Source organism: Mesobacillus boroniphilus JCM 21738, assembly GCF_000517385.1.
Classification (GTDB): domain Bacteria; phylum Bacillota; class Bacilli; order Bacillales; family Cytobacillaceae; genus Mesobacillus; species Mesobacillus boroniphilus.
In genome coordinates, this window is the sequence record NZ_BAUW01000023.1 from 1 (window position 1) to 44,754 (window position 44,754).

General features: G+C 41.1%; 45 protein-coding genes, 6 pseudogenes and 1 riboswitch. Of the genes and pseudogenes, 34 read left to right on the top strand and 17 right to left on the bottom strand.

Going from position 1 to position 44,754, the window contains the following annotated elements:
• The first annotated feature begins 210 nt into the window (after positions 1 to 210).
• Together JCM21738_RS08800 and JCM21738_RS08815 are read left to right on the top strand one after the other, a co-directional pair.
• On the top strand, positions 211 to 450 hold the full coding sequence (locus tag JCM21738_RS08800) for a hypothetical protein (RefSeq protein ID WP_023613949.1): 240 nt from the start codon (positions 211 to 213) through the stop codon (positions 448 to 450).
• Positions 451 to 879: 429 nt separating this feature from the next.
• The gene (locus JCM21738_RS08815; protein WP_148296083.1) at positions 880 to 1,635 is read left to right on the top strand and encodes a formate/nitrite transporter family protein; all 756 of its coding nucleotides are present in this window, start codon (positions 880 to 882) and stop codon (positions 1,633 to 1,635) included.
• A gap of 259 nt (positions 1,636 to 1,894) precedes the next feature.
• On the opposite strand, the gene JCM21738_RS08820 is transcribed toward JCM21738_RS08815, so the two are convergent.
• Positions 1,895 to 2,065, bottom strand: a complete 171-nt coding sequence (locus JCM21738_RS08820; RefSeq protein WP_023613953.1) for a XapX domain-containing protein — start codon at positions 2,063 to 2,065, stop codon at positions 1,895 to 1,897.
• A 207-nt stretch (positions 2,066 to 2,272) separates the two neighbouring features.
• On the opposite strand from JCM21738_RS08820, the gene JCM21738_RS08825 reads away from it, so the two are divergent.
• Entirely contained in the window at positions 2,273 to 3,445 is a 1,173-nt protein-coding gene (locus JCM21738_RS08825; protein ID WP_023613954.1) for an MFS transporter, read from the top strand.
• Between the two features lie 223 nt (positions 3,446 to 3,668).
• Positions 3,669 to 3,791 (top strand): annotated as a pseudogene (locus JCM21738_RS25645) (DUF4025 domain-containing protein); the annotation flags it as partial.
• Between the two features lie 547 nt (positions 3,792 to 4,338).
• Here JCM21738_RS25645 and JCM21738_RS08830 read toward each other — a convergent pair.
• From JCM21738_RS08830 to yhfH, 3 genes are all read right to left on the bottom strand, one after another.
• The gene (locus JCM21738_RS08830; RefSeq protein ID WP_023613957.1) at positions 4,339 to 4,587 is read right to left on the bottom strand and encodes a transcriptional regulator SplA domain-containing protein; all 249 of its coding nucleotides are present in this window, start codon (positions 4,585 to 4,587) and stop codon (positions 4,339 to 4,341) included.
• A gap of 66 nt (positions 4,588 to 4,653) precedes the next feature.
• Positions 4,654 to 4,824, bottom strand: coding sequence for a hypothetical protein (locus JCM21738_RS24320; RefSeq protein WP_023613958.1), 171 nt, complete (start codon positions 4,822 to 4,824; stop codon positions 4,654 to 4,656).
• Between the two features lie 864 nt (positions 4,825 to 5,688).
• Positions 5,689 to 5,823 carry a protein YhfH gene (gene yhfH / locus JCM21738_RS23240; protein WP_079509337.1) on the bottom strand — a complete coding sequence of 45 codons (135 nt, stop codon included), beginning with the start codon at positions 5,821 to 5,823 and terminating at the stop codon, positions 5,689 to 5,691.
• Positions 5,824 to 6,178: 355 nt separating this feature from the next.
• Here yhfH and JCM21738_RS08835 point away from each other — a divergent pair, with 355 nt between their 5' ends.
• The 5 genes and pseudogenes from JCM21738_RS08835 to JCM21738_RS08850 all read left to right on the top strand — a co-directional run bounded on the left by JCM21738_RS08835 (position 6,179) and on the right by JCM21738_RS08850 (position 11,875).
• The gene (locus JCM21738_RS08835; RefSeq protein ID WP_023613960.1) at positions 6,179 to 8,338 is read left to right on the top strand and encodes a PAS domain S-box protein; all 2,160 of its coding nucleotides are present in this window, start codon (positions 6,179 to 6,181) and stop codon (positions 8,336 to 8,338) included.
• 188 nt (positions 8,339 to 8,526) lie between these two features.
• A pseudogene (locus tag JCM21738_RS27260) lies at positions 8,527 to 8,685 on the top strand (hypothetical protein); the annotation flags it as partial.
• Between the two features lie 24 nt (positions 8,686 to 8,709).
• On the top strand, positions 8,710 to 10,587 hold the full coding sequence (fdhF, locus tag JCM21738_RS27265; RefSeq protein ID WP_369385692.1) for a formate dehydrogenase subunit alpha: 1,878 nt from the start codon (positions 8,710 to 8,712) through the stop codon (positions 10,585 to 10,587).
• A gap of 202 nt (positions 10,588 to 10,789) precedes the next feature.
• The gene (locus tag JCM21738_RS26695; RefSeq protein ID WP_023613963.1) at positions 10,790 to 10,912 is read left to right on the top strand and encodes a hypothetical protein; all 123 of its coding nucleotides are present in this window, start codon (positions 10,790 to 10,792) and stop codon (positions 10,910 to 10,912) included.
• A gap of 193 nt (positions 10,913 to 11,105) precedes the next feature.
• A pseudogene (locus tag JCM21738_RS08850) lies at positions 11,106 to 11,875 on the top strand (3D domain-containing protein).
• 337 nt (positions 11,876 to 12,212) lie between these two features.
• Here the strand turns inward: JCM21738_RS08850 and JCM21738_RS08855 are convergent.
• Complete coding sequence (locus JCM21738_RS08855; protein WP_023613965.1) at positions 12,213 to 12,992, bottom strand: hypothetical protein; 780 nt, start codon at positions 12,990 to 12,992, stop codon at positions 12,213 to 12,215.
• A gap of 152 nt (positions 12,993 to 13,144) precedes the next feature.
• On the opposite strand from JCM21738_RS08855, the gene JCM21738_RS08860 reads away from it, so the two are divergent.
• Together JCM21738_RS08860 and JCM21738_RS08865 are read left to right on the top strand one after the other, a co-directional pair.
• Positions 13,145 to 13,900: a TraR/DksA C4-type zinc finger protein gene (locus JCM21738_RS08860; protein WP_023613966.1), complete on the top strand. Its 756-nt coding sequence runs from the start codon at positions 13,145 to 13,147 to the stop codon at positions 13,898 to 13,900.
• A 125-nt stretch (positions 13,901 to 14,025) separates the two neighbouring features.
• Complete coding sequence (locus JCM21738_RS08865) at positions 14,026 to 14,886, top strand: YihY/virulence factor BrkB family protein (protein ID WP_023613967.1); 861 nt, start codon at positions 14,026 to 14,028, stop codon at positions 14,884 to 14,886.
• Between the two features lie 229 nt (positions 14,887 to 15,115).
• Here JCM21738_RS08865 and JCM21738_RS08870 read toward each other — a convergent pair whose 3' ends face one another.
• Both JCM21738_RS08870 and JCM21738_RS08875 read right to left on the bottom strand, forming a co-directional pair.
• Positions 15,116 to 15,367 (bottom strand): sigma-G-dependent sporulation-specific acid-soluble spore protein CsgA, encoded by a 252-nt coding sequence (locus JCM21738_RS08870; protein WP_023613968.1) that lies wholly within the window; start codon positions 15,365 to 15,367, stop codon positions 15,116 to 15,118.
• A gap of 3 nt (positions 15,368 to 15,370) precedes the next feature.
• Positions 15,371 to 15,571 (bottom strand): hypothetical protein, encoded by a 201-nt coding sequence (locus JCM21738_RS08875; RefSeq protein WP_023613969.1) that lies wholly within the window; start codon positions 15,569 to 15,571, stop codon positions 15,371 to 15,373.
• Between the two features lie 145 nt (positions 15,572 to 15,716).
• Here JCM21738_RS08875 and JCM21738_RS08880 point away from each other — a divergent pair, with 145 nt between their 5' ends.
• The 4 genes from JCM21738_RS08880 to JCM21738_RS08895 all read left to right on the top strand — a co-directional run bounded on the left by JCM21738_RS08880 (position 15,717) and on the right by JCM21738_RS08895 (position 19,251).
• Positions 15,717 to 16,850, top strand: coding sequence for a zinc-dependent alcohol dehydrogenase (locus JCM21738_RS08880; protein ID WP_031307741.1), 1,134 nt, complete (start codon positions 15,717 to 15,719; stop codon positions 16,848 to 16,850).
• A gap of 146 nt (positions 16,851 to 16,996) precedes the next feature.
• The gene (locus JCM21738_RS08885) at positions 16,997 to 17,596 is read left to right on the top strand and encodes a class I SAM-dependent methyltransferase (RefSeq protein WP_023613971.1); all 600 of its coding nucleotides are present in this window, start codon (positions 16,997 to 16,999) and stop codon (positions 17,594 to 17,596) included.
• 66 nt (positions 17,597 to 17,662) lie between these two features.
• Positions 17,663 to 18,091, top strand: coding sequence for a ferritin-like domain-containing protein (locus JCM21738_RS08890; protein WP_023613972.1), 429 nt, complete (start codon positions 17,663 to 17,665; stop codon positions 18,089 to 18,091).
• A 152-nt stretch (positions 18,092 to 18,243) separates the two neighbouring features.
• A complete protein-coding gene (locus JCM21738_RS08895; RefSeq protein ID WP_243462963.1) occupies positions 18,244 to 19,251 on the top strand; it encodes a c-type cytochrome in 1,008 nt (335 codons plus the stop codon).
• On the opposite strand, the gene JCM21738_RS26700 is transcribed toward JCM21738_RS08895, so the two are convergent.
• The 7 genes from JCM21738_RS26700 to JCM21738_RS08925 all read right to left on the bottom strand — a co-directional run bounded on the left by JCM21738_RS26700 (position 19,221) and on the right by JCM21738_RS08925 (position 23,373).
• Positions 19,221 to 19,544, bottom strand: coding sequence for an energy-coupling factor transporter transmembrane component T (locus JCM21738_RS26700; RefSeq protein ID WP_256360191.1), 324 nt, complete (start codon positions 19,542 to 19,544; stop codon positions 19,221 to 19,223). The genes JCM21738_RS08895 and JCM21738_RS26700 overlap by 31 nt on opposite strands.
• The gene (locus JCM21738_RS26705) at positions 19,541 to 19,999 is read right to left on the bottom strand and encodes an energy-coupling factor transporter transmembrane component T family protein (RefSeq protein ID WP_256360192.1); all 459 of its coding nucleotides are present in this window, start codon (positions 19,997 to 19,999) and stop codon (positions 19,541 to 19,543) included. Before JCM21738_RS26705 ends, JCM21738_RS26700 begins: the two co-directional genes overlap by 4 nt.
• On the bottom strand, positions 19,986 to 20,861 hold the full coding sequence (locus tag JCM21738_RS25660; protein ID WP_243462964.1) for an energy-coupling factor ABC transporter ATP-binding protein: 876 nt from the start codon (positions 20,859 to 20,861) through the stop codon (positions 19,986 to 19,988). The genes JCM21738_RS26705 and JCM21738_RS25660 overlap by 14 nt, the downstream gene beginning before the upstream one ends.
• 17 nt (positions 20,862 to 20,878) lie before the next feature.
• Positions 20,879 to 21,661, bottom strand: a complete 783-nt coding sequence (locus JCM21738_RS25665; protein ID WP_052019621.1) for an ABC transporter ATP-binding protein — start codon at positions 21,659 to 21,661, stop codon at positions 20,879 to 20,881.
• Complete coding sequence (locus JCM21738_RS08915) at positions 21,645 to 22,241, bottom strand: ECF transporter S component (RefSeq protein ID WP_023613976.1); 597 nt, start codon at positions 22,239 to 22,241, stop codon at positions 21,645 to 21,647. Before JCM21738_RS08915 ends, JCM21738_RS25665 begins: the two co-directional genes overlap by 17 nt.
• Positions 22,241 to 22,843 carry a YkoF family thiamine/hydroxymethylpyrimidine-binding protein gene (locus JCM21738_RS08920; protein WP_023613977.1) on the bottom strand — a complete coding sequence of 201 codons (603 nt, stop codon included), beginning with the start codon at positions 22,841 to 22,843 and terminating at the stop codon, positions 22,241 to 22,243. The genes JCM21738_RS08915 and JCM21738_RS08920 overlap by 1 nt, the downstream gene beginning before the upstream one ends.
• Positions 22,844 to 22,947: 104 nt before the next feature.
• Positions 22,948 to 23,047, bottom strand: a riboswitch (TPP riboswitch).
• A 128-nt stretch (positions 23,048 to 23,175) separates the two neighbouring features.
• Positions 23,176 to 23,373: a protein YuzH gene (locus tag JCM21738_RS08925; protein ID WP_023613978.1), complete on the bottom strand. Its 198-nt coding sequence runs from the start codon at positions 23,371 to 23,373 to the stop codon at positions 23,176 to 23,178.
• Positions 23,374 to 23,685: 312 nt separating this feature from the next.
• On the opposite strand from JCM21738_RS08925, the gene JCM21738_RS08930 reads away from it, so the two are divergent.
• The 8 genes and pseudogenes from JCM21738_RS08930 to mug all read left to right on the top strand — a co-directional run bounded on the left by JCM21738_RS08930 (position 23,686) and on the right by mug (position 30,830).
• The gene (locus tag JCM21738_RS08930; protein WP_023613979.1) at positions 23,686 to 23,874 is read left to right on the top strand and encodes a hypothetical protein; all 189 of its coding nucleotides are present in this window, start codon (positions 23,686 to 23,688) and stop codon (positions 23,872 to 23,874) included.
• Positions 23,875 to 24,144: 270 nt separating this feature from the next.
• Complete coding sequence (locus tag JCM21738_RS08935; protein ID WP_023613980.1) at positions 24,145 to 24,387, top strand: hypothetical protein; 243 nt, start codon at positions 24,145 to 24,147, stop codon at positions 24,385 to 24,387.
• Between the two features lie 430 nt (positions 24,388 to 24,817).
• Positions 24,818 to 25,249: a hypothetical protein gene (locus JCM21738_RS08940; RefSeq protein ID WP_023613982.1), complete on the top strand. Its 432-nt coding sequence runs from the start codon at positions 24,818 to 24,820 to the stop codon at positions 25,247 to 25,249.
• A 191-nt stretch (positions 25,250 to 25,440) separates the two neighbouring features.
• Positions 25,441 to 28,396 (top strand): annotated as a pseudogene (gene fdhF, locus JCM21738_RS08945) (formate dehydrogenase subunit alpha).
• A complete protein-coding gene (locus JCM21738_RS08950; RefSeq protein WP_023613984.1) occupies positions 28,389 to 28,946 on the top strand; it encodes a helical membrane plugin domain-containing protein in 558 nt (185 codons plus the stop codon). The pseudogene fdhF (JCM21738_RS08945) and the gene JCM21738_RS08950 overlap by 8 nt, the downstream one beginning before the upstream one ends.
• A 118-nt stretch (positions 28,947 to 29,064) precedes the next feature.
• The gene (gene fdhD, locus JCM21738_RS08955; RefSeq protein WP_023613985.1) at positions 29,065 to 29,889 is read left to right on the top strand and encodes a formate dehydrogenase accessory sulfurtransferase FdhD; all 825 of its coding nucleotides are present in this window, start codon (positions 29,065 to 29,067) and stop codon (positions 29,887 to 29,889) included.
• 139 nt (positions 29,890 to 30,028) lie between these two features.
• On the top strand, positions 30,029 to 30,274 hold the full coding sequence (locus JCM21738_RS08960) for a hypothetical protein (protein WP_023613986.1): 246 nt from the start codon (positions 30,029 to 30,031) through the stop codon (positions 30,272 to 30,274).
• Positions 30,275 to 30,311: 37 nt separating this feature from the next.
• Positions 30,312 to 30,830, top strand: a complete 519-nt coding sequence (gene mug / locus JCM21738_RS08965; protein WP_023613987.1) for a G/U mismatch-specific DNA glycosylase — start codon at positions 30,312 to 30,314, stop codon at positions 30,828 to 30,830.
• Positions 30,831 to 30,864: 34 nt separating this feature from the next.
• Here mug and JCM21738_RS08970 read toward each other — a convergent pair whose 3' ends face one another.
• The gene (locus tag JCM21738_RS08970) at positions 30,865 to 31,341 is read right to left on the bottom strand and encodes a GNAT family N-acetyltransferase (RefSeq protein ID WP_023613988.1); all 477 of its coding nucleotides are present in this window, start codon (positions 31,339 to 31,341) and stop codon (positions 30,865 to 30,867) included.
• A complete protein-coding gene (locus tag JCM21738_RS08975) occupies positions 31,331 to 31,822 on the bottom strand; it encodes a VanZ family protein (RefSeq protein WP_023613989.1) in 492 nt (163 codons plus the stop codon). Before JCM21738_RS08975 ends, JCM21738_RS08970 begins: the two co-directional genes overlap by 11 nt.
• Before the next feature lie 368 nt (positions 31,823 to 32,190).
• Between JCM21738_RS08975 and JCM21738_RS08980 the strand changes: the two genes are divergently transcribed.
• From JCM21738_RS08980 to JCM21738_RS09005, 5 genes are all read left to right on the top strand, one after another.
• Positions 32,191 to 32,628, top strand: a complete 438-nt coding sequence (locus tag JCM21738_RS08980; protein ID WP_023613990.1) for a peptidylprolyl isomerase — start codon at positions 32,191 to 32,193, stop codon at positions 32,626 to 32,628.
• A gap of 417 nt (positions 32,629 to 33,045) precedes the next feature.
• Positions 33,046 to 33,789 (top strand): hypothetical protein, encoded by a 744-nt coding sequence (locus JCM21738_RS08985; protein WP_023613991.1) that lies wholly within the window; start codon positions 33,046 to 33,048, stop codon positions 33,787 to 33,789.
• A 30-nt stretch (positions 33,790 to 33,819) separates the two neighbouring features.
• Positions 33,820 to 34,113 carry a DUF3307 domain-containing protein gene (locus tag JCM21738_RS08990; protein WP_159101423.1) on the top strand — a complete coding sequence of 98 codons (294 nt, stop codon included), beginning with the start codon at positions 33,820 to 33,822 and terminating at the stop codon, positions 34,111 to 34,113.
• Between the two features lie 217 nt (positions 34,114 to 34,330).
• A complete protein-coding gene (locus JCM21738_RS22385) occupies positions 34,331 to 34,681 on the top strand; it encodes a hypothetical protein (RefSeq protein ID WP_052019623.1) in 351 nt (116 codons plus the stop codon).
• 156 nt (positions 34,682 to 34,837) lie between these two features.
• Positions 34,838 to 36,223: an FAD-binding domain-containing protein gene (locus JCM21738_RS09005; RefSeq protein WP_023613993.1), complete on the top strand. Its 1,386-nt coding sequence runs from the start codon at positions 34,838 to 34,840 to the stop codon at positions 36,221 to 36,223.
• On the opposite strand, the gene JCM21738_RS09010 is transcribed toward JCM21738_RS09005, so the two are convergent.
• Entirely contained in the window at positions 36,206 to 37,099 is an 894-nt protein-coding gene (locus JCM21738_RS09010) for a DMT family transporter (RefSeq protein ID WP_023613994.1), read from the bottom strand. The two genes, JCM21738_RS09005 and JCM21738_RS09010, sit on opposite strands and share 18 nt — an antisense overlap.
• Positions 37,100 to 37,220: 121 nt before the next feature.
• Between JCM21738_RS09010 and pdxR the strand changes: the two are divergent.
• From pdxR to JCM21738_RS09040, 6 genes and pseudogenes are all read left to right on the top strand, one after another.
• Positions 37,221 to 38,641: pseudogene (gene pdxR, locus JCM21738_RS09015) on the top strand (MocR-like pyridoxine biosynthesis transcription factor PdxR).
• A gap of 58 nt (positions 38,642 to 38,699) precedes the next feature.
• Positions 38,700 to 39,455 carry an exodeoxyribonuclease III gene (locus tag JCM21738_RS09020; protein WP_023613996.1) on the top strand — a complete coding sequence of 252 codons (756 nt, stop codon included), beginning with the start codon at positions 38,700 to 38,702 and terminating at the stop codon, positions 39,453 to 39,455.
• Between the two features lie 490 nt (positions 39,456 to 39,945).
• Positions 39,946 to 40,593, top strand: a complete 648-nt coding sequence (ccpN, locus tag JCM21738_RS09025; protein ID WP_031307747.1) for a transcriptional regulator CcpN — start codon at positions 39,946 to 39,948, stop codon at positions 40,591 to 40,593.
• Between the two features lie 14 nt (positions 40,594 to 40,607).
• A complete protein-coding gene (locus tag JCM21738_RS09030; RefSeq protein ID WP_023613998.1) occupies positions 40,608 to 41,420 on the top strand; it encodes a pyruvate, water dikinase regulatory protein in 813 nt (270 codons plus the stop codon).
• Positions 41,421 to 41,425: 5 nt separating this feature from the next.
• Positions 41,426 to 44,097, top strand: a pseudogene (ppdK, locus tag JCM21738_RS09035) (pyruvate, phosphate dikinase).
• Positions 44,098 to 44,275: 178 nt separating this feature from the next.
• Entirely contained in the window at positions 44,276 to 44,656 is a 381-nt protein-coding gene (locus JCM21738_RS09040; RefSeq protein ID WP_023614000.1) for a hypothetical protein, read from the top strand.
• Positions 44,657 to 44,754 lie beyond the last annotated feature (98 nt).

The following is a 44,754-nucleotide window of genomic DNA, read 5'->3' on the forward strand; positions in this document are numbered from 1 at the left end:
CTTGCGCTTTTTGTTCTTATGCGCTGGATTGAATGTTAAGAACAATGAACATAGTAAAACATGCTTGATATCCGTGAGCAGAAGCTGTGTACTTGTACACAGCTTTTTCTTTTGGAGGGGAATGCCTGCAGCCATGTCTGCGAGGTATTTTTAGAAGCCGCTGTGGACTTGTTCCATTGCGGTTTTTTCTATTTAAAGGATGAGTAAAAATTGAACGAACAAACGTTTATGGTTCAAGGTTACGATAAAATTAAGGAAGACATCGCCGGCTTTGCTTTGACTGAATCAGGGCGAATAAAAGCAAGGGAAATGCAGCCATCCATCAATATGCAACAAATTACATCATGGCAGGAGGAAGTCTCTGAAGCGATTGAAATTCTTAAACTGCGGAGATACAAAGATGTATCCGCAATGGCCAAATTGATGATTATGCAACAAGGGAACTATTGAAGGTTCGGAAACAGATTGGAATACAGGAAGATCGTTTAAAAGAGAAACTCAACCAGTTGCTGAAATCTGCAAAAATAAAACCATTCCTCCAAGAAGCTGTAATCAGCCAAAGAAACGGCAGGTATTTGATACTATCCTGTTTTTGTTATTGTATTTATTGCAAGGAGAGCCTTTTTGAAAAGGGCTCTTTTTCGCAATAATGATTGTTTGGATTGAAACATTTTTCTTGGCATTTAAAGGATTTCCCCTATATGTCCTTATGATTAGCAGTCCGATTTTAATTGAAACGCTTTACGTAAGGGATGAAAACGCTTCGAAAATAGACATAAACAGTTCATCGTGTTTACTATTAACAAACCTGGATTTCAGGTTTAAGATTAATCTAACAGCAATAATGTGATTTAATTCGCAAATAGAGGAGTCTTAAAAATGAGTGAACAGCCAATGGAAGTAGCGATCGCCACAGCTTTAAAAAAGAAAAAGTATCTCAGGGAGTCAAAAGCAAAGTACCTGCTGCGGGCAGCGCTTGCTGGTGTTTATATCGGATTTGGCATCATGGTGTCATACCGGCTGGGAGAATATTTCTATGATTCCCATTCAGCTGCGACACCTATCGCTAGCTCGATCTTTTTCGGCTTGGCTCTTGTCCTGATTTTGTACGGGGGAGGAGAATTATTTACAAGCAACACTATGATGATGACAATCAGTTCATTAAAAAAAGCAACGACGTGGAAGGATACCATTGAAAATTGGATAGCGTGTTATTCAGGGAATTTGTTGGGAGCCGTATTCTTTGGAATCTTAATTATGATGTCTGGCATTTTTATATCGCCAGAAAAATCACAATATATGATGGAAACTGTCAGTATGAAAATGAACACACCTGCTTATCAATTGTTTTTTCGTGCAATCCTTTGTAATTGGCTTGTATGCCTTGCTGTGTGGGTTCCGTTCAATATAAAAGGTGATGGAGCAAAAATTGGAGTATTGATGCTTCTGGTTTTTGCTTTTGTAGTTTCAGGATTCGAGCATAGTGTTGCCAACATGGTCCTCTTTTCGATCGCACTATTTGTTCCCCATCCTGAAACTGTCAGCATTGCCGGAAGTGTATTCAATCTAGTGCCTGTTACACTGGGAAATATAATAGGCGGAGGCTTTTTGTTGGCACTCTATATGTCTACCTGAATGCCAAAGGGGCAGTGGGTGAAAAGAACAAAACGACAGCCCAATCAGTGTATGGACAAAATGCTCTTAAGCGAATGTAGCAATTAAAAAATCCACGGAGGGTTCCGTGGATTTTTAGTTATCTCTATAAAGGCATTGTTTATTCTTAAAAATATATAAATTTGATTTAATTAGGAGGCAGGCTCTGTTCAAGTGGGATTAGAATTTTAATTGCGTAATCTTTAGCTTACGAAAAGAGCTTATGCACATGTTCCTCCTGTCACCCTTTAAAGGAATTCAAGATCCATTCCCCGACAACTCCTCCTAAATAAACCCCAACAATCCCTAGGACACCTGCAAGAACTGGAGGTGCTGGAAGAGGAAGCTTCAGGAATTTAAAAAGGACACCAACAATAATACCAGCAACTAAGCTCAAAATGATTTCTCTCATGTTTTCACCGCCTCATATGGCAAGATGGTAATGAATTATTAGTGAGCAGACGTCCGATCACCTTTTGGCAACATTATTTTATCATGACCTGCTTAAATTGAAAACGCTTTATTTATCCTTTTATAATGCATTAAATGAAATGATCTATTCTTATATTAAAATAGTGGTAAAATATAGCTCTATAATTCGTCAGTACGGAGGATGTAAATGGACAAGCACGTCAAGCGCAACATCTTTACTTTGCAAGGTTTTTATCTTTTTGTGTTTTTTGGCATAGGTAGTTTATTCCCACTGTTAAGTGTTTACTTAAGCGAAGTTGAAAATTTAAATGGATATCAGGTTGGCATAATCCTGTCCATTGGTCCAGTGATCATGATCTTCTTCCAGCCGTTTTGGGGAATGGTGGCCGACATGAAAAGTTCCCATAATATGCTGCTAACTTTAACAACGTTGATAACAGGGATCGCTGCTTTGGGTTATTTGTTCTTCGAGGGCTTTTCAGAGTTCATTATTATAGCGACGGTTCTCGCGATTTTTCAAAGTGCGATCATTCCTTTATCAGATAGTATTTCCTTAAAGTATACTAGCAAGGCCGGAGTCAATTATGGTAATGTTCGATTATTTGGATCCCTTGGTTTTGGACTGGCGGTTTTTGTTATGGGCCGATTATCCGAATGGAACCCGCAAGTAATATTCTACGCATTTTTCCTGACATTATTGGTTTCCGCAATATTTTCGATGAAAATGCCTAAAGAGTCTTCAGGGCGGCCAAGTGGTCTTTTCGCAGGAGTGAAGGACTTGGTTAAGATGAAGAAATTCCTTATTTTCCTTGGAGTCACATTCATGGTTTTTGGCCCTAACCTGGCCAATAACTTTTACTTCAGTCTGTTTGTGGAGGACCGGGGCGGCACTTATACAGGCATTGGTATTGCCTTCCTTATCGCTGTGTTATCTGAAATTCCATTCATGAGGGTTGCCGGAAGCTGGATCAGTAAATTAGGGCTGCTCCAGGTCGCCTTCATTGCAGCACTTGTATCATTAATTAGATGGATTTTTTATTTTACAGAGCCTGCTTTATCTCTTGTTTACGCCTCAGCTGTTATTCAGGGTTTTTCACTCGGATTGTTCATTCCGGCAGGTTTGCAGTATATTCGGGATATCACGCCATTGCATATTACGGCTACGGCAGTAACCATTTATTCAGCGTTTGGCAACGGATTAGGCAACTGGTTTTTCACGTTCTTCGGGGGCATCATATTTGAGGAATATAGTATTTATGGGGTATACATATTTTTTGCTGCACTGACATTAATCGGCGTATTGCTTACAGTCTGGTTGATGCAGGATGATAAGAAAACCTCTTTTGAAAAAGGTTATTAGTGAAGTATATATGGAAAATGACGAGTTACAATTATTTACAGCCAAAAAAACTCTTCTTACTTGAAGGTTTTTCAATAAAACAGAAAAGAAGTATGTTTTAGTCTTTATTTCAAAAAAAAATTTAAGTACGAAAGGAGGGTCTTATATGAAAGAGACTAAAGGGAAAAATCTTGAACTTGCGGGGCGTATGTACGATACATCGGATTATCAAAGAAATGACTAACTTTCAAATGGGCTTGCAATGACCCATGAACAAGCTAGCGACAGTTATGTAGAAGGGCAGGGCGGCAAGATTGAGCGCTCGCCGGGAGCGGAAGATGAATTGAATAACAGAGGTTATCAGTAAGCAGGAAATGAGGGGTACAAGTGTCACATAAAGGTGAATTTCAATCGAATGGTGATTAATACAAAATGCCAAACGCTTTAAAACAAAAGAAAAAGTTTAACAAACTTATTGTATTCCTTTTCTGTGAAATTTCTAAGGTCCATTCTGTAGGAAGGCTGCAACCGAGTTTCATTGGGATTCAAGGCGGGCTCAATTTCTAATTGGAGCAATCTGGTCACCTCTCAAATTTATATTGCTTAATAAATTCGTTTCATATTAATAAAACCCTTTAATTTTTCTAAAGTTGCAAAAATAAAAGCACACCCTGGATGGATGTGCTTCTGGAATGAGGATTTGCCGATTTAAAGCTTTCCACGTCGTATCACTTTGTTAGGGGTAAGGATGCCTTTCTTTAGATAGACAAATCCTCCTTCAAGTGCAGAGCCAATGACGAACTTAGAAGATGCTGATAAAACTTTCATCTTCATCCCTCCTAATGGTAATTGGCTTGCGTTCTATTTTTCCCCTTGTAAAACGCTCTTAAAACTTTGGGAAAGGTAAGGGGTTACTATGAGTTATAAGGATCCATTGCTTCAAAATAAGCTTTTTCAGCTGCATCTTGTGTAGCAAATAGAGCATCATCGTCTTCTATTACATGTAAGGTTTCGTTCAGGAATAGGGCGTACTGATTAGGATCTTTTGGATGTGGAACAATTTCACCAGCTTTAATGTTTGAAACAGAAGGTACATGAGGGTTCCGATAAATTACGAACACTTCATCACCAAATTTCAAATTTTTCGGATCGAGTAAATCCAAGTTTAATACCTCTCTTCGTTAATTTTTAAGCATTGGTTGCATTATAGGTCGGTGACAAACCTTTAATCATAAATTTTCATTCTGCTGTTTTATCTCATCACCGGTAAGAATAATATTTCCAGTTTCAAAATCCCTATGCTGATCAACGGACCCTCCGGGAACATAGCGTTGATTTGGTGCGTATGTTGAATTAAGTAAATCCTTATTCCGTTTAAAATCATCTTTTTTATTATCCATTATCTCACCCCCTGGTAAGACTAGTTTTTGTATTGACTTTAAGGATATACAGGTAATTTAACCTGTGTCATAAATATTGGAAAAGACACTATTTTGTCACAAATGTAAGGGTTTACATCCATTTACGGTGGTATAATAAAAGTGTAGAAAGAAAGTGATTAACATCTTAGGAGGCTCAACCAATTGTGTTCGTTCCGTAGTGAACGAAAAAAGGTTTATTCCTAAAGTGTTGTTACCTTCTCTTCACTAAGTCAGTATCACCAGCCAAAGGGGATCTTGAACCTAATACTAATTTATCTAGAAACAATGTTGACCTTCCATTGGTTCAATTCAAAAGGGAAAAAGCAGAAGGCCAGCCTATTATTTACTCGTACGCTGGAAGGAAGCTTTTAACCAACAGAGTATCAAGTATAAAAATTGATACTTGGAAAAGTGCCATTCTCAAGGGTAGTCAACAATTTTCAGGTATAACAGTCATTAGGGAAATAAATCCATCAAGGCAGCTAACCAGCCATCCATATGGAATGGTCAGTAGGGATGCATGATGTAAATGAAGAAAAGTGCTAAACGATTACTAATGGGAATAATGAGTCTCTCGGTGATTATACCGAAAAATGTGTTTGTAAAGAGTCGTCATAAAAAAGGTAAACCTTTTTGTGAAAAGACACTTTAATGCGGAACAAACACACATCGGCTATAGTAAGAGGATCATACAACTCAATAGTTCCAAAATGTTTTGGGCTGATGCTGGTTGGGTCTCCTAAGATGTTAAAAAAGAAGCTCGCAAATGAGCTTCTTTTTCTATGTAAGATTTTTCATCGGTTTCATATAAGAAGGCACCTTTTTTAAAAGGTGCTTCTTATATTATTCCTCTTTTTTAGATAAGCAGCGGTCACATTCCATTAAATATGACTCGGCTTGTTCATGCATTCCTTCACCACACTCAGGACAAACCTTCTTTGGTAGATTACGAAAGAATTCAACTGGACTCATCATAATAAAAATCCTCCTTTTATAGTACAATTTATATTTTACTTAACCTGTTATAGTACAGTATAAACATATTTATAAAATTTGTGTAGCCCTTTTTTGAAAAATTTTAAAAATAGGTGTTTGTTCATAGTATCTATACGGGGTAAAAATATAAGAGGAGGGGGTTTGTGTTATCTATGAATGGTATCTACATTATGCTGTTTCCAGAGAGGTCAACACAAAAAGAAAGTAATTACCATAAATTTTAATTGTCAATAGATAAAAGTGACAAAATTATTACATTTTATTTAAGAAATCCTTTTATTCTATTCCGTTTTAACATACAATCGAATTGACACTTTAAATGGGGAATGATGCCTAAATGGATAATCCGGAATTATCCTTCAATCCAATATTACTGCTAGTAGCGATTTTATTGACAGTCATGTCATCATATACAGCACTCGATTTATTCAGTCTAATTAAATCATCAGATCGAAATAAACGATTCCTGTTTCTGGGTGGAACATTCTCGCTTGGCATTGGGATATGGGTTATGAATTTTTTTGGAATGCTTGCAATGAACCTAAATGGCAATGTGTCTTACCGAATTCCAATAACAGTATTATCGATTATTTTGGTTATTTCATTTACAGCAATGGCGTTCTATGCGATGACTGGCAAGTCGGTAAGTAAAAGCAATATGCTTGCAGGAAGCTTGTTCATGATGCTTGCAGTCCTGGTTGTCCATATACTGGGAATGTACTCGATGAAGCTGGATTTCAATTATCAGCCACCTATTTTACTAATTGCACTTGCATTAGTTTTCGTATCATTTTACTTTTCTTTCTGGATGCTTTTCTTTTCAAAAAGTTTTACTCAGGGAGACCATGGTTGGATTAAGCCGCTAAGTGCGCTTTTCGTGACGGCCGCAATTGTTGAAGGTCATTTTCTTTTAACAAGAGCATCCTCAATCAATATGAGCAACGGTCTTGTCGAGCAGACGGGGATTCCAGAGTCGTTGATTAGTTATCTAATTTTGTTTATCTCGGTTCTCATCCTTGCTGGCTTGATCGGTTCAAGTGCGTTAATCAGCAAAAGGCTAGCAGTTTCAGATACCAACTTGAAGGATATTACAGATGCACTTAATTCATCGGCCATTGTTGCGATTACGGATCCTAAAGGTAATATCACATATGTTAATGAAAAATTCATTGAGATTTCTGGCTATAGTGAAGCTGAGCTTTTGGGTCAAAATCACTCGATATTGAATTCTGGGCTTCATACGAAGGGATTTTTCAAAGGTATGTGGAAAACGATTGGTTCTGGAGAGGTCTGGAAAGGAGAAATCCGGAATAAGAAGAAGGATGGTTCTTATTATTGGGTTGATACCACGATTGTCCCATTCCTGAATAGTAAAGACAGGCCGTACCAATATGTTTCGATTCGTTCTGATATTACTCAACGAAAGCAGGCGGAAGCAAGCCTAAAGGAAACACTGAAAGAGGTCAGTGATATTAATTTTGCCCTTGATCAATCTTCCATCGTGGCTTTTACTGACGAGAAGGGGATTATCAAAAATGTTAATGATAAATTTTGTGAAATCTCTAAATACAATAGGGAAGAATTGATTGGTAATGACCACAGCTTATTGAATTCTGGATTACATTCAAAGGAGTTCTTTAAAAACCTGTGGAAAACAATTGGATCCGGCCAAGTTTGGAAAGGCGATATCCGCAACATGGCCAAGGATGGTTCCTTTTACTGGGTTGCCACCACGATTGTTCCTTTCCTGAATGAAAATGGGAAGCCATATCAGTATCTTGCAATTCGTAACGATATAACAGAAAAGAAAAAGTCAGAGGAAATGCTGCACCGCCAGGATAAGCTTGCTGCTGTTGGCCAGCTCGCTGCTGGTGTTGCACATGAAATCCGAAACCCGCTGACATCAATGAAAGGGTATGCAGAATTCCTGCAGCTTGACGAAACAGACCCGCAGCGCCAGGAGTTTATTGAAATCATTCTTGATGAAATTGACAGAGTCAATAATATAGTTGAAGAGTTCATGGTGCTTGCAAAACCAAAGGCTGTGGAGCTTGAGGAACAAAATATCATTCCAATTGTCCAAAATGTAGTGTCTATGTTGAAATTCGAAGCAAGAAAAAGGAATGTCAAACTGGATTTTGATGCTACAGAGGAAATCATCCAGATTGAATGTGATGAGAACCGATTGAAGCAAGTATTCTTGAATTTTATAAAAAATGGAATTGAAGCAATGCCTGATGGTGGAGATTTAAAAGTGAGAATAGAAATAGAGGATGGCAATGTCGTTGTCTCCATAAAGGATACAGGCGTAGGAATTCCTCCAGAAACGCTAAAGAAAATTGGTGAGCCTTTCTATACCACCAAGAAAAATGGAAATGGACTAGGTCTGATGGTCAGCTTCAAGATTATTGAAAGCCATAATGGAAAGGTTTATATCGAAAGTGAGCAGAACAAAGGTACAACATTCAAAATTATGCTCCCGGCAAAAACTGCATAATTGATAGTCTGAGTAAGGCAGGAGTTGATCCTGCCTTATTTTTTATACTTTTTGAGGGCCATAGTAGAATTTGTCGAAAAAATGTTGGAAATATGACAAAAAAATCTTTTCGATTTTCTACATCGCCTTGAAAATTTAGACTACTATGGAAGTAAGAGAAATTTATATTAAATGCCGGAGGGGAAGCTATGTCATCGATTAGCCAGGTGAAGACGGTCTGTGGTTATTGTGGTACAGGCTGCGGTTTAGTACTGGAAGTAGAAGATAATAAGATTGTTAAAATCAGGGGTGACAAAGAAGCGCCTGTAAATAAAGGACAGACATGTGTAAAAGGTGCTTTTGCCTATCAATATGTCCATGCCCAAAAACGATTGAATACACCTATGATCAGAAAAGCAGGAGAGCTTGTAAAGGCTACCTGGGAGGAAGCGTATGATTTCATCGCAGGACGGCTGTCTGATTTAAAGGGTGAGTTTGGTCCGGAATCGCTTTCGATGTTCGCATGTGCACGCACAACCAATGAATCGAACTATATTACCCAGAAGTTTATGCGGACTGCTATCGGGAGCAATAATATTGATGGCTGTAACCGAACCTGACACGCTCCAAGTGTCGCCGGTCTGGCGACTGTTTTTGGAAGCGGTTTCCCTACGAATACTTTAGAAGATATTGATGAGGCAGAGGTACTATTATTAATGGGATCCAATACAACGGAAGCCCATCCGATCATTGGAAATAGAATTAAAAAAGCTGCCAAAGGCGGTCTTAAAATAATTGTTATTGACCCAAGAAGAATTGATATGGTCAAATCAGCTCATAAACATCTGCAAATTAACGTCGGTACAGATATTGCGCTCATCAATGCGATTATAAGGATTATCATTAAAGAAAAACTGTATGATGAAAGTTTCATTGCCAGACACACTGAAGATTTTGATGTGCTGCTGTCGAAGGTTGAACGTTACACACCTGAATATTCTGCAGAAATCACAGGCTTGGCAGCAGAAGATATCATAGAGGTTGCTCGCTTGTATGCGACTGCCAATAAAGCCATGATTGCGTACACACTCGGTATTACAGAACATCACTGTGGAGTGAACAATGTATTCGATATCGCCAACCTTGCATTGCTGAGTGGCCATATCGGGAAGCGAGGATCCGGTATCATGCCTTTGAGAGGTCAGAATAACGTTCAGGGCGCGGGAGATATGGGCTGTTTACCGAACCAGCTTACCGGTGCTGTGAGCTTATTGGACGATGAATATCGGGCCCGTTTCGAAAAAAAATGGGATATTAAAATCAGCAAAAAAGTCGGTGACACCCAGACGAGGACCTTCGATAAAATCGAAACAGGGGAAATCAAAGCATTATATTGCATAGGGGAAAATCCGCTAGTTGCAGATGTTCATATGAACCATACTAGAAGCTTACTAGAAAAACTCGATTTCCTTATTGTTCAAGATATTTTCATGACAGAAACAGCTGAGATGGCTGATGTCGTGCTGCCAGCCAAGTCATGGGGCGAAGTTGATGGGACATACACGAATACAGACAGGAGAGTGCAGCGTGTACGGACCGCTGTCACCGCGCAGCCAGGAGTAAAAGAAGATTGGGAGATATTATGTGAACTCTCCACGAAGATGGGCTATACAATGGGGTATAGTTCAAGCGAAGAGATTTGGAATGAAGTGAGAGAACTTGCCTGGGAGATGTATGGCGGCATATCATATGCACGTCTTGATAAAGAGTATGGAATACACTATCCATGTCCAGATGAAACTCATCCTGGCACGAAAGTACTGCATGAAAGGTTCCATACAGAAAAAGAAACTAAAAAGCGCTCCAGTTTCGTACCAGTTGAATTCACACCACCTTTGGAATTGCCGGATGATCAATTTCCTTTCACCCTGACGACTGGCAGGAGGTATGAGTCCTACAATACTCATACTCAGACCCGGCACTACGCAGCAGGGGTAAAAATTAAACAAACAGAGGAAACTTTGGATATACATCCTGAAGATGCAATGCGCCTTCATATTAATGATGGCGATCTTGTTAGGGTAAGTTCTCGGCGAGGAACTCTTGATGTAAAGGCGAAAATAACAGAACAGGTAGTTCCCGGCCTTGTTTTCATGAGTTTCCATTGGTCTGAGGTTCCAACCAACGTCCTTACCCTTAACGAATATGACCCTATATCCGGTACGGCAGAATTTAAAGCATGTGCAGTTAAAATTGAAACAATCGCATAGAGAATACCAAAAGCTAAAATCCCTTCGTGGGATTTTAGCTTTTTTGTGAATTAAAATACTTTCTAAACATGAAGAGACGGTTGAAAGCTGATCATCATAATTAAGTACACTAGACGCTTTAGAAATCCAAATAATCTTATAAGAGGTAACTGAAAGCCGATTGGTGACCTAAAAATCTAAAAAAAGGAAAAAGAGGTTACCAATGAAGCTGATTGGTGCCCTAAAAATCAAAAAAGAGGAAAAAGAGGTCACCAAAGGAGCAAATCAGAACCTAATTAATAATCTAAACTCGCAGGAAAAAAGTGGATTAATAGGAATTACATAGAATATTTTTTCAATTACCTAGAAATTATTCCTACGAAAGTTTTAATTTAACAGAGTTTTCTGTAAATATGACATGTTCTCGTTATAATTCTGTTATTCTCGTAATCCATTTTAAATGTGCTTGTTCTTTTTGTACCGAAATTCTATGTTACGATAATTCACGTGATAAAAATTAGCCGATGGGAGGCAAACAAATGAAAAAGTCATTATTATCTTTGGTTGCAGCAGCGGCAATTTCTGGGGCTGCCGGCACACAAGCACAGGCAGAGGAAATCGTCGTACATAAGGGGGATACACTATGGGGTATTTCTAAGGAATACGGCGTTACGGTAGATTCACTTAAAAAATGGAATAACTTATCGAGTGATGTCATTCATCCGAACGATTTACTAGAAGTATCTCCTATTAAATATGCACAAGTTAGAAAAGGTGATACACTTTGGAGTATTGCGAAGTCTTATGGTGTTACAGTTAGTGATCTTAAAGATTGGAATAAATTATCATCCGACCTTATCCATCCCGGAATGAGCCTGGCTGTGTATACAAACATGCCGGCTGATATGAACGTTGAGAAAAAATCTGCCAAGCCGGCTGCGACCCCGGTTGCAACACCCGCAGCAGCACCTGCAAGTCAGGCAGCAGCAAAGCCAGCTGCAACTAAGCCTGCAGCATCATCAAACCAAATTACCGTTGAAGCGACAGCTTATACAGCAAATTGCACAGGATGCTCAGGAATCACTAAGACAGGTGTCGATTTAAAAGCCAACCCGAATGCAAAAGTAATTGCTGTTGATCCAACTGTTATTCCTCTTGGATCTAAAGTATATGTTGAGGGCTATGGCTATGCCACTGCCGAAGATATTGGCGGAGCATAAAAGGAAACCGCATCGATGTCTTTATCCCTACTCAAAGCGCTGCTCTTCAGTGGGGAAGAAAGCAAGTGAAAGTTACAATATTGGATTAAAAAAATATATTTAGATTGTAGTTCGGAAAGCATTGGCAAATTGCCAATGCTTTTTTATTGGATACAAAAGTATATATTTATCCACTTAGATTAGTGTCTAGCTCCAGCACCTAGCCCCTCGAGACGCTTGTCTAGCTGCGGCTCCTAACTCCTCGAGTCGCTTCGGTCCTGCCAATGAAGTCAAAGAACGACTTCACTGTCAGGCCCTCCAGCGCTTGTCGGAGTTGGGCAGTCGCCTCCGTTTTTCGTTTTCGGTCCGCCCGATTAAGTCAAAGAGCGACTTCACCGGTCCGCCCTCCAACGCTTGTCGGGGCTGACCAAGACGCTTGCGCTTTTCTTATTTTTCCTGTTTTGTTTTTGTCTTAAACGTTTTACCTTTAATAATTTTCTTTTGTGTGATATTGGGCATGATAAGGCTTAAGAAAAATTGTGAGAATTTGGATGACTGTTCTTCAATTTTTTCAAGGATTGAGTTGGCTTTTTCCGATAAAGATATTTTGATTTCGCCAAGTTGATCAGTGATCGTTTCACCCACAGCATCTTGTTTCCCGAGTCGTTCCATAATTGTTTCATGGAATATTCCCTGCAAATCTGCATGCTTGGCCAGCATATCCTGCAGTTCTTCTTGCTTTTTAGCCTGGATAATCAGTGCTTTAGTGACATCTTCATATTCAAGAAGCTTTCGGTTTAAGCCCTGAATCATTGATTGCTGATGGGCAAGCTGGTTCAAAATCGCCTCACTTGTTAGCTCCCGATTCAAGAGAGCTTTTGAAAATTGTTCGTGCATTTCTTCGAGTTTGATCAGTTTATCATCGATTTCAGTTGTGGATTCTTTTTGTTCCGAGATGTTTTCCAAGACTTTTTCTGAAAAATTCGCCTGTTTCGCCAAAAAAGAAACCATTTCCTGAAACTGAGTATATTGTTCTTGTCTGTTATTCTCCAGGTTACGATCGAATTTAGTTACGCTGCCTGTCAATTCATCATTGAACCTTTGCTGCTCATTCAGGATTTCTTGTAAATAATTCAGACGGAATTTCTCCTGGTTGCTCTGTTCTGCGATTTCATCGTTATTTCTAAAAACCTGTGGTGAAACAGATTCATTCACAAATAAAGGCATAGGCATCACTCCTTATGATAAGTTGTCATATATACTATGACTTCTGTTGCAATAATGGTACTTGCGGGAAAGATAACACTTATTACCTTTTATTAAATAGAGCAGATTGCAGCAAGCTAATAAAAACCGCTTTAAAGAAAGGAGCAGCTGATATGCTAACACAAGGGCAACTGTCGGCATTCAAGGCAGAGCTTCTCAAAAACAAACAAGACCTTGAGTCCCACCTTGACGGGAATGACCATTTTGACCTGAGAAGTGGACATGCTCATGAGTCAACTGGTGAGCTATCGAGTTACGATAACCATCCGGGGGATGAGGGAACGGAGTTATATGAACGGGAGAAGGATATTGCACTTAACGATCACGTAGAATATCAAATCCAGAGTATAGATAAAGCCATACAGGCCATTGAAAAAGGAACATATGGAAAATGCGAAGCATGCGGGCGGGAGATTCCTTATGAACGCCTCCAAGCTGTACCAGAAACAACCTTTTGTATTGAACATACACCTGACCGCACCGTTTCCCATAACCGACCTATAGAAGAAGGTGTGCTCATGCCGCCTTTTGGAAAATTCAATCTGGATAACAAGGATGAAAATGTCGCCTTTGATGCAGAAGATTCCTGGCAAGAGGTTTCTAGCTGGGGTACTTCCGAAACTCCATCTGATTTTATGACGCCACAGGATCACTATAATGATACTTATATTGCGTCAGAAGAGAATGTAGGCTATGTTGAGGATTTTGAGAATTTTATTGGTAACGATATAACCGGCAAGGAAATAACCGTTTACCCAAATAAGCAGCATGAGAAGTACGAAAACGAGCTCGATGAAGAGGGAATTATGACATCCTTTGGCGACCTTCCTGCTTACGAACATGATCCATATGTAGACCACGATAAGTAAAGTTGTGAAAAAAAAGACCAGCAATGGTCTTTTTATTTGCTTCTAGGATTTTTTGTCATGATTAAAACCTCTTATGACGGGGAAAAGACAAGCATACTTAAAAGTCAATGAGAGGTGAGCCATAATTGAAAGAGAAAATTAAGTACTACGGAAAGAGCCTGCTGGGCGAGCTGAAAAAAGACCGTGCTACAGGACTGGCTGCTCAACAGGCGTATTATTATATGCTAGCGTTATTCCCATTGCTGATTTTGTTGATTGCCATTGTCCCTTATTTAAATATTGATCCTCAGAAAGCGATAAATGTTTTGAATCAATTATTGCCATCGCAATCTGCTGAATTATTAAGAGATAATGTTGTAAAACTGGTCAGCGAACGAAACGGCGGTTTGCTTACTTTTGGTATCATAGGTACGATTTGGTCAGCATCAAGTGGGATGAACGCATTTATTAAAGCTATGAATATTGCGTTTGATGTAGAGGAAACGAGATCATTCATTAAGGCAAGGCTGGTTTCAATTATGCTGACATTCGGACTGATCCTGGCGTTTGTTGTTGCGCTGCTCTTACCGGTCTTCGGAAAAGTAATACTGGATACAGTTCAATCAATCATCCATATTCCTGAGCCATTTGATATTGTTTTCAACATTGTGAGATGGCTTGTCGCAATTATTGTGATGGCAGCGGTATTGGCAGGTTTATATCGTGTAGCTCCAAATAAACATTATCCATTTAAGCATGTATTACCCGGAGCGATTTTCGCAACAGTTGTTTGGCAGCTGATTTCCCTTGGATTTTCTTTTTATGTCAGCAACTTCGGCAACTATTCAGCCACGTATGGAAGCATCGGCGGAGTCATCGTATTGATGCTCTGGCTGTTCCTGACCGGACTTGCCCTTGTTCTTGGAGGAGAAATCAATGCGATTTATCACAGAGATAAGACGGGTGAAGAGCCGGCAGAGGAACATGCAGCTTCAGTCAATAGTTAAGACTGTTTTCGCATTCATTATTTTCGGTTAAAATCCTTCACCGAACACTGCCAGACTTTAGGGCTCTTTTCTCTCAGCTGCATACTGATGAAAGGTTTAAAACTCGTATAAATCTAGTAGCCAATTTTCACTTTTGGTTGAGGAGGCAACAATAGTCACGAAAAGAGGGATAGTAAAAAACAGCGGGTTTCTGCTGTTTTTGTTTATAGTATGAAGCTTTGTTTGATGTTCAGTAAAGTAATTCATATACTTCATTTAATTGTTGTGCTCTTTTTTCGTCCAGTTCATTTTTTGCATACTCAATCGCTTCTGGGAGTATTTTATTCAAAAATTCTATTTCTTCAGCCGTTAGGTCCCTGACAAAGTCACCCTCAGAAGGGTAACCGCCTTGTTCTAAACGCTGATAAATCTTCTTGCTAAGTGGATACGTCTCTGTGTAATTGGAAATAATTTCGCGCAGATAAGCCTGTGTTTTTTCCATGGTCTACTCCTTGAAGTATTCTTTGAATTGTTCAGAATCGGTGACTTGGTCGTTTTTAAAATAAGGATTATCCTCTGTTGCATCACTCGGGTCCAGATTTGTCTTTATGACCAGCTGCGGTCCATTTGCAGGTTCTGCCATAACTCGGTCTGTCATTTCCTTGAAATCAGGAAGGTTTTTATTTCCGGTCTGTTTTTTCTCCATTTTCAACACCTCCATTTTATAACTTGCTTTATTGAAGGGTTGTTTATGTACAGAAGCTAATTATTGGAAAAACTTCCATACGTGTTTTCTCTGATAACTTGGGGGGAAACATAAAATGTACTTAACTGGAATGGGGTGGCGAATTATGAAAGCAGTTACTTATCAAGGTTCTAAAGATGTACAAGTGAAAAATGTAGAAGCACCAAAAATAGAACATGAACAAGATATGATTGTGAAGATTACCTCAACAGCTATTTGCGGGTCGGATCTCCATCTTTATCAGGGCAACATGCCTCTCCGACCGGGCTACATCATTGGACATGAACCTATGGGCATTGTTGAAGAGGTGGGTCCAGGCGTTAAGAATTTGAAAAAAGGGGACCGTGTAGTCATTCCTTTCAATGTTTCATGTGGTGAATGTTTTTACTGTCAGAATCAGATGGAAAGCCAATGTGATAACACCAATGAATACAAGGATACAGGGGCATATTTTGGTTACACCGAACAATATGGGAATCATCCCGGTGGACAGGCAGAGTATTTAAAGGTGCCTTATGCTGATTTCACGTCATTTGTTGTACCTGAATCATGTGAGCTTGAGGATGAGTCGTTATTGTTCCTGTCGGATGTCATTCCAACAGCATGGTGGAGTGTAGAGCACGCTGGCGTAAAAAAGGGCGATACAGTCATTGTTCTTGGCAGCGGGCCGGTTGGATTGATGACGCAAAAATTTGCCTGGATGAAAGGGGCAAAGCGAGTCATTGCTGTCGATCACCTCGACTACAGGCTTATGCATGCTAAAAAGACAAATAGTGTAGAGATTTTTGATTTTACACAGGAAGATGATCCGGGAAAATTCCTGCAGGACTTGACGAACGGCGGTGCCGACGTGGTAATTGATTGTGTAGGGATGGATGGAAAGAAGTCTGTCGTTGAAAAAGTGGAGCAAAAACTGAAGCTGCAGGGAGGAACCCTTTCCGCTCTGGAAATTGCCCATACAGCTGTTCGTAAATTCGGAACCGTTCAAATTACCGGGGTTTATGGATTAAGATACAATATGTTCCCGCTTGGCCGATTCTTCGAACGCAATATCACAATGAAAATGGGACAGGCTCCGGTTATTCACTACATGCCAAAACTATTCGATATGGTCACAAACGGTGAATTCGATCCAACTGACATCATCACCCATAAAATCCCGCTTGACGATGCAGCCAAAGGATATGAGATGTTCAATGATCGAAAAGATGACTGTATCAAGGTAGTGTTAAAGCCTTAAGATACTTGTATTGAATGTTCAAAATCAAAATGAATGGGTAACAGGCAATCCTTGGAGCCATCAAAATGGTCCTGGCTAAAGCAATAGCTTTTCCAGGGCCTTTTTTATTATAATGGTTTAAAACGCAACAGATAGGAGCACTAATTTTGGGGAAATCATTTGCTTATTTTTATGATACTGTAATGGGACCTCTTGAGAAAAGATGGATAGCGCATATCAGGAAAAAGATAGTTTCTGGACTAGAAGGGAAGGTTCTTGAAATTGGCGCAGGTACGGGAGCGAATTTCCCCTATTATTCAAAAGAAAAGGTGGAAAGGGTTGTTTCACTGGAGCCGAATCCCTATATGCTTGATCAGGCAAAACGCAGAGCGAAAGAATTCAAACTGCCAGTCGAGTTCCATCAGGGGATGGCAGAGACACTTCCTTTCAATGATGGTGAGTTTGATACAGTTGTCGCCACGCTTGTTCTTTGTTCCGTTAGTGATCCGCAAAAAGTATTCCAGGAAATGAGAAGAGTATGTAAACAAGGAGGGAAAATTGTCCTCTTTGAGCATGTCAGAACAGAATCAAAAACGCTTGCTACACTTCAGGATGTCCTGACTCCCGCGTGGAAACGGCTGTGTGATGGCTGCCACTTAAACAGGGATACAGGGCGCTATATGAAGGAATCCGGCATTAAAATGGTAAAAGAAAAGAAGTATTTTAAGGGTATTTTTGTTGAATACGAGGGAATTAATCCTAAATAAGCTGAAACAGGCACACCCTTTTATCCTCTCCATAAACTAATCAAAAATAGTTTGGGGAGTTTTGACATGTATCCATATTATGATCATTACAGACAGAACCAAAAGCTTGTCAGTGACCTGATTAAGGCTATAAATGGCGAGTACAGTGCAACACAATGCTATGCAAGGCTTGCCGCCATGGCTCCAAATGCAGAACAGCGAGACCAAATCAATGAAATACTTGACGATGAAGAAAAGCATTTGCGCCAGTTCACTCAGATTTATACAACACTGACAGGGAAGCGGCCGCAGCTGCAGATGACTGAAGAATGCGGTGATTCGTATCTTGAAGGACTCGAAGCATCCTTCAAGGATGAGCAAAAAACAACTGATTTTTATCATGAAATAGCTGATGAAGCTGCAGACCCGGTCATAAAGGAAGTTTTCAGGCGTGCAGCTTATGATGAGCAGAACCATGCCGTGTGGTTCCTCTACTATATAGGAAAAGAAAAGTAGGAGCTGGAGAAACCCAGCTCCTTTTTCCTATTCTTATAGTTTTCACTATTTCTACATATTTAATATAAAAATAGTTGTGTTATCTATACTAGAATGGGTATAGAGAAATTGAATAGCAATTTGGGAATTATCTACATAAGGAGGAAATCATTATGAAAAACAGTCTTGCTATTATTATTGGATTTTTAATCGTAGGATCATTATTTGTTGGCTGGAAAATAAGCCAGGACCTGGGGCCAGCTGAAACAGCTACTGCACCTCAGCCGCAAACTGAGAGTGCCAGCAAAGAAATCGGGTTCAACCCGCCAAGCATGGAGGATGTACCTGATGGTCCTCTCGGGGAAAGTATTAAATATGGCCATGAGCTAGTAATGGAAACGAATACAGTAGCAGATGAGTACGTTGGCAATAATCTTTCATGTGCTAGCTGCCACGCAAATGGAGGCACAGTGATGGAAGAAGCGCCGATGGTCGGGCTTTCTGCTGTCTATCCAGAATACAGGCCGCGCGAAGGTGAGGTTTACACTCTGGAAGATCGTATCAATGGATGTATGATCCGAAGCATGAATGGAAAAATGTTCCCTACTGACAGTAAAGAAATGCGCGCGATGATAGCTTACTTGCAATACATGTCAGAAGGTGTCCCTGCTGGAGCAGACCTTCCGTGGAGAGCGCCTAAAGAGCCAAAGCAATATCCTGTCCCTAGCGTTGAAGATGGTGAAAAGCTTTACGCACAATCTTGTGCAAGCTGCCATGCTGCTGATGGATCTGGTACTGGAACAAACACAGGACCTGCTGTATGGGGAGAAAATTCTTTCAACGACGGTGCAGGTATGTCAAGAATGACCAAAATGGCGGGATACGTTCAAAAGAACATGCCTAAAGGACAAGGTGGAACTTTATCTGACCAGCAAGCGATCGATTTGGCCGCATTTATCCTTTCTCATGATCGACCAGAATTCGAAGGGCATGAGGCGACTGGCCGAAAGGCGGGAGACCGGCAGACATCATGGATAAGGAAAAACGCGAGCAAGTCAAAAACGGTACAATCGATTGGGAAGCAATTCTCTCGGTTAAAAATTAAGACTAGCAGAAACCCAGCACCTGCATTTGCAGGTGCTGGGTTTGCTTATAATTCACCCTTATATAATGTCAGGTAACCAAGTTGGTGTGAGGTAAAAGCACTTACAAGGACTATGCAGATCAATAAACAAAACAGCAGCCAATCCTTTTTAGAAACCGGAATTACATTATAAAATTCTCGGTTTCTATCTCCTGTAAACCCTTTTGACTCCATTGCAACAGCCGTTCTTTCTGCTTTTCTGATTCCGCTTGCCAGCAAGGGAATTGCATACCTCTTTATTTGCTTAAGTTTATCCCGGAGAGTAATGGTTCTGCCTGCACCTCTTATTTGATGGGCATTTCTAATAATCTCGAATTCATTTTTTATCAACGGGAGAAATTGATATCCCGCCATGATTGAATAGGCAATCTTCGGAGATAGCTGCATTGCTGCATCAAGCTAAGCAAAAAGTTAATCGGATTTGTCGTCAGAGCAAATAATAATGAAAGTGAAGCGAAACTCAGCACTCTTAATCCAAGCGATATGCTTCTCTGTAATCCTTCTGCAGTGATGGTGATGAACCACCATTCCCAGACGATGCTGTCTCCAGGATCTACTCTCGGAAACAATAATGATGACCAGACATAGACAATCGCCATAAAAAGAAAAGGAGAGAATAACAGGAGCCACTTCTTAAAACTGATTTTTCCAAAAACAAACGTAATTGCTATGGTCAAAACAAGACTTAGCAAAGGTGTGATCGGATCGAAAAATATCGATAGCAACAAGATGCTGACAATAATGCTTAGGGCTTTAATGCTCGGGTTCATCTCATTTAACAGCATATTTTCCCTCCAGATGCATTTCCAATTCCTTGAGGAACGGCAGTCTTAAACTAGCTCTAGCCAAAATTACAGGCTGATTCCACAGCTTTTCTGGAGTCCCGTAAAAAATCACTTTTCCTTTTTCCATCACTAAAACATTATCTGCGTAACGGTCAATTAAATCCATATCGTGTGTAATTAGAATGATGCTTCCTGTCTCAGGTACGGCCTTGACAGTAAAATCGATTATTTCCTCTGAAGTGACAGCATCCTGTCCAAATGTTGGTTCATCCATAATTAGAACCTCCTGCCCATTCACCAGCATGACAGCCACACTCAGTCTTCTTTTTTGTCCCTGGCTCAATGAGAAGGGATGGCTGTTTACTTGATCGGCCATTCGAAGTTTTTTCAAAATATCTTGATTCTTATATTTTTGTGCCATTTGCTCTTTCGCTTGAAGACTGTAATTTATCTCTTCCGTCACAGAATCAGTAATAAATTGATGCTCAGGATTTTGGAATACATATCCGAGCCTGCGCCACTTTTGTTCCTCATGCCAGTCTCCTAAAGATTGGCCAAAAAATTTTATTTCGCCACGAGATGGAATTAACCCCGCCAAACATTTTGAAAAAGTGGTCTTTCCGGATCCGTTTGAACCGGCAATTGCAATTATTTCGCCGCCATTAATCGATAAAGATATATCTTCGATTATGAAATGTTTGTCTTTCGAATAGCCGACATCCTTCACCTCGAAAACTACAGGAGAGGGATTCCGCTTATGCTTGCATACATCAGTTGTTAAGAACTCAATTGTATTCTCAATATCTTTACTATTTTCAATTATTTCATCAATCGTCATAGGCAGGAAGGAGGACGATAGCAAACCAGCCTCCCGAAGTTTCAACCTGCGCCAATAGAGCGGGGTAACCAAATTCCTTCACTTGCCAGTTCTTTTGCATAATTATTAAAACAATCACTAGGCGGACCATTAAAGAACATTTCTCCCTCAGAATTCAAGATGATGCAGCGCTCCACAATTTCGAGCCAATTGTCCAGGTTATGCTCGATAACGAGAATGCTGAAGGAATGGTTATTCTTTAATCTTTTTAATGTCTGGACTAATTCAAAACTAGAGGCGGGATCTAGATTAGCAGTTGGTTCATCAAGTATCAATAACTCAGGTTCCATTGCGAGTGCACAGGCAATCGCAAGCTTTTGCTTTTGCCCGCCTGAAAGAGAGTGGATCAGTCTGTGTTTGAAGGGCAGCATGTCTACTAAATCAAGGACATAATCCATTCTTTCTTCCATTTCTGATCTGGGAAACTGAATATTTTCTAATACGAAAGCTATTTCTTCCTCGACAGTCAGCATGCAAAACTGCGAATCAGGGTCCTGCATGACCAATCCGATTTTTCGATTTACTTCTCCAGGCTCAAAGGAGGTTAAAGCAAATCCTTTATAATTAATAATGCCATTCATAATTCCATCAACAGAAGATGGATAAAGATTATTCAGACAGTATGCGAGGGTGCTCTTTCCTGAACCGCTGGGCCCCAAAACAAGAATATTCTCATTTTCATTAATTACAAAATTGATGTTTTTTAAGACAGGATCCTGGTCAGGATCAAACCTGAAAGTTAAGTTTGACACTTCGAAAAATGGATGATTAGGCTGAGATTTCATCGTTCTGCTTTGCCTTTCTGGCTTCCTTTCCAAGCGGGAAGCTATTCAACGCTCCAGTTTTAGCGAGGCTGTCACTTATGTATTTACCAAGCAGGCCGGCTAATATTGCTCCGCTTGCAAGCCTGACGAAAAACATTGCTGTTACATAGCCAGGTGTGAGTGCAGCCAATCCTCCTAAAAAGTAGCCCCACGCAAAGCTGGTGATTGAAGAACCCATTCCTGCTGCTACCAGCACCCATGTTGAATAGTTCTTCCATTTAGTCGCTGCAAAAGCAGCTTCTGCACCTAATCCCTGAATAATGCCAGCAAGGATCAGACGTGGACCAACAGCATTGCCAAGCATGACCTCTATTGTTGCTGCAATGGTTTCTGATAACACCGCTGCTCCAGGTTTTCTGATGATGTATGCGGCTATGATTGAAACGATGAACCAGATGCCGAATATCAAGTCATAGCCAATAAGGCCGAACATGCCCACAAGTACATTGCCAAACTGTAAGAATAGAAGGTAGATCACTCCAAAAACGACTGCCAGGACAGATAAAACAACAACCTCTCGAAGTTTCCAGTTTGCGAGCATCATTGACCCTCCTTGCGAGAAGAGCTATTGGCTGACATGGTCACCGTCATGACAATATGTGAAGAATCACTGTTCCGGGCACCTTCAAACGCACTTTCCAATGCGGCAAAAACACTATTGGCATCGCCATCTAATCTTGAAGCATAATGAACTCCTCCGCTAAAGACACCTTGCTGGTCAACAGTCTTTATTTGATCCATAATTACATCCATATATCCCGGAATACCTAACGGATAGAGAGCGAACTGGGTTGCAACCTCCTGGTTGATTTTCTGTGAAAGTCCATTATTCATTAAAATTGAATCTTCCGCCATGAAAGCATCACCGGCACTGTCACCAGGACATCCATTAGAGAACTTAGCTTTAAGGACCACATGATCTCCACCCTTTGAAGCATTTAAGAAGATCGCTTTAACCACGTCAAAAACATGTTCTGAGCGACCTCGCACACAAGTGCTGACATCATCCGACTTCAGCCATACCTTTGATGTGTCTACTTCCTTCAGTGAAGAGAGGATAATATCCACGAACCTGTCTGTCATTGGGTAAATTGAAAAACTTGCCCCTGTAATCTCACTAGTACCGCAAAGAATCTCTTTCATTACATTACAGCTCCTTTTGTTCATTGATTGGAAAACAAAAAACTGCATCCAGCGTGGTGGATGCAGTTGAATTCTATCGTTAGAATAAAAGAGTGATATAACGAAGAGCTTCACCTGCACTTCCCCACGCTGGTATTATCCAGATCGGGTAATAAGGGTCAGAACAAAGTTCTTCTCAGCAAAAAAGCTCCCCTAGTGCAAAAAAGTATGCAGTTGTTGTTTCCAAAATCATCTTAATGTAAATAGTCTGAATTGTAAATGCCTAAATTTAAAAATTTGAATCATTCGTTATCACTCCGGAAAATTTTTCGCTCACAGTAGCTTTCCAGGGTTCAGAGCTCCTCATTCAACAGCCACTCCATTTCTTCCAACGCGGTTTTCGAGACAACAGGGTCACCCAATGACCAATTCACAGTATATACAAAGTAGTAATCTTTGATTTGCCGGAATATGGCGATTGAGTTGGGAAAAACGTCAAATTGTGCTTTGATATTATATCTCTTTGTGTATGACCATTTTATAAGCTTCATAGAAAATCTCCATATATTTTAATAAACTCTTAAAGGTTGATAGGACCCAGCGCAAATGTTCTTTTCCTACTGCCAACTGCGAGTGTGGAACTAAACATCACAAAAAGATATCTTGATATAAATTACCCTGTGAGCTGGGGGGAAAAACAGATATCAATACAACATAGTGTTGCAAGATGATGGAATATGTTAAAATAGAGGACGTTGCAGCAAGGTTAGCGACATATATCTACATAATATCAAACTGCTAGCAATATGATAGATTTTTTATATTTATATAGAAGTGGAAGTATTTGGAGGGAAATCGAATAAATGAATGAAGCCCAGAGAATTCAATTGAACGTTAGAGTCTCCAAGGATACATCTGACAAGCTTGATGAAATTGTAGAATACTATCAGGAAAATACGAAAGTCGGAAGAATATACAAAGGCGATGTATTAACAGATATTATTGAAAAATCATATGAAATCATGCAAAAGCAGAAGAAGTTAAATAGATAAAGCTGTTCTCTCACAAATTGTTGCTTTTCGTACATATACCAGGATCCATATTATTAAGACTTCGGGGGATTTTTCGAGGATACTTTTGAACAAGAATTATAATAATTAGTTGAGAAAACAACAAACTTTCACAATATAGCAATAGATAAAAAGTACTATGCCAAATTGTCAATTCGAAAATGTGGCAAATTAGTGACAAAACAGTTGCAGTAATCAATAATTAATCGTATTATTTAAATAATCTGATAATACGATAAGGTGGTTATTGATATGATGCGTATGGCAATTGCAGGTGTAGCCGGCTTTGTCCTTGTGTTCATTGAGTCATATATTGTAATGGTTTTTAAACAGTATGAGACGATTGAGTTTGGAGGAATGGCCCCGTTTGTGAGCGTCTGGTCGATGAACTTTTTCCTTGTTTTCTCGATCCTTACCCATATTAAATTTTGGTATGAGGAACGAGAAGCGGAGCGGGAGGAAGATGCGGCCGAAAGAGACCGTTTCATCAGTTAAGGCGCTAATCGCAATGTCCGTAAAGCAATGTAGGATACAAATAGTTAATGAAGTAATGGGGAGAAAGGCAAATTTGCCTTTCTCTTTTATTATGCCTTGCTGTGATCTGTATCGATGTCGTCGCGTTCTGCCTCTTCAGCTGCTATTCTTAATTCCTGAAAAAATAATTGATCGTTGCACACCATGCTGTGCTGCTGTTCATTTTCCTCATTTTGATTTTTAGGATTATTTTGCTTTTGCTTCCATTTTTTCGTCCTCCTTACACGCTGGTTTATATTTGTTTATTACCTTTTTCCCCTTATCGACAAAAATCATGCTTCGGGTAACTTCGTTGTAAGTATTTACTAACGATTTTAAATCATGCAAAACAAATTCATTAACTGTTGCTTACTGTGGGAAACTATTCCTACTTTACTGATGGAGGGAAGCTATGGATGCACTGAAATCCGTTTATCACTTTGATAATGACCAGCAATTCCTTAAAATTGAGTTTCTAAATGGCTCAAAACAAACTCCTTGGCATGCTTATGTTTTTGATGAAAATTGGAATGACATCATCACTGCAGCTGCTGCCATTTCTCACACAATGGCCGATAATATTGAATATGCTTATGAAAACCTGGGAGTTCGCGGGAGAGTTGCTGTATTGGCAGACATCATGCCTGCTGATTCATTGACAGATATTATTGATATATCACTATTCCATCTGCAGGCATTGCTTTTCGCTTCAGCAATCATCGTGAATGGTGAGTACGATGATTTAGAAAGCTTTGGTTTTTCAAAAGAAAACTCCCAAAGTGGTAATTCCCTGTATATTCTTTCCACTGAAGAAGTAGGGAATGATGCCTGCCGCTTTTTATAGTTTGTGTTAACAAAGCCTTTACCTGATCCAGGTAGGGCTTTTATTTTGTTCTTGTTGAAGAGAAATATTATTTGGGTATCAGCAAGCCTCTCTTTATTTTTCCAAAAAACTCTGATAAAAGTGGTTAACTTCATTCTTGGTTTGGGTAGTGAGAAAGAGAGCAATTTTTATACAGAAAGGAAGATGAGGTCTTGTCTGGCAAAATAAATGTAACAATCAACGGTGCCGAAGTGACGGCTGAAGAAAATCAAACAATCCTTCAATACCTTTCAGATAGCTCGGTTGAAGTGCCCAGTGTATGTTATCATCCAAGCCTTGGACCAATCGAGACGTGTGATACTTGTATTGTGGAAGTAAATGGGGAAATGGTCAGATCCTGTTCGACGTTCTTGAAAAATGGCGATATCATCGACACTGTGGCGCCAGGTGTTAAGAAGGCACAAACTATGGCGATGGACAAGATCCTATTTAACCATGAATTGTACTGTACAGTCTGTGACTACAATAATGGGATGTGTGAGGTACATAACACAGTAAAAGAAATGAAAATCAATCACCAGAGCATCCCGTTTGATCAGAAGCCTTATAAAAAAGATGAATCAAATCCTTTTTACAGATATGATCCTGATCAATGCATTTTATGCGGGAGATGTGTGGAAGCCTGTCAGGATGTCCAGGTAACCGAGACGCTGAGAATTGACTGGGAACGTGAACGTCCGCGTGTTATTTGGGACAATGATGTACCAATCAATGAATCTTCATGTGTTTCTTGTGGTCATTGTTCAACGGTGTGCCCGTGTAACGCGATGATGGAAAAAGGAATGGAAGGTGAAGCTGGCTTTTTGACAGGAATCGCAAAAGATACATTAAGGCCGATGATTGATATTACCAAGAATGTCGAGACAGGTTACGGTTCCATCCTGCTATTTCTGATATGGAAGCTGCCATGCGTGAATCAAGAATCAAGAAGACCAAGACGGTCTGCACATACTGCGGAGTGGGCTGCAGTTTTGATGTGTGGACGAAGGGCCGCGAAATCCTGAAGGTCGAGCCACAGGTTGAAGCACCTGCCAACGGAATTTCTACATGCATAAAAGGGAAATTTGGATGGGATTTCGTTAACAGCGAAGAGCGTCTGACAAAGCCGCTGATTCGTGAAGGTGACAGCTTTAGAGAAACAGAATGGGATGAGGCTTTGAATCTAATCTCCACCAAATTCTCCGAAATCAAGAATGAATATGGTCCAGACGCCTTAGGATTTATAACATCCTCGAAATGTACGAATGAAGAATCCTATCTAATGCAAAAATTAGCAAGGTCTGTGATTGGCACAAACAATGTCGATAATTGCTCCCGTTATTGCCAAACACCAGCGACGGTAGGTTTGTTCAGGACAGTTGGACACGGGGGAGATGCGGGATCCATTACGGATATCGCGATGGCTGATTTGGTCATCATTGTTGGATCGAATACAGCAGAAGCTCACCCGGTACTGGCAACAAGGGTAAAGAGGGCACAGAAGCTGAATGGTCAAAAGCTTATTGTGGCTGATTTGCGAGAGCATGAAATGGCTGATCGTGCTGACATGTTCGTAAGGCCAAAAGCAGGCAGCGACCTTGTCTGGATTTCGGCAGTGACAAAGTATATTATCGACCAGGGTTGGGCTGATGAGAAGTTCCTGAATGATAAAGTAAACGGACTTTCTGAGTATGTGAAGAGTCTTGAAGGGTTCACACTCGAATACGCAGAAAAAACAACTGGCCTTTCAAAGGAGACGCTTATTCAAATAGCTGCAAGTATCCATGAAGCAAAAAGCGTTTGTGCGTTATGGGCAATGGGGGTTACCCAGCACATAGGCGGGAGTGACACCAGTACAGCGATTTCGAATTTATTGCTTATCACTGGTAATTTTGGCCGTCCTGGAACAGGAGCATATCCGCTGCGCGGCCATAACAACGTTCAGGGCGCAGGCGACTTTGGCAGCAGCCCGGACTCACTGCCGGGATATCAGAAGGTGAACGATGAAGCGGCGCGCAAGAAGTTTGAACAGGCATGGGGAACCATGCTGCCTGCTGAACCAGGTATCAATAACCATGACATGGTTGAAGGGATGCATAACGAAACTCTTAGAGCTCTATACATCAAGGGTGAAGAGATGGGCCTTGTGGATTCCAATATCAATCACGTCCAGGCTGGCTATGAAAAGCTCGACTTCTTTGTAGTACAGGATGTGTTCTTTTCGCGAACCGCACAGTTTGCAGACGTTGTTTTGCCGGCAAGCCCAAGCTTCGAAAAAGAGGGCACATTTACAAATACCGAACGCAGGATTCAACGTTTGTACCAGGTATTCGAGCCAGTTGGTGATTCAAAACCTGATTGGCAGATCCTGATTGAAGTCGCCAACCGCCTTGGTGCAGGCTGGACATATGAACATCCTTCTGAAATCATGGCTGAAGCGGCAAGCCTAATGCCGATTTACTCGGGCGTGACGTATGAACGCTTGAAGGGTACAAAAGCCTTCAATGGCCGGTACAGCCGGATGGAACTGACAGTCCTGTCCTGTATTTGGATGGCTTCCCGTTCCCGGATGGTAAAGCACGTCTTTACCCGGTAAAATGGTCGATTCCGATTCAATATGGAGAGGAATATGATATCCATGTCAATAATGGACGTTTGCTAGAGCATTTCCATGAAGGGAATCTTACTTATAAGTCAGAAGGTATTACCTCGAAGACACCTGAAACATTCCTTGAAGTCTCGCCAGAGCTTGCAGAAGAAAGGGGATTGAAGGATGGAACACTCGTCAGGCTGACATCGCCGTATGGCAATTTGAAGGTAAGATGTGTCGTTACCGACAGAGTGCAAGGTAAGGAAGTGTATTTGCCTATGAATGACCAGGGCGATGCGGCCATCAATCTCCTGACAAGCAGCTATGGAGACAAAAACACCGATACTCCAGCCTATAAGGAGACGAAGGCTAAAATGGAAATCCTCCAATTTGAAGGAGTCAATCCTTTGCCAAGGAATAATTTCCGATACGGCAATCCACAGCCGCAAATCGGCGTCCAAGTCGAAAAGAAGTGGGCTCGCCAGGATTACAGCTTTCCAGGAGATCTTGTGAAAAAGGAGCGTACCCAGCATGGCTAAAGCAATCACTAAGATCAATCGTATACAGATGACTGAGGAACAAAAACGCAAAAGTGACCTGGAGGAAATCGAGACTGCCTTGCTTGATAACAAGGATGCAATTTTGCAGTGTATGGACATTCTTAAGCATATGAATCAGGGCGGGGTGCTGACACTTTTAGGCGGATTGTTCAGTGAAGGGGATAAGGTACTGAATGTTCTTGTCAAAGCAGCAGACAAGCCTGAAGCTACCAATACAATCAAGAACCTGTTGCTGATGGTTGGTGTTCTCGGTACAATCAATGTCCAGCAGCTTGAGCCATTGCTGTTAAAATTGAATTCTGGTATTGCTAGAGTAGCAGAATATACTGACAGCGAGGATGACGACAAACTTGGATATTTTGATATAGTCCGTTCTTTGAAAAATCCGGAAATAAACCGCGCGTTATCGTTGCTCTTTGAGTTCCTTAAAGGGATGGGTGAAGATACAGAGGGGCTTGAACGAACCACTCAGTTACCGGAAAATCAGGATATCCACCAAAGCCAGGATGGTACACTGGAGGAAAAGTAGTCTAATAGGCAGGCAGCAAGCATAAACTTGTTGCCTGCTTATTATGTTTGATGATTCAGCTTTTTGGATAAAAGTAGATTACTGTAGAGCAAAACGTCAATCAGAGAGGATGGCTGCTTTGAAACCAGTTGAAGTCAAAAGGGAAATCCTTCGTTTTGGAGATGGCCAGGCCGAAAGATTGGAAGACAGCATCGTAACGGAATATACTGTCACCATTAAAGTGAATGGTCAGGAGTTTGTTACAATGGTCTGCACTCCAGAATATATTGAAGAAATGGTAATTGGCTATCTGGCGTCAGAAGGAATTATCCGGAGGTATACAGATATAGAGGATATATGGTTCCAGGAAAAAGAAGGATTTGTTCATGTAAAAACATCCAGGGTAAATCCTGTGTATAAGAATTTGCAAGGTAAGCGTCACCTGACATCATGCTGCGGAGCAAGCAGGTCGGGATTTGTGTTTGCCACAGACGCAATGACCGCAAAAAAACTGCATAAACTGGAGACAGAAATCGAAGTGGAGGATTGTTTCAGGCTTATGGAGGAAATGCAGGATTCCGCTGATCTTTTCCAAAATACAGGGGGAGTCCATAATGCCTCCCTTTGCAGTTTGTTCGGCCCGGTTGTGTCGAGGGTGGATATCGGTCGCCATAATGCCCTGGATAAGATTTATGGTCATTGCTTAAAGAATGATATCCCGATTCACGATAAGGTAATTGTTTTCAGTGGACGTATTTCTTCAGAAATTTTATTGAAGGTTGCCAAAATTGGCTGCCCGATTGTATTGTCCAAATCTGCTCCTACTGAACTTGCGCTTAAGCTTGCGGATGAGCTGGGCATTACGACTATCGGCTTTATCAGACATCGTTCCCTGAATGTTTATACACACCCGGAACGTGTTGCAGAAGCAAAATACAGCGTTCAGGAAAGCCAGGTTGAATAAACCTGGCTTATTTTAGAGAATAACGGGAGCAAATTGATAAACTTCCTTTTCCGAGACACCTGGGAAGAGACTCAATAGGCCTTGTATAAGCTGTGTAAAAGTAAGGAAAAATGGAGGTGAGAGCTGAAGGAGTGATAGAATGGGTGAAAAGGATTTGGAAGATATGTTCGAATGGGCAGGTTTATCATATGTCTATGAACAACACGGCTATAAAATGTGGCTGAGCGGCCTTGAAGATAATATTGATACCGAACTATTGGATCACTTTTCGGACGCTTATTCATTTGAAAGTGCAGAAACGATGTATTATGATGAGTTTTTGTTCCATCTAAGAATTTTCAAGAATATCCGCAAAAATAATGAACTGCCTCCCCGCTATTGGTGAGTGCATAGATACATAAAAATGGAGAGGAGTTGGGATTGTGGAGCCGATTTCCGATCATCTACGTGAAGATCTTGACGTCATTTTTGTTGGTTTCAATCCGAGCATACGTTCTTCCGAAACAGGTCATCATTACGCTAATCCAAACAATAGATTTTGGAAGATTCTTTTTGAAGCAGGCATCACGCCAAGAAAATATGATTCTTCAGAGGATTATCAATTGCTGAATTTAGGCTGCGGTATGACGAACATAGTTGCGCGTCCGACTAAAGCAGCGGATGAGATTACGAAAGAGGAATACCAGCAGGGGAAGCTTGAGTTAAGGAAGAAAATCGAGAAATACAGTCCTAAGATCGTTTGTTTCGTTGGTAAAGGTGTTTACCAGCAATACAGCGGCAAAAAAGATATTCCATGGGGAAAACAGGATGAACCTGTCGTGGCTGGTACCGTTGATTTCGTTGCTCCATCCTCAAGCGGGCTCGTGAGGATGAAGATGGATGAAGTAGTGAAGATATATAAAGAACTTCCAACTTTGAATGAACGTTTAAAAACCAAGTAAAAAAGGACTTGATTTGAGGTCCTTTTATCTTTTATTAAGGCACATGGGTTTCATTTTGTAAGGACATCGATAATCGGATCATATCCCTGCACTGGATGCCATTTTCGAAAATTGGTTCTACATAATTTCTTATAAAAGAATCATGATCTATTCCAGTTATTCTGAAGCCAATTTTTTGATATAGAGTCAGTTGGTTAATACTCGAATTTCCTGTACCGATTGAAACCGTATCATAACCTTTTTCGGCTGCAATTTGAATCCCCAATTTAAGCAGGATGGTGCCTAAACCCTTGCCCTGATGATATTCATCGACTGCCAGGTTCATAATTTCGATGATATGAGTACTAACCGGCACAAGCACGATTACTCCGATTGTAACTGCGTTTTCTGACTCAATGACATAGCACAACCCTTTACCTAAATATTGTGAAACCAAATCTTTAGAAGGATCTGCCAGGAGGAGCAGGTTCCACGGCGGCTGTTCGCCGGCTTTTAACATTCTAATGTCCATGTCTTTTCCCCTTCAATATAACCAGAAAAATAATTTTGATTAGCAGGTAGCCAATTGCACCGCCTATTGTGTTAAGAATGATATCATCGATGTCGAAACTGCCAACTCTGGTCGCAAACTGGAGGATCTCCACCGAGGTAGTCGCCAGAAAGACAGTACTGATTGTCCACCAGAACCCCATAAACCTTTTAAACAACCAGGGAAGGAAGATTCCTAACGGGAAAAAGGCAAGGATATTGCCAAATAAATTTGACATCCAGATACTTTGATTGATGTGCGAAGAAGCTTTAATGTAGTCTGTGATTGTTTTAAACGGGATGATGTTATATGGGTTGGCGCCTGCAGAATTGATTTCATGCGCAGCCTGTCTGTATGGACTGAGAAACAGCAAAATGACGGCAATGATGATGTACATAATGAATAATGCATATGAGATTGCTGAAATCCATTTCTTGTGTTTGAAATCTATTAGATTTAGCATAACTTCTCCTTGGGTTTGTTGATATTAATTGACAATGAATCTATCTATTAATCTACTAAAGTATCGATTTAATTAACTGGTATACAAGATTCTGATTTTCAAAACATCAATTTAACGCCTCAATTTTAAACTAAAATAAAAACCTTACCCCAAGGCAAGGTTTGGTCATATATATTATCATCCTGCTAGAGCAGGGCCCCTGCCGTCCGTACAGTGGTTAAGTGTCCCGCAACATGCGAATGTCCGGCAGAGGCAATTATATTTTAACACAACCATGTTGGAAAAATACAATTTGAAGGTGGATACTTTTATTTTCATTTCGAATAGTGGTATGATAACAATGATTTTACCACAAGGAGATGATATACATGGCTAAAAAAGGATACATACAAATGCAAAATGGTGAAAAAATCGAATTCGAATTATACCCAAATGAAGCTCCTGGTACAGTTGCAAACTTTGAGAAACTTGCAAACGAAGGCTTCTATAACGGTTTGAATTTCCACCGTGTCATTCCTGGATTTGTCAGTCAGGGGGGATGCCCTTCAGGAACAGGAACTGGCGGTCCGGGTTACACAATCAAGTGTGAGACAGAAGGCAATCCGCATAAGCACGTACCGGGTTCACTATCAATGGCACACGCTGGAAAAGACACAGGCGGCAGTCAGTTCTTCATCGTACATGAATCACAGCCACACTTAAATGGAGTGCACACTGTGTTCGGAAAAGTTACTTCCAACTTGGAAGCAGCTAAAGCGATGAGCAACGGAGATGTAATGGAAAAGGTAGTTGTGACTGAAGAATAAGAATTCCAGAAAAGAGCCTGAGGGCTCTTTTTTGTTGGAAAATTTTAAAATGTTTTCAATGTGGATAACTATAATGGGTTTTCTTAATCCAGCTCCAGCGCCTAGCCCCTCGAATCGCTTGTCTAGCTGCGGCTCCTAACTCCTCGAGACGCTTCGGTCCTGCCAATGAAGTCAAAGAACGACTTCAATGTCAGGCCCTCCAGCGCTTGTCGGGGCTGAACGAGGCGCTTGCGCTTTTTGTTCTTGTACGTATTTACTCATTGTACCGAACGTACGCTCTTGTTAAAATATAAAAGAAATTAACTGTATATATATAATTAAATTTTACAGTTTAATATTGAATAAATTTGACTATAATAGCTAATTTATATAAAATTAGATTAAATAATCAAATTATAAATGTTGGGTGGAATGGCAATGGTGCCAGTTTCTGTATTCATAATGGATGTAACGAAGTCCTCTTCTGCAGATTATGGTGAGGAGCTGAGCAATTATTTAGGTCAGTTTGAGAGATATATTGGAGATTGGTATGGAAAGATCGGTTCAGTTCAGATTAAACACCGTTCTGGGGATGAACTTATACTCCTGTCCGAGGGATATTCATCTGCTTTTATCACAGCCTTTTATGTAAGCTCGCTTTGGAAATATGAAAAAAACCTGCCTTATTTCGGGCTTACCTATGGCAGTCTGGATAAGAAAGTAGCGGATATTGATATTGAAAAGTGGATCCATCCATTAGTGAAGCAGGCTAGAAACGCGAATGACCATTTAAAAAAGCAGAAGGACAGGGAATCCTTCCATTTTCAACTTAATGATGTTGAGCCCAGTTTGCAGACATTAATAAATAACATGCTCATGCTGCAGCATGTTTTGAGAATAGAGCAAACTGATGTGCAACGGCTAGTGTGCTCGCTGTATCTTATTTACGGTAAGCAAAATGCTGTGGCTCAGCTTATCGATCGCTCAGCTCCTACGGTTTACAGCCATTTTAAGAAAGGGCATTGCGAGCAGATCCTACACAGTTTCCGTAATATCGTCAGTTACTTGGATGCCCGTCAGGCAAAGGAGTTCCCGGAAATGGGAAATAACTACACGAATTCTCTTGAAGAAAGCATAAGGACAAATATTAAAAGCCAGGTGCAGGATATTTTCAGCTTCTAGATTCTGGTGAAAGGAGCAGGCATGCTTTTATTGAGTTTAATTATTGCGCATCTACTAGCCGATTTTTATCTTCAAACTGATTATATGGTGCAGGATAAGCTGAAAAATCTTAAAAAGCATATATTTCATCATTTCCTGGTAAACACAGCTGTACTCACAGGAGGATGGCTCTTATTTTATCAGGAGAATGATCCGGTAACGACTGTGGTCTGGCCAGTTCTATTCATAACAGGGACGCACCTAATCATTGACGTGATGAAGATTAAGCTAGTGGATCAATTTACGGCACACGAAAATTTAAATAAACTATGGTTTTTTTATTAGATCAGCTGCTGCATCTTTTCATGATATTGATAGCGTTACAGTTCTTTTATCAAAAATCGCTAGTCTACAATGTTGATAGATTTATACAGCTTCTGTTCGAGGAAGGGCGGCAATTGGACGCTTCTAGTACGATCCTCGTCATTGTCATTATTTTAATTTTTGGGACAACGGTCAGTGGACATATAATACGCATCCTTCTTGGCTCTCTGCTGGGCAATTGTTAACCTTTGAAGGGAAATATACTTTTAAAAATGAGTTGAAGGAGCCGGCATATCCGCAAAAAAGTAATGGTGAAAGAGGACTGTCCGAGCAATACAGCTATATGGTCTTCAACAAACACGATATGTCACGCGGGAAGCTGATTGGCTATATCGAGCGACTTCTGGTTATTTTACTTACATACTACAGTTCATATCCGGCAATTGCCTTTATTGTTACCGCTAAATCCATCGCCCGTTTTAAACAAATGGATGATCGTGACTGGGCGGAATACTTTCTCCTTGGTACCTTGACGTCCATGTTCATTGGTATCATGTTCGGTATTCTTTTAAGAGAAATATTAAATTAGTGCTGGTTAAAATGATTATTAGCAGAATATCTGACATTCCTACCTTTAATGGTTTTAGCTCTGCTTTTTCCTGTTTCAAGAGTGCAATGATATGGTTTTTATAGCATTAAGCTTCCTAAAGAGGCATGCAAAAGAGTATATAGCGGAGTGATTCGAATGAATATCGTCTTATTCAATAATGATTTGCGTATTTCCGATCATCAGCCTTTGAGCGAAGCGGCCAGGGCGGGAGAGGTATTGCCGGTATATGTAGTCGATCCATCACAATGGAAGGATACACCGCTTTCCGCCCGCCATTTTCAATTTGTTGTTGAAAGTCTCAATGAGCTGTCAAAGGGTATTGAGGGAAAGGGAGGGAAACTCTTTCTAGCAATCGGTGAGATCGAGCCAGTTTTGGCCAAATTGCTGGATACTTATGATTCTATAAACTTATTTACGCACAACGATAGCAGGTTAATGGATAAAGTTAAGAAATGGGCAAAGCAAAATCAGCAGCTTCTTTTTTCTTATGGTCCGGAACTTGAAAATGTCCATGGTAAGCATTTTAATAACCGTTTGAACTCATATTTAAAAGAACCGATGGCTGAAGTTCCGAACAGGATTGATGTGCCGTCAAAAACACCGGATTTTCTGTTCACTGATTTTAAGAAACTTCAGAATTACAGGGTCAAGGGAACTAAAATCCGCTTTGGGCAGCAAGGGGGAGAAATGAAGGCAATTGAAACGCTGGATTCTTTCCTCGAAGGCAGATTCGCAAACTACATCGAAAACCAGCAAAAACCGCTGCCATCTTCGCTTTCATCCTCAAGGCTTTCTGCTTATATAACGTGGGGGAACATAGCGGTCAGGACCGTTTATCAGAAAACTGACGAAAAATTGCAAGCATGTGAGCTGGAGGAAGATAAAATACAGCTTGCAGAGTTTTTATCAAAACTTACTGCCCGGGTCAAAATATGCAGTATGAAAATACAACATCAGCAATTGGAAGAAGTAAGGGAAATCAAAAGGGAATGGAACGAAGATTGGTTCCAGCGCTGGCTTCAGGGAAGGACGGGAATCCCGATAATCGATGCAGCCATGAGGAGTCTGGATAAAACGGGATGGATGAACTTTTCGTTGCGTGCTATGGTTACGTCTTTTATTGCTAATACTCTATTGATGGATGAGCAAAAGCTATCCGCAGCCATGGCAGGGTTGTATTTAGACTACGAACCAGCAGTGCATGATTTCTATATTCGGCAACAAGCGGGAATGAAAGGGAAGATGAAAATCATTGACCCTGTTAAAGTCGGCAGGCAGCTTGATCCAGATGGCACGTTCATCCGCCGATATATCCCTGAGTTAAGCAAGCTTCCAGATGAATACATTCACGAACCGTGGCTTTACCCTGCTTTTTATCAGCTTGGCTATGAAGCACCTATTGTCGATGTGAAAAAGGCCTATAAAAATGCCAGGCTTCAAATCCAGGCCATAGGGAACAAAGGAAAGCCGGCCCGGAAAAAAGAAGAGGGGGAGACGGAGCAGCTATCCTTTGATATTTGAAGAGGATTCAGCCATTTCATTCCTCCCTTTGAAGTAGGTCAGGGAAACGCCTATAAGGGTAATCACACCGCCTGCAACTGTCAGGATCGCCGGGACTTCTCCCAACCATATCCAGGCGATAAGGAAAGAAGCAGCAGGTGTAAGGTATAAGGAACTTGCTGCTTCAGAGACACCGGATTGAGCTGTAATATAGGCTATAGCAAAGTAAGCAATCACCGTGGGGAAAAGTCCAAGGTAAATAGCACTAATCGTTGCTCCTAACGGGGCTTGGGAAATCCGTGACACAATGCCAGGAGAAAAGAATGCCATGAAAATGGTGGCGGCCCAAATCGTATAGGCCGTAAATGGGAGAGCACCATATTTATCTAAATAATTTTTTTGAAAAACAAAGTAAAGTGATTCAGATAATGAAGCAATTAGTATAAAAAGTACGCCAATACCAAACTCAAAACCCCCACCGGCACCAAAAGAAATGAAGAAAATCCCTGCCATACTGATGGAGGCGCCAGACCAGTACCATTTCCCAGTGCGCTCCTGGAAGAACATCCTCCCTAAAAATCCAATGAAAACTGGAGAAGTTGAAACAAGCAGGCTGGCAGCACCGGCGCTGACAGTTAGTTCACCAAAGCTAAGCGCCGTTTGATAGACTGCGAAACCCAGGAATCCGAACAGAAATATCACAGGCCAATCTTTAATTTCCGGAAGTTTCATTTTTATTACTGCCGCGTAGAAAACAAGAGCCATTGCCCCGATCAAGAGCCTCAAGAAAGACAAATGCTCGGGTGAATATCCTTCGAGACCATGCCTAATCCCCGCGAAAGCCGATCCCCATAATAGAATAACAAGCAAGTGTGCTGCTCCCATTCTAATGTTCATCTAAACCACCTCTGTTAAAAACCATCCAATTTATCCTATAGTCTATTTTTCTTTCAAATATAACTGGGTCTTGGTAAAATGTATCCATCCAATAGTGAGATTTTAAACCCAACCAATTTGAATGGAGCAGGGATATGAAGCGCCAAAATACAAAGTGATAATCGATTATATAAAAGAGCAGATTACAAACGGGATTTGGCCAGTTGGCAGCAGGCTCCCGAGTCAGCGTGGCCTTGCAAAGCAATTCGGTGTGAACAGAAGCACAATTGTAACAGCGCTGGATGAACTGGCTGCAGATGGGCTGGTTGAGGGTAAGCTCGGAATGGGAACGGTAGTCATTAACAATACCTGGACACTGATGCGGTCTGCACCACCGGTAAATTGGAATGAACAAGTGGGGCTGGGCACCCATCAGGCAAGCATGTCGACAGTGCAGACAATAAACCTGGCAGAATCCAATGAGAATTTGATTCAGCTGAGTAAGGGAGAACTATCGAAGAATTTATTCCCACTAGAAGAGATGAGGGCTGTCCTAACTAAGGTTGGACAGGAACTGGAGCCGTTCGGCTATGAAGATCCAAAAGGAAATCCACAATTGCGGGAAGCAATTGCTAAATACCTTAATCAAAAAGGAATCATGGTCCATGCTTCATCGATTTTAGTCGTTTCGGGTGCTTTACAGGCATTGCACCTCATTTCGATTGGGTTATTAGAAAGTGAGTCAACAGTTTTCCTTGAGAGTCCATCTTATTTATATTCTTTATCCACCTTCCAGTCTGCAGGCATGAAACTCCATGGAATCCCGATGGACAAGGAAGGCATCATCCTGAGATGATAAAGGCATCGCATCATAGTAAGAAATCAGTATTATACTGCCATCCAAATTTCCATAATCCCACAGGTACTCTTATGGGTGAAAAACGAAGGCAGCAACTGCTCGAACTGGCAGAGAGTGCACAGCTTCCGATCATCGAGGACGATGTGTACGGAGATCTATGGCTAGACTCTCCTCCACCCTCTCCCATTAAATCGCATGACAGACACGGAAATGTTTTATATCTTGGCAGCCTGTCGAAGAGCCTGAATCCTGGATTGAGAATCGGATGGATTGCCGGTCCTGAAGCAGTCATTGACCGGCTGGCTGACCTGAAAATGCAGACCGACTACGGTTCCAGCTCTTTATCGCAGCGTGCCGCCGCAGAATGGTTATCCAGCGGCTTGTATGAGAAGCATTTATTGAAAGTAAGAAAACAGTTAAAGGTACGAAGAAATGCCGCCTTAAAATCACTGGAAAAACACTTGAGCCCTTTTGCTGAATGGGACAGGCCTGATGGAGGATTTTTCATTTGGATAAAAATGAATCCGGAAATCTCGTTGCCTGATTTGTACAGGAAAGCTCTCGCGAATGGTGTGTTGATCAATCCCGGCAGGATATATTCAACTAAAAAAATTCAGCACTTCAGGCTATCTTTTGCGAATGCACCAGTTGAGGAAATACAAAAGGGAATCGCCATATTAGAATCGCTGATTGAAGACTGCTAGAATAGAAGAATATGAGTTTTTAACTAAGTATGAAAAACATCAAGGAGAATAAAGGATTATGAAATTAGTATCATGGAATGTGAATGGCTTAAGGGCTTGTGCTCGTAAAGGTTTTTTAGATTTCTTTATTGAAGCGGATGCGGATCTTTTTTGTATACAGGAAACGAAGCTGCAGGAAGGCCAGATCAGCCTTGAGCTGGAAGGGTACCATCAGTTCTGGAATTACGCAGAAAAGAAAGGCTATTCCGGCACTGCTGTTTTTTCGAAACAAGAACCTCTATCTGTTAAGTGCGGGATTGGATCAACTGAACACGATCATGAGGGCAGGGCAATCACTGTAGAGTTTGAAGAGTTGTATCTTGTTAATGTCTATACCCCTAACTCACAGCGTGATCTGGCGCGCCTCGGCTACCGCCTATCCTGGGAAGACAAGCTAAGAGATTACTTGCTTGAATTAGACAAGAATAAGCCTGTAATTCTTTGCGGCGATTTGAATGTCGCCCACAATGAGATCGATTTGAAAAATCCAAAACCAAACCGTGGTAATTCCGGATTTACAGACGAGGAGAGGGGGAAAATGACCGAGCTACTCGCCAATGGCTTTGTCGATTCCTTCCGCCACCTGCATCCTGAGGTTAAAGATGTGTACACCTGGTGGTCTTATATGAATAAAGTGAGAGAAAAGAACATCGGATGGCGTATCGATTATTTCATTGTTTCAGAAAAATTGGCACCTGCAATTAAAAAAGCAGGAGCAGAATGTTTTGTCATGGGGAGTGACCACTGCCCTGTAACGCTTGAACTAAGTCTATAGAAGTGAATGTATCCCTTGAACAGTGCTCAGGGGATTTTTATATGGCTATTTAATTGTTGGGTGCAGATTTTCGCTGATTTTCATCAAAGCTGTGTGAAGTTACCCAGGTTCTGACAGCTTTTCGCTGATTTGCTTCAAAGCTGTCAGAAGTAGCCTCGAGTTCAAACAGCTATACCTGGATTTCCCCAAAAGCTGTCAGAAGTATCGCTGGAAACGAACAAATCTTTTCGCCACTTTCCCTAATAGCAGTCCAAAAACGGTTTGTTAATACAAATAACAACCTTTAATTTATGAGGAACAGTATGACATATTTTAAAAGTGTAATACTATTCAACACCATGAAACCCAGCTATTTTAATATATTTAACAAATTACTAAAACCTTTTCTTTTGATTTTTAGCTAAATGTTATATACTATAAATTAATAAGGATAACACATTAAAAAAATCCTTGATAATGTTACATATTAATTATTGGGGATACGTTGGTGGTGAGTTCTATTAAACTAACAAAACGGCAGGAAGAAATCGTTCAAATTGTCAAGGAGGATGGCCCGATAACTGGTGAACAGATTGCCGAAAAGCTGAAGTTGACACGGGCAACTCTCCGTCCCGACTTAGCGATCCTGACGATGGCGGGCAGCCTCGAGGCCAGGCCCAGAGTCGGCTATTTTTTCAATAAGGATAGTGAGAGACTGTTTGAACCGACAGAATTTCTTAATCTTAAAGTCAATGACTATAAAGGCCATCCGATTGTCGTTCAAAAATCATCTTCTGTTTATGATGCGATTGTCCAGATGTTCCTGGAAGACGTAGGAACGCTTTATGTTGTTGATTCTGAAAGTTGCCTGGCTGGAGTCATTTCGAGGAAAGACCTGTTAAGGGCTGCTATCGGAAACAAGAATCTGGAGGATCTTCCTGTAAGTGTCATCATGACGAGGATGCCAAATATTATAAAGGTTAACCCTGAAGAAACATTGGTCCAGGCTGCCAAAAAGCTTGTAACAAACAGAATAGATTCTCTCCCTGTCGTCCGAGAACTCAAGCATAAACCCAATTCATATGAAGTCATCGGACGGATAACGAAAACAACCATTACCAAGGTTTATCTTGAAATCGCAGAGCAAAAATCTGTCTAGGAAGTGAGCGCATTTTGGATATGAAGGAAATTGTGTACGTGGTATCCGATTCAGTTGGGGAAACGGCGGAATTTGTAGTTAAGGCTGTGGCAACCCAGTTTAACGGCGGCCAGGTTGATATCAGAAGGAATTCATATGTTGAGAGCGAGGAAGACATAGAAGATGTCATCTTGGTTGCGAAGCAAGGGCGTTCGATTATTGCTTATACCATCGTCGTTCCAGCACTCAAAGCTTATATCGATAAAAGGGCACAAGAAGAAGGTATATTTGCGGTGGATTTACTGAATCCGCTGATGAATGCCTTTGAAAAGAAGTTCAATAAAGAGCCAAACCATCGACCGGGAATGATGCGAAAGCTAGATGATGAATACTTTCGTAAGATTGAAGCGATTGAATTTGCCGTCAAATATGACGATGGCAGAGACCCACGCGGCATTTTAAGAGCGGATATCGTACTGGTAGGTGTTTCACGGACTTCAAAAACACCATTATCGATGTACCTTGCACACAAGCGTTACAAGGTAGCCAATGTACCAATCGTTCCTGAGGTGAAACCGCCAGATGAATTGTTCCAAATACCGAGAAGCAAATGTATAGGACTGATTATCTCGCCAGATAAGCTTAATGAAATCAGGACTGAAAGGCTAAAAGCACTTGGACTTGGTGCCAGGGCAAATTATGCAAGCTATGAAAGAATCCTGGAAGAGCTGGATTATGCAGAGAAGATCATGAAACGTGTTGGCTGCCCTGTCATCAATGTTTCCAATAAGGCGATCGAAGAAACAGCAGGATTGATACTCGATATTTTAAAAAGTGAGAGGAGTTAAGGCTGATGTCTAAATTTGTTTACCTTTTTAATGAAGGAAATAGCGGAATGAAAGAAATTCTGGGAGGAAAAGGTGCGAACCTGGCAGAAATGACCAATATTGGCCTTCCTGTACCTTTTGGATTCACCATTTCCACTGAGGCATGTAATGCTTATTATGATGCCGGAAAGACAATCACTGCTGAAGTTCAGGCACAGGTTTTAGAAGCATTAGGTGAATTAGAACAGAATACTGGAAAGAAACTAGGAAATCCTGAGAACCCATTACTTGTATCAGTCCGCTCCGGAGCCGTATTCTCAATGCCGGGAATGATGGATACGATCCTTAACCTTGGGATGAATGACGAAACAGTCGAGGGTATGGCGAAATTGACTAACAACCCACGTTTTGCATATGACTCATACCGTCGTTTTATCCAGATGTTCAGTGATGTCGTCCTCGATGTTGATGTATTCTACTTCGAGCGCCTGCTAGAAGAAAAAAGGGAAGCGAAAGGCTATCATTCTGATCCTGAAATGACTGCAGAAGACTGGAAGGAAGTTATCGAAGGCTACAAGAACATCGTGACAAAGCATACGAGAAAACCTTTCCCGCAAGATCCAAAGGAACAGCTCTTCCTTTCCATCAATGCAGTATTTGATTCCTGGAATAACCAGCGTGCGATCGTTTACCGCCGCTTGAATAAAATTCCTTCACACCTGGGAACTGCTGTAAATATCCAGAGTATGGTATTCGGAAATATGGGTGATGATTCCGGAACTGGTGTTGCATTTACCCGTGACCCATCCACGGGGGAGAGTATCCTGTATGGTGAATACTTAATCAATGCCCAGGGTGAAGATGTCGTGGCAGGAATCAGGACTCCTCAGCCAATCCAAACCTTGAAAGATGAAATGCCTGCTGTTTACCAGCAATTTGTTGAAACTTGCAATCGCCTTGAGCAGCATTACGAGGATATGCAGGATATTGAATTCACAGTAGAGCGCGGGGAGTTATTCATCCTTCAGACTCGTACGGGGAAACGTACTGCTCAAGCAGCAATCCGCATCGCCACAGAACTTGTCAAAGAAGGGATCATTGATAAGAAGACAGCTTTGCTTCGAGTTGATCCAGAACAACTGGATCAGCTTCTGCACCGCCGTATTGATGAGGATTTTGAGCGCAATCAGCTGGCAAAAGGATTGCCTGCTTCACCAGGTGCAGCTACCGGTAAAGTAGTATTTGATGCGAATGAGGCAGAACTGCTAGCGAATGATGGTCAAAAGGTCATTCTTGTCCGACCAGAAACAACTCCAGATGATATCCACGGAATCATTGCCGCACAGGCTGTCGTTACGAGCCGGGGCGGAATGACAAGTCACGCTGCTGTAGTTGCGCGGGGTATGGGTAAAGCATGCATATGTGGCTGTGAGGCAATGAAAATTGATCTTCATGAAAAGCAGTTCCGTGTTGGAGAAGTGGTAGTAAAACATAGTGATGTCATTACAATTGACGGTGGAACCGGGGAAATCATGCTTGGTGAAATCCCAATGATCGAACCTGAACTTTCAGAAGAGTTCCAGCTATTGCTTACATGGGCTGATGAAGAGCGTAAAATTGGTGTCCGAGCAAACGCTGATAATCCTGAGGATTCTGCCAAGGCCCTGGAATTCGGTGCAGGAGGTATTGGTCTATGCCGTACTGAACATATGTTCATGGACGCAGCAAGGGGGCCAATTGTCCAGAAAATGATCCTTGCTGAAACATACGATGAGCGAAACGCAGCACTTGATGAACTCTTGCCGATGCAGCAGGGTGATTTTGAAGGAATTCTTGAAGTGATGCAGGGGCTTCCTGTAACAATTCGTTTGCTGGATCCGCCTTTACATGAGTTCTTGCCTGATAAAGAAGAACTTATTGTCGAGATCACCAAATTGCAAATCCAGGACCCAGAATCAAAAGAGCTTAAGGAAAAGGAAGCATTGCTTAAGAAGGTACGCCAATTGGACGAATTCAATCCGATGCTTGGCCACCGCGGCTGCGACTTGGCATGATTCATCCGGAAATCTATGAAATGCAGGCAAGAGCGATTTTCTATGCTGTAGCGAACTTGGCTGATAAGGGTATCGATGCACAGCCTGAAATCATGATTCCTCTAGTCGGTCATGTCAATGAGTTGAAGGAAATGCGTGAACTGGTAAACGCGGCCGCACAAAGTATTAAAGAAGAAACTGGAAAAAAATTTGAATATACAGTGGGTACAATGATTGAGATACCGCGTGCAGCTTTGACTGCAGACCAAATCGCCGAGGAAGCTGACTTCTTCTCATTTGGTACGAATGACCTGACACAGACAACTTTCGGATACAGCCGGGACGATGCTGAAGGAAAGTTCCTTCAAGCCTATATCGAACAAAAAGTCCTTCCAGAAAATCCGTTTGCAGTCCTTGACCGTGAGGGAGTGGGCAAGTTGATCGAGACAGGTGTGGAACTTGGCCGCCAGACTAAGCCTGGACTAAAGACCGGTATTTGCGGTGAGCACGGCGGTGAAAAAAGTTCGATCGAATTCTGTTACAATGCAGGGCTTGACTACGTAAGCTGTTCTCCATACCGTGTTCCGCTTGCCAGACTGGCTGCTGCACAGGCAACGATCCGTCATGAGAGAAACAACGAAAAAGAGGCTGTTATTGCTAAATAACCTGGAAAAGGAGCGTGTACAGAAACACGCTCCTTTGGTTTTAGTTTCATTTATTTCCTTTTTAATAGGTAACTGATGGAAAAAGGGGTATACTATATATATACGCAATTCCTCGGGTCTTCTGGTGTTTCCACTTACCATGAGAAGGCGTGAGACCAAACCAGAGAGGATGAGGGAAATGTTAGTAAAACTTTATCAGGCAAAAGCGGGCGATGGCAGCAAAAAGAAGGGGTTAAGGAGAACGCAATCCTATTTTATGACACCGGAGGATGCATTATCAGAAGCGTTTGCTTTAAAAGAAAAAATGGATTCAAGATATAAGAATGAAATAGAATGGGATTATCAAGGTGCTTTCACAGGTACCTCTGAAAAAATGAAAATTCTCAAGGGATATCTGAAAGGTAATCGGCAAACCACTCCGTTTTACCTTGAAATCCTAAGTGTCGATAACATCGATAAAATTAAACCAGTATCACCGATTAAACCTAAAAGTGTAACAAAGGACGACAAAAAGGTTCTAACCAAAGTCATGAAAAAATTAAAGGTGAAGAACGCATAGTCAAGCCGTTCCACTGATTTTATGAAGAATCCTAAATGGAAAGGCGCGCACATCCCGTTGTGCGGCCTTTTATTTTTGGTTAGGAAACTATAAAATTT

Excerpts from the sequence above, each read along its gene's own strand:
- JCM21738_RS08815 (WP_148296083.1), top strand. The coding sequence starts at position 880 with ATGAGTGAACAGCCAATGGAAGTAGCGATCGCCACAGCTTTAAAAAAG.
- JCM21738_RS08820 (WP_023613953.1), bottom strand. The coding sequence starts at position 2,065 with ATGAGAGAAATCATTTTGAGCTTAGTTGCTGGTATTATTGTTGGTGTC.
- JCM21738_RS08825 (WP_023613954.1), top strand. The coding sequence starts at position 2,273 with ATGGACAAGCACGTCAAGCGCAACATCTTTACTTTGCAAGGTTTTTAT.
- JCM21738_RS24320 (WP_023613958.1), bottom strand. The coding sequence starts at position 4,824 with ATGGATAATAAAAAAGATGATTTTAAACGGAATAAGGATTTACTTAAT.
- JCM21738_RS08835 (WP_023613960.1), top strand. The coding sequence starts at position 6,179 with ATGGATAATCCGGAATTATCCTTCAATCCAATATTACTGCTAGTAGCG.
- JCM21738_RS26695 (WP_023613963.1), top strand. The coding sequence starts at position 10,790 with ATGAAGCTGATTGGTGCCCTAAAAATCAAAAAAGAGGAAAAAGAGGTC.
- JCM21738_RS08855 (WP_023613965.1), bottom strand. The coding sequence starts at position 12,992 with ATGCCTTTATTTGTGAATGAATCTGTTTCACCACAGGTTTTTAGAAAT.
- JCM21738_RS08860 (WP_023613966.1), top strand. The coding sequence starts at position 13,145 with ATGCTAACACAAGGGCAACTGTCGGCATTCAAGGCAGAGCTTCTCAAA.
- JCM21738_RS08870 (WP_023613968.1), bottom strand. The coding sequence starts at position 15,367 with ATGGAAAAAACACAGGCTTATCTGCGCGAAATTATTTCCAATTACACA.
- JCM21738_RS08875 (WP_023613969.1), bottom strand. The coding sequence starts at position 15,571 with ATGGAGAAAAAACAGACCGGAAATAAAAACCTTCCTGATTTCAAGGAA.
- JCM21738_RS08880 (WP_031307741.1), top strand. The coding sequence starts at position 15,717 with ATGAAAGCAGTTACTTATCAAGGTTCTAAAGATGTACAAGTGAAAAAT.
- JCM21738_RS08890 (WP_023613972.1), top strand. The coding sequence starts at position 17,663 with ATGTATCCATATTATGATCATTACAGACAGAACCAAAAGCTTGTCAGT.
- JCM21738_RS08895 (WP_243462963.1), top strand. The coding sequence starts at position 18,244 with ATGAAAAACAGTCTTGCTATTATTATTGGATTTTTAATCGTAGGATCA.
- JCM21738_RS26705 (WP_256360192.1), bottom strand. The coding sequence starts at position 19,999 with ATGCTGTTAAATGAGATGAACCCGAGCATTAAAGCCCTAAGCATTATT.
- JCM21738_RS25665 (WP_052019621.1), bottom strand. The coding sequence starts at position 21,661 with ATGAAATCTCAGCCTAATCATCCATTTTTCGAAGTGTCAAACTTAACT.
- JCM21738_RS08915 (WP_023613976.1), bottom strand. The coding sequence starts at position 22,241 with ATGCTCGCAAACTGGAAACTTCGAGAGGTTGTTGTTTTATCTGTCCTG.
- JCM21738_RS08920 (WP_023613977.1), bottom strand. The coding sequence starts at position 22,843 with ATGAAAGAGATTCTTTGCGGTACTAGTGAGATTACAGGGGCAAGTTTT.
- JCM21738_RS08925 (WP_023613978.1), bottom strand. The coding sequence starts at position 23,373 with ATGAAGCTTATAAAATGGTCATACACAAAGAGATATAATATCAAAGCA.
- JCM21738_RS08930 (WP_023613979.1), top strand. The coding sequence starts at position 23,686 with ATGAATGAAGCCCAGAGAATTCAATTGAACGTTAGAGTCTCCAAGGAT.
- JCM21738_RS08935 (WP_023613980.1), top strand. The coding sequence starts at position 24,145 with ATGATGCGTATGGCAATTGCAGGTGTAGCCGGCTTTGTCCTTGTGTTC.
- JCM21738_RS08940 (WP_023613982.1), top strand. The coding sequence starts at position 24,818 with ATGGATGCACTGAAATCCGTTTATCACTTTGATAATGACCAGCAATTC.
- JCM21738_RS08950 (WP_023613984.1), top strand. The coding sequence starts at position 28,389 with ATGGCTAAAGCAATCACTAAGATCAATCGTATACAGATGACTGAGGAA.
- JCM21738_RS08960 (WP_023613986.1), top strand. The coding sequence starts at position 30,029 with ATGGGTGAAAAGGATTTGGAAGATATGTTCGAATGGGCAGGTTTATCA.
- JCM21738_RS08970 (WP_023613988.1), bottom strand. The coding sequence starts at position 31,341 with ATGGACATTAGAATGTTAAAAGCCGGCGAACAGCCGCCGTGGAACCTG.
- JCM21738_RS08975 (WP_023613989.1), bottom strand. The coding sequence starts at position 31,822 with ATGCTAAATCTAATAGATTTCAAACACAAGAAATGGATTTCAGCAATC.
- JCM21738_RS08980 (WP_023613990.1), top strand. The coding sequence starts at position 32,191 with ATGGCTAAAAAAGGATACATACAAATGCAAAATGGTGAAAAAATCGAA.
- JCM21738_RS08985 (WP_023613991.1), top strand. The coding sequence starts at position 33,046 with ATGGTGCCAGTTTCTGTATTCATAATGGATGTAACGAAGTCCTCTTCT.
- JCM21738_RS09005 (WP_023613993.1), top strand. The coding sequence starts at position 34,838 with ATGAATATCGTCTTATTCAATAATGATTTGCGTATTTCCGATCATCAG.
- JCM21738_RS09010 (WP_023613994.1), bottom strand. The coding sequence starts at position 37,099 with ATGAACATTAGAATGGGAGCAGCACACTTGCTTGTTATTCTATTATGG.
- JCM21738_RS09020 (WP_023613996.1), top strand. The coding sequence starts at position 38,700 with ATGAAATTAGTATCATGGAATGTGAATGGCTTAAGGGCTTGTGCTCGT.
- JCM21738_RS09040 (WP_023614000.1), top strand. The coding sequence starts at position 44,276 with ATGTTAGTAAAACTTTATCAGGCAAAAGCGGGCGATGGCAGCAAAAAG.